The sequence below is a fragment of the Mesorhizobium sp. WSM3626 genome (genome assembly GCF_000513935.1).
Classification (GTDB): Bacteria; Pseudomonadota; Alphaproteobacteria; order Rhizobiales; family Rhizobiaceae; genus Mesorhizobium; species Mesorhizobium salmacidum.
The window spans coordinates 1-55,272 of record NZ_AZUY01000012.1 but is presented as its reverse complement, the minus strand read 5'-3'; the positions used below and the strand labels follow the sequence as shown (position 1 = coordinate 55,272).

Below are 55,272 nucleotides of genomic sequence, written 5' to 3'. Positions count from 1 at the left end.
GCCGTCGACCTCGGCGATGACAGGCAGGGGATGGCGCACGATGGTCTGCATCAGGGTCGCACAAGCGGCAAACGTCTCTTCGAAGAAGGCCTTGCCGCGATCGGCGTCGGCGCGCCGCGCGGTCATTTCCTTGAGGTCGTGGCCGGCGCAGAACACCTTGCCGGCCGCCGACAACACAATGACGCGAACGGCTTTGTCGGCCTTGGCGCGGTCGAGTTCCGCCGTCAGCGCCGCCATCACAGCCAGCGACAGGGCGTTGGCGGGCGGATTGGCGAGCGTCAGGCGCAGCACGCCCTTATCCAGCCTCGTCGTGACCGGGCCCTCGTCGGCGGCAGCAGGCTTGATGGCAAGGATTTCGGCCATGGCTAAGGTCTCCGCGATTCCGGTCGTGCTGGCAGAGTATCTAATATCGGATCGGCTTTCGTCCAACACCCATCGCTTGCGCCAGGATCGCTTGCGCCGGGGATGAAGGTGTTGCCAGAAATGCCGCGCTGCGTTCATACAGGCTTGGCGCAAAACGAGAGGCCGACATGCCCGCCCAGAACAATCTCAAGCCCGTGCTGACCGCAGCGCAAGTCAATGTGCTGATGGAGACCGTCTATCCGCAACTCAACGAACAGTTCAAATATTACGAGGCAATCGACGTGTTCCCAGGCGGCTGCATTGTGCGGCTCAACGCTGGCGAGCGGCACCTGCGTCCTGGCGGAACTGTATCCGGTCCATCGCTGTTCACGCTGGCCGACATTGGCGGATATGTCTGTGTGCTTTCCCACGCCGGGCCGGACGCGCTTTCTGTTACCGTCAACCTCGACATCAACTTCGTACGCAAGGCCGAGGCCGGTCCGATCGATGGTCATTGCCGCATCCTGAAGCTGGGAAAGAGCCTGATGGTGTTCGACATCGACATCGTCGCCGGCCCGGATGGACACACAATCGCGCATGCCACGGGTACCTATTCGATCCCGCCGCAGCGCGCCACTGATGTGGTAAAATAATACCTTTAGACCAACCTATTGTTTCTACAGCATTTTCTGTACAATAGGACTTTCCCGCTGCCTTGACGCGGTCACTCCGCTCGCCTATAAGCCCTCACGAAGCAGCGGCCCGCAAAGGCCGCCGTTTTGTTATTGGCTGGGGACAAACGTCTTTCGCCAATCCAAGCAACAAGAAACGCCTTCCCTCCTGAAGGTCAAAACCGAGAGCAGAAAACATGACAACCTTTTCGCAGAAGCCTGCGGATGTGGTGAAGAAGTGGATCCTGATCGACGCCGAGGGTCTCGTCGTCGGCCGTCTTGCCACTGTCATCGCCAATCATCTTCGCGGCAAGCACAAGCCGACCTTCACCCCGCATGTCGACGACGGCGACAATGTCATCGTCATCAATGCCGACAAGGTGGTGTTCACCGGCAAGAAGTTCACCGACAAGGTCTATTACTGGCACACCGGCCACCCCGGCGGCATCAAGGAGCGCACCGCGCGCCAGCTGCTCGAGGGCCGTTTCCCCGAGCGTGTCGTCGAGAAGGCCGTTGAGCGCATGGTTCCGCGTGGTCCGCTCGGCCGTCGCCAGATGAAGAACCTGCGCGTTTATGCAGGCGCGGAGCATCCGCATGTCGCCCAGCAGCCAGAAGTTCTCGACGTGGCCAAGCTGAATTCCAAGAACAAGAAGGTCGCATAAGATGGCTGAGCTTTCCTCGCTCGCAGAACTGGGCGCCGCCACCGGCAACACGAACACGCAGGCCGCGGCTCCCGTCCACGTCCAGAAGCTCGACAAGTCGGGCCGCGCCTATGCCACCGGCAAGCGCAAGAACGCCATCGCGCGCGTCTGGGTGAAGCCGGGTTCCGGCAAGATCGTCGTCAATGACAAGGAATTCGCGACCTATTTCGCGCGTCCGGTCCTGCAGATGATCCTCAACCAGCCGATCATCGCCTCCAACCGTTCGGGCCAGTACGACATCGTCGCCACCGTCGTCGGCGGCGGCTTGTCCGGTCAGGCCGGTGCCGTGCGTCACGGCATCTCCAAGGCGCTGACCTACTACGAGCCGGCGCTGCGTGCCGTGCTCAAGAAGGGCGGCTTCCTGACCCGCGACAGCCGCGTCGTCGAGCGCAAGAAGTACGGCAAGGCCAAGGCCCGTCGCTCCTTCCAGTTCTCGAAGCGCTAAGCGTTTCGAACTCCGATATCGAAAAAGGCCGCCTCCGGGCGGCCTTTTTTGCTTTTGGGCTACAGATTTGATGGATCGACAGGTGTGGGACAGCGCCCCTCCGAACTGCCGGGCAACTCACGAGAGAGGGAGAGCGGCAGCTTCAGCCGCCACTCCTAATTGATGCTGGCTGTATGCGCCGGTTCTTTCGGCCGCTTCTCGCCGGCATAAGGCACGCGATAACCATTCGCAGCCAGCCAGCCGATCGCTGCCTTCGGCTCGTCAGTCTGGATGATGGTGGCGCCGCGGTCGGCCCAGAAGCCCCAGGCTTCGCGCGGCAGGCTGGCCTGGACCGCCAGTTCATCACCACTGCCGCCAGCGAGGAAGCCGCCCGGTTTGTTGACGATGGCGTAGGTGTCGGCCCAGATATGCCAGTCGCCCCTCACCGCCTCGGCGCGCATGCGGGTGCTGAACAGCGACCCGCCGGTTTCGGTCAACGTCTCGGCGCCCGCCCGCCAGTTGATCAGCTCGATCGCGCGCGGCGCGAAAGCATGGTCGACCGTCGAGGCGAAGCCGGCGTCATGCACCGCGTCATCGGCGATGATCGGCATGAACTGGAAGCCATCGCCTGCCGCGGCCATTGCGGCCCTCACCGTGGTGATCCTGTTCTGATTCCACAGGTTTTCCTTGACGATGACTTGCTCGGCCATACCAAGATCCCGAGCCACCGCGATCATGCCCGGGAGGTCGCCGACTTCGAGCTTGTTGTCGAGATTGATGAGGATCCTGTCCCTTGTCGCCATCAGCATCTCGCGCAACGTCGAGACGGTCTCGTTGGTGACGGCATGGGTGCCCTCGATCACCAGCCGGCATCTCTTCAGTTCGGCCAGCGAGTAGTTGAGGACCTCGCCCTTGCAGGTGGTCGTGCGGTCCAGCCAGCTGTCATGCATGACGATGAACTCGCCGTCCTTCGAGCGCCGGATATCGACCTCGACGATTTCGGCGCCGATCGCGATCGAGCCTTCCACGGCGGCAAGCGAGTTTTCCGCATAGAGCGTCTTGCCGGCCTGCATGCTGCCGGCGCGATGGGCAGCCACCATGACATGGTCGCGCCACTGGTTGGCATGTTCGAAGCGGTCGAGGATCTGCCTGGCGCGAGTTTCGCCGGCGAAGGCCTGACCGGAGGCGGCTGCCAGCGCGGTGGAAAGCAGAAGGCTCAGCCAGATCGTCCGCATCGAGAATCGCTCCTTGCCGGATCGAGCCGGGGATAGGCGACATCGGTGACATCCAGGTGAACGAAGCCGGCTAAAGCGCGTCAGATGCGCTTCGACAGCCGGCGGAACCAAGCCATTGCAGGCATTTCGACCAGGCGCAATGTGACCCACGACACGGCGATGGTGGCGGCGAGCATGACGACGATCGCCACAGTCCCTGTCCATCCGGCGCCAAAGCCGGTCGCGGGCTCGCCACGCAGTACTATGTCGCCAATCAAGCCGAGGCCGAGTTTGCGCTCGACGAGCCCGGCGACATTGATCAGGCGCGCCTGGACGAAGATGTGGACCATGTAGATCGAATAGGACAGCGCGCCGAGCGTCAGCATGAACGGCGTCCTGAGCAACGCGCTGATCCAGCCGCCTTCATGGGCGAAGAGAAACAGCGCCAGGGCGAACACCAGGGGCGCGGCAATGCCGGCGTCGTTGTCGCCCGCCAGCGAGACAAAGAGAACGATAACGGCCACCATGACGATTTCGGCAAGAGTCCAGCTCATCCGCGGGCCGTTTGCGAGCAAGGCCTGTCGCGCCCCTGCAATGGAATCATGCTGAAACCAGGCCAACAGGGCGCCGAGCGAGAAGCCGTAGAGGCAGCGGATGAAGCCGAAATCATAGGACACATCCATATGATGCGTGGAGAAGCCGAGCAGGAACAGCGGCGCGGTGACGGCGGCGGCGACAAACCATATCCAGGCGCGCGCGCCGGCGACGAAGACCACGCCGGCAAACAGGAGACAGGCAAAAAACCCGGCCGAAATGCTCCAGCTTGGCGCGTTCCACGTCAACCGATCCTCAAAGCCGACACCTTGCAGCAAAAGGAGATTGGCAGCCAAGCTCTTGAGGTCGAAGTCGCAGGTGAAGGGAGCTGCCCCCGTGCCATGCAATTGCGGCAGCACCAGCCGCAACAGCTCGAAGGCGGCAAAGGCGGCAAGCATGACCAGATGCAGCGGGTAGATGCGGCCGAAACGGACCAGCGCAAAGCGGATAACCTCTCCCGGCCGGCCCAGCCGATTGGCATAGCTCGAGGCGATGACAAAGCCGGAAAGGACAAAGAAGAGATCGACGAAAAGATAGGACGAACCGATAAAGCTGCTCTGCGAGATCGCCGAGGCGGTCGGGAAATGAAACAGCGTCACCAGCAACGCGCAGATGCCGCGCCACGAATCGAGAACCTGGAAGCGATCGCCGGCGATCGTGCCGGCGTGGGTCGACACCACGGCATCCGACGGATTAAGAAACGCGGTCTGCGTCATGATGATACAAATCCTGTCTTGCCGTGGCACCCGCGCGGCACGGTTTCGTCTCCCCAAGCTGTGACTGGCATCTTCCATGCCGGTTTTGTAGTTGTTGCACCCCGATGAAAACGAGGACCAGTAATGGCGACCAAGAACATCGACCATGCCTTCACCACCCGCTCCAAAACGGGTGGCGCCCTTGAGCCGACCTATTCCGGCGCGCTGTCTTTCATGCGGCGCAAATACACCAAGGACGTGAGGGGCGCGGATGCGGTGGTGTGGGGCATTCCCTTCGATGCCGCCGTCACCAACCGGCCGGGTGCCCGGTTCGGGCCGCAGGCGATCCGCCGCGCCTCGGCGATCCTCGACAACGACCCGCAATACCCGTTTTCACGCGATCTGTTCGAGCACCTCGCCGTGGTCGATTATGGCGACTGCCTGCTCGACTCGGGAAACCATCAGAAGACGCCCGGCACGATCGAGCGCGAGGCGGCCAAGATCCTGAAATCCGGTGCCTTCCTGCTGACGCTCGGCGGCGACCATTTCGTCACCTGGCCGCTGCTAAAGGCGCACGCCGCCATCCACGGGCCGCTCGCCTTGGTGCAGTTCGACGCCCACCAGGACACATGGCCCGATGACGGCAAGCGCATCGATCATGGGTCCTTCGTCGGCCGCGCGGTCAAGGAAGGCATCATCGATCCCGACCGCTCGATCCAGATCGGCATCCGCACCCATGCGCCCGACACGTTCGGCATCAAGATCCTGCATGGTCATGAAATCGAGGAAATGCGCGCCTCCGACATCGCCTATGCCATCGTTGATCGCACCGGGGGCAGGAAGACCTATCTGACCTTCGACATCGACTGCCTCGATCCGGCCTATGCGCCGGGAACCGGCACACCGGTTTCGGGGGGGCCGTCGTCAGCGAAGATCCTTTCGACGCTGCGTCAGCTCAACCAGGTCGATATTGTCGGTGCCGATGTCGTGGAGGTTGCGCCGGCCTATGATCACGCCGATATAACGGCGATCGCCGGTTCGATGGTGGCCATGCAGTATCTCGGCCTGCTGGCAGAGCGAAAGGCCCGGCTCGATGAGCTGAACAGCGGCGACCACAATGGCGCCGCGGTCAATCATGGCAACGGCATATAGTCTTGAGATATCAGGGAATTTGATCAGGCAATGAAACCGAAAATCTTCATCGACGGCGAGCACGGCACCACCGGCCTCCAGATCCGGGCGCTGCTTGCCGAGCGCGGCGATCTGGAGATCATTTCCATTCCGGTCGAGCGCCGCAAGGAAACGGCCGCGCGCGCCGAATTCCTCAACGCCGCCGATATCGCGATCCTGTGCTTGCCCGACGATGCGGCCAAGGAAAGCGTCTCGCTGATCGCCAACGACACCACCAAGGTCATCGATGCGTCGACGGCGCATCGCGTGGCGGAAGGCTGGGAATATGGCTTCGCCGAATTGGACAAGGAGCAGGCGAAGAAGATCGCCACGGCCAAGCGCGTCGCCAATCCCGGCTGCTGGCCGCAGGGGCCGATCGCGACGCTCAGGCCACTGGTCGCCGCAGGCCTGCTGCCGGCCAATTTCCCGATCTCGGTCAACGGCATTACGGGTTATTCGGGCGGCGGGCGCCCGATGATCGAGGACTACGTCGCCAAGGGCGAGGACGCCTCGGAGTTCCTGCCCTATGGCCTGACCCTGCAGCACAAGCACGTGCCGGAATTGAAGGCCTATGCGAAGCTGTCGCACGATCCGATCATGCAGCCGGCGGTGGGCAATTTCGCGCAAGGCATGATCACGGTTGTGCCGTTGCAACTCGGTGGCCTCGACCGCGTACCGACAGGTGCCGAACTTCACGCCGCCATTGCGGACCATTTCGCCGCGATCAAGGGCGGTGTGGTCGAGGTGGCTCCCTATGCGCATCTGGAGCGCGTGCCTGACATCGATCCGGAGGTCTACAACGGCACCAACCGCATGAAGGTCTATGTCTTTGCCAACGACGGCAGAGCTCAGGCGCTGCTGCTGGCGGTCTACGACAATCTCGGCAAGGGGGCTTCCGGTGCAGCCGTCCAGAACATGGACCTGATGCTCGGTCTGTGACGAACGCGCCGGCCTTTCCACCGCGCTGGAAAGTCAGCGAACCCGAACTCATTGCCGAGACCTTTTCGAGCCGCATCTGGAAGGTGCGGCTCGAGGACGGCTCACCAGCCATCGTGAAGGCACTGAAGCCGTTCGACGACGTTGCCGACGAGTTGCGCGGCGAGCATTTCCTTGCCTGGCGGCGCGGCGAAGGCGCGGTGCGGCTTCTCGGCCGTGACGGGCATTCCATGCTGCTCGAATATGGCGGGGACACACTTCTGTCGCAAGTTCTCGTCGAACAAGGCGACAATGCAGCGACCGCCATCGCGGCGGATGTGATGGCGAAATTGTTTTCGCCATCTGATCACCCCTACCCGTCCGAGCTTCAGCCGCTCAGGGAGCGGTTCGCCAGCCTCTTCAAGAAAGCCGCAACCGATCGTGGCATCGGTGGTGACAGCCCCTATGTCGAGGCCGGCGCCATCGCGGATCGACTGCTGGCCAATCCGCATGACATCAGGCCGCTGCATGGCGATCTGCATCACGAAAACATCCTGCGGGGACCGCGCGGCTGGCTGGTGATCGATCCGAAGGGCGTGCTCGGTGATCCCGGTTTTGATGCAGCCAACATGTTCTACAATCCGCTCGACCGCGACGCACTTTGCCTCGCCCCGGAGCGGATCGCGCATATGGCCGAGGTCTTTTCCCGGACGCTGGGACAATCACCGGCGGCAATACTGGACCATGCCATCGCCTATGGTTGTCTGTCCGCGTCCTGGCATCATGAGGACGGCAATGCGGTCGAGGAGAACCGCGAACTGTCGATCGCCGCGGCGATCCGGGCAGTGCGGGCGCGTTTCTGACTCGGGGAAGAGCCCAAGCGAGCGCTTGTTGACCATGATCGGTTACGGACCTGCCCTGGCTCCCTTACCAGGGATTTGTCATGCTCAGGGCGACGCAGTCGAATGAATTCTGGATGTGATTGGCCGCACTCAGCGTCCGACGGCAATCTCGTTGGGCAAGGGATAAGCGCCCTTGGTGCCGCGCCAGTGCGCGGCGGCAAAGCCCAGCACGACAAGCGCAAAGGCCTGATGGGTCAGGGCCATATGCAGGGGCACCTGCATCAACAGCGTACCGATACCGATCGAAGCCTGGACCAGCACCAGAACAAACAACAGTGTCGCGCGTCGCGCATGCGTTGAGCCGGGCAGCCGCCGACGCGTGGCGATCATGTGCCAGAGCGCGACGGCAAAGACCGTATAGGCACCAAGCCGGTGAATGAACTGCACCGTTTTCGGGTTCTCGAAGAAGTTGCGCCACGCCGGCTCGAGGACGAGCAGATCGCCTGGAATGATCCTGCCGTCCATCAGCGGCCAGGTGTTGTAGCTCATGCCGGCGTCGAGACCGGCGACCAGGCCGCCGAGATAAATCTGGATCAGCGCCAGAAGCACGATGAAACCAGCCAGACGCTGCGTCGAGCGATCGGCCGCGGGCTCGGAATGCGGCGCCAGGCCGCGCGCGACGACCGTGGTCGCGGTGAAGATCAGTGCCGCCAGCGTGAGATGCGTCGCCAGCCTGTACTGGCTCACCGACACCCGGTCGACAAGGCCGGAGGCCACCATCCACCAGCCGATGGCTCCCTGCAGCCCGCCGAGAAACAGAATGCCGACCAGTTTCGGCCCAAGGCCGCGCTCGATACGGCGCGCCGCCCAGAAGACCAGCAGCGGCAAGGCGAAGACCAGGCCGACGCTGCGCGCCAGCAGGCGATGTGCCCATTCCCACCAGAAGATCGACTTGAACGCTTCGACGCTCATGCCCTTGTTGAGCTCGGTGTATTGCGGGATCTGCTGATAGCGCTGGAATTCCTCCTGCCACTCGGCGTCGTTGAGCGGCGGGATGACGCCATGGATCGGCTGCCATTCGGTGATCGACAGGCCGGATTCAGTCAACCGCGTGGCGCCGCCAACCAGCACCAGCGCGAACAGCACCAGGAGCACGACGTACAGCCAGCCGCGTACGAGTGCCCGGTTATAGAGGTCGCGGTCGCGGGCCTGATAGGGCGCGGCGGCAGTGATGGCGGCCATGGATATATCCCGGCAGGTTGAATGTCGCGGATTGGTGAACCATCGCACTCCCGCTGGCAAGACCGCGCAGCGCGGCACGCCGTCGCGCCCGGTGTCGCGGGTTGCGCGTGCCTCGCGTTCGGCCTAAGCGATAGCCATCAACGAGGCCAAGCCATGCCCATTCGACTGAAAAAACTGATCGGAATGTTCCTGCTATTGGCGCTGGTCATCATCTACGCACTGGTCGCCTCGATCTTCGCGGTCGCCCGCCTATCGGAATCGGGCGCGCTGGTGCAATTCCTGTTCTTCCTGCTCAGCGGCCTGCTCTGGGTGCTGCCGGCGATGGGCATCATCAAGTGGCTGATGCTGGAGCCACGGGCCAAGCGCTGAGCCCTGCCCGGTCAGGCGGCGCGTCAGACAGTGACGAGCACCTTGCCGACATTGGCGAGCGGCGTCGTCACGCCCGACAGCATGGTGCGGATGCGGGCCAGGCTCTGGTAGCGGCCATTGACCGAAATGCGCGGCAAGGCCTGCAGGAAGCCGGCATGTTCGGCGCGCAGCACGCCGTGGCGGATGTCAGGCGGAGGCATAGCCGGCGTTGCGCGCAAAGCACACTTCGCGGCAGCCGGACAGGCGGCCCCCCTTCCGTGGAAGACGAACACTAGCCGTCAGAAATTGAGAGCCTCGCGGAGCGCTGGGCCCGCCCTGACGCGCAGATCGAGATCAGCCTCGATGTGGTCGATGTGGTGCAACATCAAGCGGCTCACCAGCCCGGAATCGCCGCTTTCCAGCGCGCCGACAATGCCGGTGTGCTCACTGTGGCCGCAGGCCGACACGCCAGACCGTCCGTAAAGCGCGATGACAAGCGACGAGCGCGCAACAAGTTCCTCCATGAAGCGCTGCAGGATGGCATTGCCGGCGAGCGAAGCGAGCAGCAGATGGAAATCGCCGGACGCCTTGATTTCGGAACGCCGCGCCCTCGGACCGCGCTCGGCGATGAAGCGGCCCTCCTCGTCGAGTTGCGCCCTGAAGGCGACAATGTCGGCGGCTGTGACCCGTTCGCAGGCGGCGGTGGCAATGCCCGGCTCGATCAGCCGGCGCGAGGCGAACACCTGGCGCGCTTCCTCGGTTGATGGATTGGCGACGAAGGCGCCGCGGTTGCGCTCGGTGCGCACCAGCCCTTCGAAGGACAGCATCTGCAGCGCCGCGCGCGCGACGGTGCGCGACACGTTGAACAGCGTGCCGACCTCGCCTTCCGACAGCTTGGTGCCCGGCGCCAGCCTCCGGTCGACAATGGCGTCGCGCAGATTGTCGCGGATCGCCTGAGCGCGATCCTGGTTGGCGCTATCGGCGGAATAGATCTGATCGGTGATGTTCATGACGATGATGGTTCCCGCCCTCTTCTAGCGCGACTCGTCGCCTGTTCACGAGAGGCAAAGTGCACACGAAGCCAAAAAAGATTGCATACGATTTTTGCCAAAACTGCGCGCAGTAGCCCACAATTTGTGCAATGCACAAAGCAGCCTCAGGGGTAGGCAGCAGGCAAGAATCCGGATCTTTGAGACAATTCAAGTGCTTGGCCGGTCACCTCCGGATTGGCACGCATGATGCTTTGTTCAGTGCGACCAAACGGGGAAGCCTGAATGTCCAAAGCCGCCGAGATCGACATCGTGTCTGTTTCGAAAATCTATGGAACGACGACCGCCGTCGAGGACATCAGCCTGAAGATACCGGCAGGGACCTATTGCTGCCTGCTCGGCCCCTCCGGCTGCGGCAAGACCTCGACGCTGCGCATGATCGCCGGTCACGAAAGCATCTCGTCTGGCGACCTCCGGCTCGGCAACACTGTCGTCACCGACCTGCCACCGGCAAAGCGCGGCACGGCAATGATGTTCCAATCCTATGCACTGTTCCCGCATCTGGACCTCATCGACAATGTCGCCTTCAGTCTGAAGATGAAGGGCATCGACAAGGAACAGCGCCGCGCCAAGGCGCTCGACATGCTGAAGCTGATGCAGATGGAGGCCTATGCGACGCGCCGGCCCGCGCAGCTTTCCGGCGGCCAGCAGCAGCGCGTGGCGCTCGCCCGGGCTTTGATCACCGACCCGGAAGCGCTGCTGCTCGACGAGCCGCTGTCGGCGCTCGACCCGTTCCTGAAGATCCGCATGCGCGCCGAGCTGAAGAAACTGCAGACCTCGCTCGGCATCACCTTCGTCCACGTCACCCACAGCCAGGAGGAGGCCATGGCCTTGGCGGACCTGATCGTGGTCATGAATGACGGCCGCATCGAACAGGCGGCACCTCCGCGCGACGTGTTCGAACGTCCGGCCACGGCCTTCGTCGCGCGCTTCATGGGTGATCACAATGTCATCTCCGGCCGAGTCACCGGCGCACGTGACGGCATGGTCGTCTTCGACGTCATTGGCGGCGGCTCGCTCGCCGCATGCGGTCACGGCCGAGAGCCGGGCGCGCCGATCGACATCGCCATCCGCACCGATCATGTGCGCATCGGCGACGCGCCCGCGCCCGGCCTCGGCTTCACCGGCATAGTAGCCAACATCGAATATCGCGGCGCCACGGTGAAAATGTCGGTCAACGGTGCCGGCATCGACGACTTCACCGTCATCATCGACGATTCCAACTTCTTTGCCCGGCCCGTGGCCATCGGCGACGCCGTTCCGCTTGCCTGGGATTCCGAGGATGCGATCGTCCTCGGCCATCTTCATTCATGAATTCAACGAAGCAAAACAAGACAGGGGAATAGGCATGACAAACACATCGAAAGCCAAGACCGGCATTTCGCGCCGCTCGCTGCTCAAGACAGGTGCCGCCGCCGTGGGCCTCGCCGCCGGCTCGGGCGTCATCACAGGCTTTCCGACCATCTGGGCGCAGTCCAATATCACGCTGCGCCAGTTCGGCACCGGCGTGTCGAATCTCAACGCCATCGCCGACAAGTGCAAGGCCGACCTCGGCATCACGCTGGAGATGACCGCGACCGATTCCGACGCCGCCGCCCAGCGCGCCGTGACCCAGCCCGACAGTTACGATATCGCCGACATCGAATATTGGATCTGCAAGAAGGTGTTCCCGAGCGGCGTGCTCCAGCCGATGGACGTCAGCAGGCTGAAATATTACGACGAGTTGGTGCCGCTGTTCAAAACCGGCAAGCTCACACCCGACAGCGTGATTGCCCAGGGTACCGCGCCGCACACCGTTGGTTACGTCGAGGCGCAAGACAGCAAGACCTTCGCCAAGGCGCCGACCAACTGGTTCACCATGGTGCCGACCATCTACAACGCCGACACGCTTGGCATCCGCCCCGACCTCGTCGGTCGCGACATCACCACCTGGGCCGACATCATGGACCCGGCCTTCAAGGGCAAGACCGCGATCCTCAACATCCCGTCCATCGGCATCATGGACGCGGCGATGATCATGGAAGCTACCGGCAACATCAAATATGCCGACAAGGGTAACATGACCAAGGACGAGATCGACAAGACGATCGACTTCCTGATCAAGGCCAAGCAAGCCGGCCAGTTCCGTGCCTTCTGGAAATCCTTCGACGAGAGCGTCAACCTGATGGCGTCGGGCGAGGTCGTCATCCAGTCGATGTGGTCGCCGGCCGTCGCCGCCGTACGCTCCAAGGGCATCGCCTGCCGCTTCCAGCCGCTCAAGGAAGGCTATCGCTCATGGGGCGGCGGCCTTGGCCTCGCCGCCCACCTCAAGGGGGCTGAGCTCGATGCGGCTTATGAATACATCAACTGGTATACGTCGGGCTGGGTGGGCGGATACCTCAACCGCCAGGGCTACTACTCGGCCAACATGGTCTCGGCCAAGAAGTTCATGTCCGACGACGAGTGGGGCTACTGGATCGAGGGCAAGCCGGCCAAGAGCGAGATCAAGGCGCCGGACGGCACCGTCATGGAGAAAGCCGGCGCCGTGCGCGACGGCGGCTCCTTCGAAGAACGCATGGGCAAGGTCGCCTGCTGGAACTCGGTCATGGACGAGGACCGCTACATGGTGAAGCGCTGGAACGAGTTCATCGCGGCGTAAGCGAACAACAAGCCCCCTCCTCTACCCCTTCTCCCCTTTGGGGGAGAAGGGGCGGCTCAGGCCGATTCACCAAAACCGAGACATTGATGACAGTCGCGCTCGAACGCCCCGCAATCGCCGCCGCGAAACCAGCTCGACGCCGCTTCTCCATCGGCGTCGTGACGCCCTATCTCCAGTCGGCACCTCTGGCGCTGATCCTTGGCGCGTTCCTGCTCCTGCCCATCATCATGATCGTCGTCGTGTCCTTCTGGGACTACGACTTCGCCTCCATGTATCCGGACTTCCTGACCACGAACTATTCCGACGTGCTGGGCTCGTGGGTCACATGGAAAACTTATCTCAACACCATCAAATTCGCTGTAGTCGTCTGGGCGCTGACCTTGTTCATCGGCTTCTGGGTTGCCTATTTCCTAGCCTTCCACATCCGCACCACGGCCATGCAGATGGTGCTGTTCCTGGTCTGCACCGTGCCGTTCCTGACCTCCAACATCATCCGCATGATCTCGTGGATCCCGGTGCTCGGCCGCAATGGGCTGATCAACTCGACCTTGGTGCATCTGGGCCTGGTGCCGAAACCCATCGAATGGCTGCTGTACTCGGAATTCGCGGTCGTGCTCGCCATGGTTCATCTCTACACGCTGTTCATGGTGACGCCGATCTTCAACACGCTGATGCGCATCGACCGATCGCTGGTCGAGGCCGCGCGCGATGCCGGCGCTTCGGGCTGGCAGGTGCTGTGGAACGTTATTGTCCCGCTGGCCAAACCCGGTATGGCGATCGGCACCATCTTCGTCGTCACGCTGGTAATGGCCGATTTCTCCACCGTGCAGGTGATGTCAGGCGGCCAGAGCGCATCCGTCGCGCTCATGATGAAGAACCAGATGTCGCTGCTGCAATATCCGGCCGCCGCCGCCAACGCCGTGGTGCTGCTGGTGCTGGTGCTATTGATGGTCGCCGGCATCCTGCGCGTCGTCGACATCCGCAGGGAACTGTGACGTGACCTACGAAAAACGCACCCTTGAATTCTACGCGCTGGCGGTGTTCTTCGCGCTGTTCGTGCTGTTCCTCTATGGCCCGCTGTCGGCGATCCTGATCCTCTCCTTCCAGGGCGAGACCGGCGGCCTCACCTTCCCCCTCAACGGCGTGTCGCTGCACTGGTTCGCCAATCTGTTCGAGCGCCAAGCGGTCGGCGATTTCGGCGGCAGCTTCAAGCGCTCGCTGGTTCTCGGCCTCATGGTGATGATCGTCACCGTCGTCGTCTCGCTGCTGGCGGGGCTTGCCTTCCGCCAGAAATTTCGCGGCGCCACCGCTTTGTTCTACCTGGCAGTCGCCAGCCTTGTGGTACCCTCGATCATCATTTCGCTGGGCATCGGCGTCGTCTTTCAGCAGGTCGGCTTCCGACCAGCCTGGTATACGTCAGCCTTCGGCGCCCATTTAACCTGGACCTTGCCGTTCGGCGTGCTCATCATGTTCGCCGTCTTCAATCGCTTCTCGCCTGCCTATGAGGAAGCCGCGCGCGACCTTGGCGCCTCATCCTGGCAGACCTTCGCCCATGTCGTGCTGCCGATGATCGCGCCAAGCCTGATCGGCGTCAGCCTGTTCGGCTTCACGCTCTCCTATGATGAGTTCGCCCGCACACTGATGACCTCGGGAACCTTCAACACACTGCCGCTCGAGATCTACGGCATGACCACCAATGTCACCACGCCGGTGCTCTACGCGCTGGGCACGGTGACCACCGTGTTTTCCTTCCTGGTGATCCTGGCGACGCTAGGCGCCATCATCTATGTCGGCCGCCGCCGGACCAGGGCGTGATCGTGCAGATTCTGGTGGTAAATCCCAACACGACGGCGAGCATGACCGAGACGATCGCGGCGGCCGCACGCAGTGTCGCCGGTGTCTGGACCGAAATCGTCGCCGTTACCTCGTCCATGGGACCGGCCTCGATCGAGGGTTATTATGACGAGGCACTGGCCGTGCCCGGCCTGCTGATGGAAATCGCCGCTGGCGAACGTGCCGGGGCGCAGGCCGCGATCATCGCCTGCTTCGACGATACCGGCCTCGATGCCGCAAGGGCCATGGCGGCCATTCCCGTCATCGGCATCTGCGAGGCAGCACTCAGCATGGCCTGCTTCATTGCCCAGCGTTTCACTGTCGTAACCACCACCGAACGCTCGCGTGTGCCGGTGGAGGGGTTGGTGCAACGCTACGGCATGTCGGGCCGGGCACGCGTGCGTGCCGCCGATATTCCGGTGCTGGCACTTGAAGACCCGGCATCAGGAGCGGTTGGCAAGCTCCGCGACGAGATCGCCCGGGCCGTGGAGGAGGATCGCGCCGAGGCCATCGTGCTTGGCTGCGCCGGCATGGCGGATCTTGCCCACAGGTTGCAGAGCGAGTTCGGTCTGCCTGTGGTTGACGGCGTCGGGGCCGCTTTGAAGCAAGCCGAGGCCCTGGTGGCTCTTGGCCTCGCGACATCGAAGCGCGGTGCTTATGCGAACCCACTCGCCAAGCCCTATCGGGGTATGCTGAAGTCGTTCTCCCCAGGAGTATTCGCTGCGGAGTAAGCACCATGAAACCGACCATCCGCATGCTGTCGCTGGGAGAGTTGGCTGACCTCATCGACTGGGCGGCCGCGGAGGGCTGGAACCCCGGCCTTGACGATGCGGCGATGTTCCAGGCGGCGGATCCCAAGGGTTTCATCGGTGCCTTTGCCGGGAGCGAAATGGTCGCCGGGATATCGGCGGTGGCCTATGGGCACGATTTTGGTTTCGTCGGTCTCTACATCTGCCGTCCGGACATGCGCGGCAAGGGCTATGGCAAGGCGGTATGGACCGCGGGCATGAACAGGCTGGCCGGTTGCACCATCGGGCTCGATGGGGTCGAAGAGCAACGGGCCAACTACGAAAGCAAAGGATTCAGGCCGGCTTACGAGACCATTCGTTACAGCGGGCGACCTGTAGCGCTTACTGTCGGCACCAAACGGTCTCGCATGGTGACCACGCAATTGGCGCCCGACATCATGAGATATGACGCACTCTGCTTTCCCGCGTCCCGCCATTCTTTCCTGCAGCGGTGGCTGCAGCCGCCGCATCGCGCGCTGGCAGCGATCAGGCCAGGGGGAACGGCCGGCTATGCGGTAGCGCGATCCTGCCACAACGGCTTCAAGATCGGCCCGCTCTTCGCAGACGATACGCGAACCGCACTGGACCTGCTCGAAGACATGGCGGGCGCCTGCGAAGGAGGCGACCTTCACATCGACGTTCCGGCCAGCAAGGTGGACTTCGTCGCGGCGCTCGAGGCGGCAGGCTTCTCACCGATCTTCACCACCACGCGCATGTACAAAGGCGCGCCGCCAAGGCTCGACGCCAACAGGATATTCGGCGTGACGACGCTGGAACTGGGATAGGCCAGGTGCCTTTGAGCGGCTCTTTCAGGCCGCTGAACGCCGCCCCGGCACCGGATTGCCTGGCGGCTCGTGCCCAAGCGGCGTCACCAGCGTCAGGTCGGGATAGCCGCTCTCGATCAGCTTGACCGCGGCTTGCGTCACCTCGTCGTCAGGCTCCAGCATGGACAGGAACACCTCGGTGGCCTCACCGTCCAGACGGCCGATACCTTGCGCATCGGCCGGCCCGCATTCGACCACCACCAGGTCATAGGCTGTCGTCAGCGACTGCATGATGATCGGCAGCCGGTCGGCGGCGCGCATGGCACGGACCGGATCGGCGGTGCCGACGGGAATGACATGGCAATCTGAATAGAGGTCGGCATGGATCACGTCGCTGAACTGCGCCTGCGACGCCAGCAGATTGGTGATGCCGGGGAAAAGCCCGCTGTCCAGCATCGGCCGCGAGGCAGCCCCCGAGGCCGTGAGGTCGAGCAGCAGGACACGCAGGCCGGCGTCGGAAACCTCGCGCGCCACCAGGATCGCCGACGCCGCCGCCTCGTCGCCCTCGGGGGAAACGAATATGGCGCGCGCGGCCCCGCTGGCGATGAGCTTCTCGGCGGCCTTCTCGACGTCGATCTCGCCGAGCACGGAGCGCGGCCGCCGGACCTCCACGGGCTCGATCTCGGCGGCGGGCCGCGGCTGCGCCGGTGTTTCCGTGACCGTTTCGGGCCATGATGGCTCGGCGGCGCGATTGGCGAACTCGTTGGCGACTGGCGGGTCCGAGCGGGTGGATGGGTCCTGATAAGCGGCTGGCGGCATCGCCACCTCGTCGATCAGTTCAAGCCGGGCACCCCTTGCCGGGCGCATGGCCCGGCCGAAGAAGAGTTCCCGCAGCAGAGTGAACACGGCCGCCAGCAGAAGGGAAGCCGCGGCGGCAATGCCAACGATCGGCCAGACCTTGGGGAAGTAAGGCTCGGAGGGGACCAAAGCCGGCGAGGCGAGGCGAGCGTCGACCGGAACATAGTTGCGATCCCGACGCGACGCCGCCTCGCGATAATTGGTCAGGTAAAGTTCGAGCTGCTGGCGCTTGGCGGCGGCATCGCGCTGTAGCGCGTCGAGACCGACCTGCTGCTCGCCGGCCTGTGCCGAAGCAGCCTTGAGCGTGTCGACGTCGGCGACGAGCTGGTTTTCGCGCGCCTTGGCGGCATCGGCCTGCATCGCCAGGCCCTTCATGATCTTCTGCGCTTCGCTGCGGATCTGGGCGTCGAGATCGGCCAGTTGTGATTTGGCCGCGCGAATACGCGGATGATTGTCGAGCAGCGTCGTCGAGAGATCGGCGATGTTGGCGCGCAATTCGACCTGCCGCCCGCGCAAACGCTGAATCAGGTCGGAAGACAGCACTTCCGGCAGTGAATCCAGCGATCCGCCGCTCTGCAGTGCCTTGCGCACGCTCTCGGCTGTGCCTTCGGCCGAGGCGCGGCTGGCCCGCACTCGCGACAACTCGGTCGACAGCTCGGCCAATTGCTGGATGGCCAGCGTGGAATTGTTGCCGCCCATAAGGAGGTCCGACTGGGCGCGGTAAGCCGCGACCTTGGCTTCGGCATCCCTGACCTGCTTGGACAGGTCGGCGATCTCGGGTGCCAGGAAGTCCGCGGCGGCGGTGTTCGATTCGCTCTTGGCCGCGCCCTGCCCCGCAATATAGGCGGCGGCAATGGCATCGGGGATGGCGGCGGCAAGCTTCGGATCCTCCGAAGAGAACTCGATGGCAATTATGCCTTTCTTTTCAACGCCGTACACGTTGAGCTTCTCGCGCATTTTCTTCAGAACACGTTCATCGGCAGGAACATCCATGGGGTCGTTCTTCAACCCGATCAGGACCAGCAGCCGGTTCAATGCCGACATGTCGATCGTCTCGTCGAATTCGTGCAATCGCGACAGGCCGAGTTTCTGGGCGACCTGTTTGAGGATTTCGTTGGACGAAATTATCTGGACCTGGGTGGCGATGCCTTGCTCGTCGAGGATCGGCTTGTCGCTGTCCGGGTTGCTGCCGGCGGGCCGCGTGTAGTCCGATCCGCGCGGGGCGATCTCCACCTGCGTCTGGGCCTTGTAATACCGGGTCGCGAACGACACGGCCGCGAAGGCAAGTCCCGTCACCACGAGAACGAAGACCAGAATCCGCAGCCAGTTCCGGCCCAGGCTGGCGAAGGACTGCCTGAGATCAACATCGACGTCTGCGGCCACGGATTGAACGGACATGCATCCCTACTCCGAAACTGGTCGGATGCACCGTAAATAACTATGGTAACTCAGCCGTTAAGACCACGGTAAGCTTCATTAGGTTTACCGGCGGGCGACGGCAAAAAAATCGATAAAATCGCAAAACCTTGTCTGCTTGATCGCCATTGGCGCGCTCCTTTACCGGCCATTAACCCTAACAGGATGATAACGGACCCGATCCCAGATGTTTGCTGCGACGCCGCAGCGGCCAGTCGAAGGTACCTGTCCGGCCATGCAAAGCACTGCTTCCCTTTTTCGCGCACTGCTTGCCGTATCGTTGCTCGCGGGCTGCTCCAGCTACCGGCCGACGCCGGCCGCCTTTCACGAGGTCCTCGACCAGCCCTATCGCCTCGGTGCCGGCGACCGCGTCCGCGTCACCGTTTTCGAGCAGGAGGGCCTGACCAATAGCTACAGCGTCGACCAGTCCGGCTACATCTCCTTCCCGCTCGTCGGCGCCATACCGGCACGTGGCCACACCGCGCAGCAGATGGAAAAGGAGATCGCCGATAAACTGCGGCAGGGCTACCTGCGCGACCCTGACGTCTCGGTGGAGATCGATCGTTACCGGCCGATCTTCGTCATGGGTGAGGTGGGCGCCGCCGGCCAGTATTCCTATGTGCCCGGCCTGACTGTGCAGAAGGCCATCGCCATCGCCGGGGGCTTCACGCCACGCGCCAACCAGGAGAGCGTCGATATCACCCGCGACATCAACGGCAAGGTGATAACGGGCCGCGTGGTCACCTCCGATCCACTGCTGCCGGGAGACACCGTCTACGTCCGCGAACGCCTGTTCTGAACAGCGTGGCGGGCAACTCAGGATCGTCCACCGCTTTCGCTCACCCGTCGGAGGAATTTTCCGGCACGCGCGCGGCCTGACGGAAGCGCGGGTCGTCGCCGTGCTGGAGACACTTGCCGCGGCGAGGCCAATGACTTCGCCGCGCTCGAAAGGTAGTTCAGGCTCTTCCAAAGCCACAGGTTGTTTCAAGGGTTTCTTAGCTCTCTTTTGCTAATCACTCTTGGGAAGCTTGCGGACTGTTCCATGAACGAGATCGACCCCGCGCATCGCTTTTCATCAGAAGCGGTGCGTCAATTCGACGGCCCTGCCGATGGCGACAAGCCCGGCGGCATGAACGACGTTGCCCGGCAGGTCGCGTCGCAATACCGGCGCGACACGATGTCGCCGATCATGGTCAGCGGCGTGTTGCGCATGGTCGAATTCGCGGTGCTGCTGGTCTCGGGGCTCTGCGTCTATTTCTACTATGTCGGTTTTTTCAATTACCTTGCCTGGCAATATCCGCTGACGATCGCCGCCGCGTCGTTCCTCGCCGTGGTGCTGCTCGATGTCACCGATTGCTACCAGGTGGTGTCCCTGATGCGGCCGATCACCAATTTTGGGCGCATCCTGCTGGTCTGGGCCGGCACCTTCGCCCTGATGGCGTTGACGGCGTTCACCATGAAGATGTCACAAGACTATTCGCGCCTGCTGTTCGGCACGTGGTTCGTCGTTGCCTTCGTCTGCCTTTTCGGTCTCAGGCTGATGATGTCGAAGCTGATCCGGCGCTGGGCGCGCGATGGCAGCATGGAACGGCGCGCCGTCATCGTCGGTGGCGGCAAGGCGGCGGAAGTGCTCATCCGCTCGGTGGAAAAGCAGCCCTACAACGACATCCGCATCTGCGGCATCTTCGATGATCGCAACGACAAGCGTTCGCCAGCCCTCGTCGCCGGCTATCCCAAGCTCGGCACCATTTCGGAACTGATCGAATTCGCCCGCATCGCCCGGATCGACATGCTGATCGTGTCGTTGCCGCTGACCGCCGAATCGCGCGTCCTGCAATTGCTGAAGAAACTTTGGGTGCTGCCGGTCGACATCCGACTGTCGGCCCATTCCAATGCGCTGCAGTTCCGTCCGCGCGCCTATTCCTACATCGGCTCGGTGCCGATGCTCGACATCTTCGACAAGCCGATCAACGACTGGGACTCGGTCGCCAAGCGCGCCTTCGACATCATCTTCAGCGTCATCGGCATCGTTGCGTTCTCGCCTGTGATGCTGGCCACGGCGATCGCCATCAAGCTCGACAGCAAGGGACCGGTGCTGTTCAAGCAGAAGCGGCATGGCTTCAACAACGAGATCATCGAGGTCTACAAGTTCCGCTCCATGTATACCGACCGGTCGGATCCGACCGCCAAGCAGACGGTGACCAAGAACGATCCGCGCGTCACCCGTGTCGGCCGCTTCATCCGCAAGACCTCGATCGACGAGCTGCCGCAGTTCTTCAACTCGCTGCTCGGCTCGCTGTCGCTCATCGGTCCGCGCCCGCACGCCATTGCCGCGCAGTCGCACAACCTGCTCTACAACGAGGTGGTCGATGGCTATTTCGCGCGCCACAAGGTCAAGCCAGGGGTCACCGGCTGGGCGCAGATCAATGGCTGGCGCGGCGAGATGGACACCAATGAGAAGATCCGCATGCGGACAGAATACGACCTCTATTACATCGAGAACTGGTCGCTGCTGTTCGATCTGCGGATCCTGTTCCTGACACCGATCCGCCTGCTCAATACGGAAAACGCCTATTGAGCGCGATCAGCCATGATCCGCCGCGTGCGCTGACCCTCCTCTTCTGTCGGGCTTCGTCATCGGCGAGCCGGTGCCTTACGAAATCTACATGGCCGGCTGATCGCCATCTGGGCTCTGTTCGGCCTGAGGATTTCGCTTACGGCGGCCGGGTTCCGCATCCTGCTGCGCGACCGGCCGTGGCAGCCTACCTGCTATGCGCCTACGTCGCCTTCATCGGCAATATCGGGCTCGGCACCTTCATCGACATCGACCACTGGCGCCATATGTATCTACCGCTCGGCCTGATCTGGGGCGCCATCGCCCCGGAATACCGCCATCAGCGGCTGTCACGACCGGTATTGCCCGCCTCATTCAAACCTGCGGTCGCGGCAAGATAATTATCGCGGAAATCGGTTGACCCGAGCCGGGTTATCAAGATACATCGCGACCGGTCCGGAGTGTAGCGCAGCCCGGTAGCGCACTTGACTGGGGGTCAAGGGGTCGTCGGTTCGAATCCGGCCACTCCGACCATTTTAAAGCAGGACTTGCCCCCAAAAGTCCGCCTCTGCCGCATCCCCTCATTCTCGAACTGCCCATTCTGCGCGGCTCAGCTCTGAATTGGATCCGGCGCTAGGCCTGGCACACATCCACCCACTCGGCGCCGGTAAGCTCAACCATGCGCTGTGGCGCAATGCGCACCGCCGCGTTGGTGGCGCCGGCGGCGGGTACGACCTCAGCGAATTCGCGCAGCGAGACGTCGCAATAGACCGGCAGCGGCGCCGGCAGGCCGAACGGGCAGACACCGCCCACCGGATGGCTCGTGGCCGCGACAACCTCTTGTGCGTCCAGCATGCGTGGCTTGCCGCCGAACTGGTCCTTGAACTTGCGATTGTCCAGCCTGGCGATGCCGCTGGTCACGATCAGCATGGTGCGCTCGCCGACGCGAAGGCAGATCGTTTTGGCGATCTGCGCCGGCAGGACGCCATGCGCTTCCGCCGCCATCGTCACCGTCGCCGAACTCGATTGCGTGACAATGACCTCGATATCAGGCGCGTGAGCCGCGAAGAAAGCACCAACGGAGTCCAGGCTCATATGGAGAAACTCACGGTTCAGACCCGATGCAAGGCAGATGCGATCGACGCGAATTTGGATACCGAACGTATAAACACGCGTGACTTGCAAATCGGCAAGCCCGGCCTGCCGGAGAACGCCATGGCGTCAACAAGAAACCCGCCAAGCAGGCCTTGGCGGGTTTCTTGCGCATGCCGGTCGCCGATCTATGCCTGAGGCCGGCCTTGTGCGGTCAGCGTCGGTGCGGCGGAAGCAAGGGAAGCGTCCTGGGGCAAACGAAGCGCGGACGCGATACGACGCAGCTTCGCCGGGTCGGCCGCCCGGCCGCTCTCGATGTCCTCGATCTCGTCGACCGAGAGGCCGCAGGTCAGCGAAAGCGCTTCGAGGCTGTATCCGCGCGTTTCCCGCATTGCCCTGAGGGTGTTGTAATCTGGCCCGATCTCGTTGGCTAATGGTTCGGAGAGGGCGTGGCTTTTTGCATTTTTGGGCATTGGCAACTCCGTTGGCTGAAAGCGTTTGATCAAAATGGGATGTTGCCTGAGACGAGCAGGAAGATGCCCTCTCGCCGGCGATTTGCCAAGCGCTGCCTAGCCCTGTCCCGATCAAGTTGTTTTGAACGCCCGAGCGGCTTTTGCCCGGCAGTTTCGCCCCACCCGTTCGTTATCTCGATGTCGCTGGCGTGAAACCATCCCTTTCCAGCCAGTCTTTGCCAAAGGACACCCCATGAACCTCAAGACACCCCTCCTCGTGCTCGGCACGATTTCGATGCTTTCCGGCGTCGCTGTGGCCAGCGCGCAGGCCGCGGACACATTGCGCGTGCGCGGCACCGTGGTCAGCTTCGAGCCGTCGCTGCTGACCGTGAAAACTCGTCAGGGCGATACTTCCGCCATCAAACTAAAAGACGGCTGGAAGCTTTCAGGCGTCGCAAGCGCATCGGTAAAAGACATCAAGCAGGGCGATTTCCTCGGCATCGCCTCTGTCTCCAAGGCTGACGGCGGCAGCGGCGCACTCGAAGTGGTGGTCTTTCCCGCGGCCTTGAAAGGCACTGGCGAGGGTGACCGGCCCTGGGACCTGGAGCCGAACAGCCGCATGACCAACGGAACCGTCGCCGACGTCACCGACATAAACGGGCGGGCCGTGACGCTAACCTACGACAATGGGCGGACGAAGAAGATCTCCATACCCGACGGCACGCCTGTCGTGACCTTCGCGGCGGCCGCGCCGACCGATCTCAAGCCAAGCGCGACCGTCTTCGTTACCGCGCAGCGCGAGGCTGACGGCACGCTCAGCGCCAGCCGCGTCGTGGTGGGCAACAATGGTGTGATCCCGCCGATGTAGGCTAAAACAGCCGGCTTTCGGCCCTTGCGATTATGGAGCAGGAAGCCGGTTTCCTCGGAAACAGTTCAGAAAAAAGATTCTACAATCGGGAAATGCTGAGGAAAAAATTCAGGAGCGTAATTCCATTCGCGGCGGTCGGGATATCGGCCCGATTGATCCCCCTGCGAAAAAAGGAAACGATCCATGAAGAAGTCCCTCCTCTCGGCCCTCGGGCTTGCAGCAGCAATCGCTTTCGCGGTGCCGGTGGTCGGCGCGACGAGCGCGGACGCGGCCCCAATGGCAAAGCATCATCACCATCGTCACCACTACCATCATCGTTACCATCACCGCTATCACCATCATCATCACCACATGAAGAAGATGGGCAACAAGGCCTAAGCAGACCGCCAACGAGAAGACCGGCCTTGGTTTCTTGTTCAAGGCTGGTCTTCTCCTGGTCAGCAATGCCAAGCCCGGACGACCGGTACTCGAACTGTCGCCGGATACCAGCGCCAGTCCAGCTAGCGACAACAAGGGAATGGCGGCCGTGGATAGGCGAGTTCCCCTTATGCCGGGGTGGCAGTCAGCGCCGGCTGAACAGCAGGCTGGCGGCCAGGCCGAGCACGACAAGGCCGACCGCGACGGCGGCCGCCGGATGGTCGCGTGCCGATTTCTCGATCACCCTGCCCTGTTTGCGGATTGCCGGCATGGCATCGCGCAGGCGCTCCGCAAGATCCGAATATGTATCAAGAGCAGCATCACGGCCGTCTTCATAATAGGCGCCACCCCGCTTTGACACTGCCTTGCGCAACGCCGCGAGTTCCCTCGAGAGAGCCGCGACTTGCTTTTCGAGGTCGATGTCCGACAGGGTTGAATATGATGCCATCATGCGTTTCCTTGTCTTGCAGAAGGAAACTTAACGCCTCACCCGACCGCCGGTTCCGGTTTTCGAGGCGTCGAAGGCACTGGCGCCCCGGGGTCAGCGCACCTGGTCAAGCAGGCGCTTGCATTCCAGGAGGTCGAACAACGCCTCCTGCAGCAGCGCGCGATTGTCACGCGAGAGTTTCGACGCGTCTGGCGCAACCGGACCTTCCTCGTCGCTCTTGCCCAGGCCGAAAAAGCGGCGGCTGGGCTTGACCCTTGGCTGGCCAACCAGTTCGTCATCTCCGCCGCGCGGCTGGGATGCCGGCGTCAGCGGCACCTGGTCGGCCTGCTTGCGTTGCGAAATCGCCTCGACGGCGGCCATGTCACCATTGCCGATGGCGACCAGGAAATGATTGCCGTTTTCGCGCAGCAGCTTCTGCACGCCCTTGATGGTGTAGCCCTGGTCATAGAGCATATGGCGGATGCCCTTGATCAGTTCGACATCCTGCGGCCGGTAATAGCGACGGCCGCCGCCGCGCTTCATCGGCTTGATCTGGTTGAAGCGCGTCTCCCAGAAGCGCAGCACATGCTGCGGCAGGTCGAGATCTTCCGCGACCTCGCTGATGGTGCGGAAGGCGTCAGGGCTCTTGTCCATGGGCGAAATCCTCACGCTGGAGCGTGGCCCGGAACGGCCTTCAGACGAGATCACGCTCAACGAAGAAGAGCTTGTTCCGCCAGCGCGGAATCGATCATACGCCAGAACGCCAATCCGGCCATGCTGCCGAATCGGGCCTTATTTCAGCGGTTTGTGAAGCAATATTCAAGCCCGCTGTCATCGGCGGGTCGGTTTTTTCAACCGTGCAATGGAGGCTATTTACCGCCCTTGGCCTTGCTGTTCTGGTGAGAACGCAAAATGCGGTTCTTCAACACGTTGGACGATTTGAAGGTCATCACCCGGCGCGGCAGGATCGGTACTTCCTCGCCGGTCTTCGGATTGCGCCCGATGCGCTCATTCTTGGAGCGGACATGAAACGTCGCGAAGGACGACAGCTTCACCGTCTCGCCGCGCACGATCGCTTCACATATTTCGTCTAGTACCGCCTCGACGAGTTCGGCGGATTCAGTGCGCGACAAACCGACCTTCCGGTAGACGGCCTCGGCCAGGTCGGCGCGCGTAAGTGTTTTTCCCCCCATGCGACCGTCCCATCAGTTCAAGCGTAAAATCGGCACAACAACGGCAGAGCCTAAGTAATTGATCCGGCAAGGTCAAGGACCGAAACCGGACCGTTCTCCACTTACCAGCGAACCAGAACGGCGCCCCAGGTGAAGCCGCCGCCCATCGCCTCCAGGAGCACCAGGTCACCCTTCTTGATGCGGCCGTCGGCGACGGCCACCGACAGCGCCAGCGGTACGGAAGCAGCCGAGGTGTTACCGTGCAAATCGACGGTGACCACCACCTTTTGCTCGGCTATCCCAAGCTTTTTTGCTGAAGCGTCAATAATCCGTTTATTGGCTTGGTGGGGCACGAACCAGTCAAGATCGTCGGCGGTGATACCAGCGGCCGAGAAGGTCGTCTCAATGACATCGGTGATCATGCCGACCGCGTGCTTGAAGACCTCGCGGCCTTCCATGCGCAGATGGCCGACTGTTCCCGTCGTCGACGGCCCGCCGTCGACGAAAAGCTTCTCCTTGTGCGCGCCGTCGGAACGCAGGCTGGCCGCCAGGACGCCCCGGTCGGCGATCGTGCCGGCCCCCTCGCCCGCCTCCAGAACGACCGCACCGGCGCCGTCGCCAAACAGCACACAGGTCGAGCGATCGCTCCAGTCGAGGATGCGCGAAAAGGTTTCCGAGCCGATCACCAGCACGCGCTTTGCCAAGCCGCCGCGGATATAGAGGTCGGCTGTCGTCACCGCATAGACGAAGCCTGAACATACCGCCTGCATGTCGAAGGCAAAACCGTGCTGCATGCCGAGCCGGTTCTGGATCTCGACGGCGGTGGCGGGGAACGTGTTGTTGGGCGTCGAGGTCGCCAGCACGATCAGATCGATATCGTCCGGGGTCAATCCGGCATCGGCAAGCGCTACGCGCGCCGCGGCCTCGCCCAGGGAAGCCGTCGTCTCGTCGTCAGCCGCGATATGGCGCTGGCGGATGCCGGTGCGCTGGGCGATCCACTCGTCGGACGTCTCGACCATGCCTTCAAAATCGGCATTCTTCATGATGCGGCGGGGCAGCGCGGCGCCCGTGCCGCGCACAGCTGATCTGATCAAAATTCTTTCCTATTCCTTTGCGTCGGTAACGACGTCGGATTTCCTAGATGTCAGGGCATGCGGGTTGCGCGCATGAAACAGATCGAGGTCGGCCTCGATGCGGTCGAGCAGATTGTTGCGCACCATGTCGTAGCCGAGTTCGATCGCCGCGGCGAAACCGTCCGAATCGGCGCCGCCGTGGCTCTTGACGACGATACCGTTCAGCCCCAGGAACACGCCGCCATTCGAGCGGCCGACATCCATCTTTTCGCGCAGGCGGTCGAAGGCGCCCTTGGCGAAGACATAGCCGATCTTGGCCATCAGGGTGCGGCTCATCGCGGCGCGCAGATAGCCGCCTATCTGGCGCGCGGTGCCTTCCGCCGTCTTCAGCGCGATGTTGCCGGCAAAGCCTTCCGTCACCACGACGTCGACTGTGCCCTTGCCGATGTCGTCGCCTTCGACAAAGCCATGGTAGTTCATCGAGGCCATGTTGGCTTCGCGCAACATGCGCCCCGCTTCCTTGACCTCTTCCTGGCCCTTGATCTCTTCCACGCCGACATTGAGCAGCCCGACCGTGGGCCTGGCGACGCCGAATACGGAACGCGCCATCCCGGTGCCGAGAATGGCAAAATCGATGAGCTGGTGCGCGTCGGCGCCAATGGTGGCGCCCACGTCCAGAACCACGCTCTCGCCACGCAATGTCGGCCACAATGCCGCAATCGCCGGACGTTCGATGGTGGCCATGGTGCGCAGGCAGAATTTCGACATCGCCATCAGCGCGCCGGTGTTGCCGGCGGAGATGCATGCATCCGCGGCGCCCGACTTGACGGCCTCGACCGCTTTCCACATCGACGATTTCCAGCGGCCATGGCGCAGCGCCTGGCTCGGTTTGTCGTCCATCCTGACCGCGATCTCGCAGTGGAAGAACTCGCTGACCTCAGCCAATTTGGGAAACTTGGCGAGTTCCGGGCGCACCAGTTCCTCACGTCCATAGATGACGAAGCGGATGTCGGGACGGCGGGTCGCGACCGTCATGAGCGCTGGAATGACCACGGTTGGTCCGTGATCGCCGCCCATGGCATCGATGGAAATCCTGATCACGCGGCATTCATCTCACGGTTAGGCGGCAAGTCGTTTTAGCGGTCGCAAAGGTTCGGCGAAAATAGCGGTTTTAGGCTGCCGCACAACCGACTTTTCCGTCGCGGGCGAGGTTTTCAGGATTTTCCCAGCAAGGATCGCAGTTTTTGCTGAAATTCATTCTCGGCCGATCCGGTGTCGTCACCGGCACCAAGCGAGGCGCCGGGCTTGCGCGGATAGGGGTCGATCGCCAATCCGAAGAACTGTTCGGCAAGCGCCCCGACATCGATGGTGTCGCCTGAAAATGTCTCGGGACTGTCGGGCCCGTCGGCGTCGAGCAGAATCTCGCCGGCGCTTTCGAATCCCTGCCGTCCGAGCTTGGAGTCCTCAGGCAAGAGCAGTGCCTCGACCGGCTCGTCGATATGCGCCTGGACGGGGTCGAGCGTGACGATGCAGGCCTGGGTGATGTCTGCCTCGACACGGCCGCTGACCTTAACACCATTGCGCTTCCACAACGTAACGAGCAGTTCGGCGCGATAGGCTTCGACCGACAGCAGCCCGTGCGCCTCGGCGAGTGCCGCGCGCTGTGCGGGGTCGGCCTCGATCACCACGGGCAGCCCCTTTTGCGGCAGCCGGGCGACATTGGCGAAAAAGGATACCGGACTCTGCATATTCGCGTGTTTCATCGATTAGCCTCCGTTGGCCCCTGGAAATGCCACAGTGCCGCCAATGATCGATTCGGTCGGCTGCGCACTCAGCTGCCGGCTGGCGTCGGCGACATACCCGGCCAAATGCGACGCTTCCGGCCAAGCGCCGGCGTCGGGACGGACATTACGGGTAAGTGCCGCGGTCAGACTATCATGATCGTTTCGTTCCAGCGCATCATCATAGGCGGCGGTGCGGCCATAGAACATCTTCGCCAGTTTCTTCATGCGTTTTGGCACGCCGACGTCGCCAATGCCCAGTTCCCGCAGCGAATGATCGACGTCGAGGAAGAACTCGTCGATCAGCACCTGCGCGATTTCCTGCGCCACGCCGTCCTCGCCGCGCAAGCGGTACTGGACCAGGAACATGTGCAGCGAAAGCATCTCGAAACGGCCAAGCGGCGTGTCAGGCACATTCCAGTGGGAATAAAAAACAGTCTGCCGCGCCGCCGCCACGATTTGTGCGTAGAGCGCGTCGGTGATGGTGCGGTTGGCGTGGCGTTCGCGGCCAAAAAGGCGCTGGAACATGGGGATGGTCTCCGGGGACCGTTTGTTGAATTGGCCTTGTTGCATCGGCAAGCAAGCTGGTTTACCGGTTTTGCGGCCCAGCGCAAGTTGCGGCGATGGAATGGAGAATTGTTGTTGCGCGCGCTGAATTTCAAGTCGACTTTCACTTCCAGGCCTGCCGGTGCGATCTCGCTGCTGGCTATCGTAGCGGCGCTGTCTGCATGCCACACCAATAAGATGATCGGCGACCTCAGTCCGAGCGAGACGTTCACGCAAGGCTACGTCCTCGATCAGCAGGCGATCGATTCTGTGCCGGTCGGTTCCAGCCGCGAGCAGGTGCTTCTGGCGCTCGGCACGCCGTCGACCACGGCTACTTTCGACAATGAGGCGTTTTACTATATCTCGCAGACGCGCAAGCGCTACGTCGCCTTCGACAAGCCGAGGCTGGTCGACCAGAAGGTGCTGGCGGTCTATTTCGGCCCGGACAGCCGCGTCACTCAGATCGCCAAATACGGCTTGAAGGACGGCAAGATTTTTGACTTCATTTCGCGCACCACGCCGACCGGCGGCAAGGACCAGAACTTCCTCAGCCAGATCATCAACGGCGCCAGCAAGCTGGCGCCCAGCATTCCCGGCGGCACCCCCTGATCCTTAGATACCTGCTTCCCTAGATCCTGCTTCCCTGACTTTTGGGGAACAGAAATGTCTCAGGCGACCGAAAACCCGTGGGAGCGATCCCGCGGGTTTTTGTTTGGCCGGTCCGGCTCGCCAGTGGTGGGGCAAACCCGTATCAAACCGCCAAGCTGGGGAGCTTGGACATGAGCAGTGACGACCGTGCGATGCCGGATGGCTGGACGACGACGGGGACACCCGACCGACAGATCGTGACAGGATGAAATGCTGAAATTTTGTGGCAACCGGCGAGACACGAAATCCCGTTCCTGGTCGCAGCGACCCATCAAATGAAAAATCCGCGGGATCGCTCCCGCGGATTTTCAGATTCAATCGTTGCCGTTCAGCCGTGCGCGAGCACGGCCAGCAGCAAGAGTGCCACGATGTTGGTGATCTTGATCGCCGGGTTGACCGCAGGGCCGGCGGTGTCCTTGTAGGGATCGCCGACTGTATCGCCGGTCACCGAAGCCTTGTGCGCCTCGGAACCCTTCAGGTGCTTGACGCCGTTCTTGTCGGTGAAACCGTCCTCGAACGACTTCTTTGCGTTGTCCCAGGCGCCACCGCCCGAAGTCATCGAGATCGCGACAAACAGGCCATTGACGATGACGCCAAGGAGCGAGGCGCCGAGCGCGGCGAAGGCGGACGCCTTCGAGCCCGAGATCAACAGCACGCCGAAATAGACGACGAGCGGCGCCAGCACCGGCAGCAGCGACGGGATGATCATCTCCCGGATCGCCGCCTTGGTCAGGAGATCGACCGCACGCGCGTAGTTCGGCTTCGAGGTGCCGGCCATGATGCCCGGATCCTCGCGGAACTGCTTGCGCACCTCCTCGACGATGGCGCCCGCCGCGCGGCCGACCGCCGTCATGGCGATACCGCCGAACAGGTAGGGAATGAGGCCGCCGAAGATCAGGCCGGCGACGACGTAAGGGTTGGAGAGATCGAACGAGATTTCGCCCATGCCCTGGAAGTAGGGATATTTGTCGCCATTGGCGGCAAAGAACTTCAGGTCGTTCGAATAGGCCGCGAACAGCACCAGCGCGCCGAGACCGGCCGAACCGATGGCGTAGCCCTTGGTCACCGCCTTGGTGGTGTTGCCGACCGCGTCGAGCGCGTCGGTGGAGTGACGCACTTCCTTGGGCAGGCCGGCCATTTCGGCAATGCCGCCGGCATTGTCGGTGACCGGGCCGAAGGCGTCGAGCGCCACGATCATGCCGGCGAGGCCGAGCATGGTGGTGACGGCAATCGCCGTGCCGAACAAACCGCCGAGCTGGTAGGTGGCGATGATGCCGCCGACGATGACGATTGCCGGAAGCGCCGTCGATTCCAGCGAGACTGCCAGCCCCTGGATGACGTTGGTGCCGTGGCCGGTCACCGATGCCTGGGCGATCGAGTTGACCGGGCGCTTGTTGGTGCCGGTGTAGTATTCGGTGATCACCACGATCAACCCGGTCACCACAAGGCCGATGAGGCCGCAGATGAACAGGTTCTTGCCGGTGATGGTCATGCCGGCAACGGTGCCGACCTCGCCCCAGCCGAGCGTGGCCGAGGTGGCGACGCCGAGGCCAACGACCGATAGAAGGCCGGTCACGATCAGGCCCTTGTAGAGCGCGCCCATGATCGAGCCGTTGGAGCCGAGCTTGACGAAGAAGGTGCCGACGATCGAGGTGAGGATGCAGGCGCTGCAGATGGCGAGCGGATACAGCATCGCCGCACCGAGGACAGCGGTACCGCCGAAGAAGATGGCGGCGAGAACCATGGTGGCGACGACCGTCACCGCATAGGTCTCGAACAGGTCGGCGGCCATGCCGGCGCAGTCGCCGACATTGTCGCCGACATTGTCGGCGATGGTGGCCGGATTGCGCGGATCATCCTCCGGAATACCGGCTTCGACCTTGCCGACCAGATCGCCGCCGACATCGGCGCCCTTGGTGAAAATGCCGCCGCCGAGACGGGCGAAGATCGAGATCAGCGAAGCGCCGAAGCCGAGCGAGACCAGCGAGTCGATGACGATGCGGTCATTGGGCTGGAGGCCGAGGAAATGGGTGAGGATGAGGTAGTAGATCGAAACGCCAAGCAGGGCCAGGCCCGCAACCAGCATGCCGGTGATGGCGCCCGACTTGAAGGCGATGTCGAGACCGGCGGCAAGGCTGTTGGAAGCCGCTTGCGCGGTACGCACATTGGCCCGCACCGAAACATGCATGCCGATGAAGCCGGCGGCGCCCGACAGAACGGCACCGATCAGGAAGCCGATGGCGGCGGTGATCGACAGCAGCCACCAGGCGAGGAGGAGCACGACGACGCCGACGATGGCGATGGTGGTGTACTGGCGTGCCAGATAGGCTTGCGCGCCTTCGCGAATGGCTGCGGAAATTTCCTGCATGCGTGCATTGCCCTGATCGGCCGCAAGGACCGAACGTGTCGCCCATATGGCGTAAAGGACAGAAAGCAAGCCGCAGGCGATGACGGCGGAAATTATGGTCATTGCCGGGTTTTCCTCGATTGTTGGCCCAAAAGAACCCCTCCCTGGGCCGTTGAGACAAAGACGGAATCCCGTGCATGGAATCCCCCTCTTCGCATCGGTGTATGCGAAACAGGGCTGCGAACGTCAAGATATGGTTCGATTTTTGCCCGGCTTTCGCCCAAAAGTCGATGCTGGCGAGTGTCCGTCGCGATCTCTCAGCGGTTAGATCGATTGAAATCGTCCCGACCATCGGGCACCGGTCAGTCCGCCTCTCTGCCCATGCGCCGCGCCGCGTAGCGCTCGACCGCCGACAGTCCGTCATAGATCAGCACGGCAAGCGCCGCCACGATCAGACCGCCCTGCAGGATGAAGGCCAGATTGTTCGACAGCAAGCCGGCGATGATCACCTCGCCGAGCGTCCTGGCCGCCACCGTCGAGCCTATGGTGGCCGTGGCCAGGCTGATCACCACCGACAGCCTGATACCGCCAAGGATGATCGGCGCGCTGAGCGGCAGTTCGACCTTGGTGAGCCTTTGCCAGCCGGTCATGCCGGCGCCACGCGCAGCCTCGACGACATTGGCCGGCAACGTCGTCAGTCCGGTGAGCGCGTTCTCGAAGATCGGCAGCAGACCATAGAGAAACAGCGCGATCAGCGTCGGCTTCTCGCCGAAGCCCACCGCCGGCACGGCGAGCGCCAGCACCGCCACCGGCGGAAAGGTCTGGCCGATATTGACCAGGCTGCGCGACAGCGGCAGGAATTCGGCGCCGGCGGGCCGGGTGACCAGGATGGCGAGCGCCACAGCGACGATGGTGGCCGCGACGGTCGCGATCAACACGGTGCGCAGATGCAGCAGCGTCAGCGTCAGCAGGCTGCCTTGATTGTAGATGACGGGAGCGTTGTTTTCGGTCAGCGGCTTCAGCAACGGCTCGAACCAACCCGGGCTGGTGATGAAGGCAACAAGCAACACCACAAGCGCAAGCCTGAGCAGCAGAGGCAGCCAGGCTTTCATGACGGCCTCGCCGCCCGCTTGACCAGGCCATCCACGGTGACGCGGCCGATCGGCTTGCCGTCGGTGCCCTTGACCGGCAGCGCCGGCCTGCCGGACCAGAGAAGTTCCGCGAGCGCGTCACGCTGGCTGGCGTCGCCGGGGATCGCCTCGCCTTCGGCGGCGCCCTGCTCCACCGCATCGCCCACCCGGCCCAGCGATAGCAGCCTGAATGGCCTTTCGCTGGCGCCGACCAGCGTCTCGACAAAAGCGTTGGCCGGCTTCGCCAGGATCTCCGCCGGCCCTCCATATTGCACGAGCTTGCCGGCATCCATGACCGCGATCCTGTCGCCCATGTGCACGGCCTCTTCCATGTCATGGGTAACGAGGATGATGGTGGTGCCGAAGCGCTTCTGGATCGCCAGCAAATCCGCCTGCGCCTTGGTGCGGATGATCGGGTCGAGCGCGCCGAACGGCTCATCCATCAAAAGAACGTTGGGCTCGGCGGCAAGCGCGCGGGCCACGCCGACGCGCTGCTGCTGGCCCCCGGACAGTTCGTGCGGATAGCGCGGCCCGAATTCCCGGGGGTCGAGCTGGTAGAGCGTCATCAGTTCATCGACGCGGGCCTTGATGCGGGCCTTGTCCCAGCCAAGCAGCACCGGCACGGTGGCGATGTTCTGCGCCACGGTGCGATGCGGAAACAGGCCGTGGCCCTGGATTGCATAGCCGATGCTGCGGCGCAGTTCGTAACCTGGCACCGATCGATTGTCGGCGCCGTCGAGCTTGATGATGCCTGATGTCGGCTCGACCAGCCGGTTGATCATGCGCAGCAGCGTCGTCTTGCCGGAGCCCGAGGTGCCGACAATGACGCAAACCGTGCGCGGCTCGATGACCATCGAGACGTTGTCGACGACTGTCGTCGCGTCATAGCGCTTGGTAATGCCTTCGATCTCGATCATGCCGTTTCAACCCTGCGCTTGGTGGCGGTCATTTCGATTACCGCGTCGAGGATGATGGCGGCGGCGAAGGCGAGCGCCACGGTCGGCACCGCGCCGAGCAGCACCAGATCCATCGCCGTCTGGCCGACGCCCTGGAACACGAACACGCCAAAACCGCCGCCGCCGATCAGCGCGGCGATGGTGGCAAGGCCGATGTTCTGCACCAGGACAATGCGGATGCCCGTCAGGATCACCGGAAATGCCAGCGGAAACTCGACACCGAACAGGCGCTGGCGATCGGTCATGCCCATGCCCCGCGCCGCGTCGTTGGCGGCACGCGGCACGCCGGCAAGGCCGACCACGGTGTTGGCCACCACTGGCAGCAGCGAATAGAGAAACAGCGCGACGAAGGCGGGTGCCGTGCCGATGCCCCTGATGCCGAGCGCGGCTGCTCCCGGCACATGAGTTGCGACCCAGCCAAGCGGCGCGATCAGCAGGCCGAACAGCGCGATCGAAGGAATGGTCTGGATGATGTTCAAGACGTTGAGGACGCCGGCCCGCAGGCTTTCGACGCGGTGGCACAGGATGCCGAGCGGCAGGCCGACGATCACGGCGGCAAGCAATGAGCCGAGCGCCAGGGTCACATGTTTGGAGCCTTCGGCCCAAAAGCTGTCGGCGCGGTTGGAATACTCCTTGAGGATCGAGAGGCTGTCCCAGCGTCCCGAAATCAGCAGCAAGCCGATGGCCAGCGCCGCGACGACAAGCACGCCGACGCGCGCCCAAGGCGACAGGTTGAGCCTGGTCAGCACGTCGGCGAGCAAAAGCGTGACGGCGAAGATGAGAATCCAGAAGCCGGAGGCCGGCGAAACCCTGGCAAAGGTATTGCCGGCCGGAGTGAGGAATGTGCCGGCGACACCGAGGAGCAGCGCCAGCGCGGCAAGCGCCACGACGCTGGCTGCAAGGCGCAAGATGAGCGGCGTCCTGAACAGGGCGACAAGGGCGGCCAGTACGAGGATCGCCAAAAGCAGCGGACCGGTCGTTGCCGGCAGAGCTTCGAGAATCGAGCGCGCCTGACCGGGAACGATGCGGTTGGCGCGGAAGGTGGCGAATGGTGCTAGAAACGCGGCGTAAGCAGCGAGCGCGGCGATGACCACGCCGAGTTTGTCGAAGCGGATGGTCATGCCTCGCACTGACGTCACTTATCGACGCGTAGCTATTTCAAAAACCCGTTCTTCTTCAAAAAGTCCTCGGCGACACCCTTGACCGGCTCGCCGCCGACCTGCACACGTCCATTGAGCTCCTGCAGCGTGACGAGATCGAGCTTGGCGAACACCGGCTTCAGCAGCGTCTCGATCTCCGGGTGCTCCTTCAGCACGGATTCGCGGATGATCGGCGCCGGCTGGTAGACCGGCTGCACGCCCTTGTCGTCAGTCAACACGACGAGGCCCGATGGCGCGATGCCGCCATCGGTGCCGTAGACCATAGCGGCATTGGCGCCGCTGGTCTGGTTGGCGGCCGCCGCGATGGTCGCTGCCGTGTCACCACCCGAAAGGGTGATCAGTTGGTCAGGCTTCAGCGTGAAGCCATAGGTGGTCTGGAAGGCCGGAAGGGCTGCCGCCGAATTGACGAACTCGGCGGAGGCCGCCAGCATCACCTTGCCGCCGCCGGAGACGTATTTGCCGAAGTCCGACAGCGTGACGAGCTTGTTCTCGTCAGTCACTTCCTTGCGCAGGGCGATCGCCCAGGTGTTGTTGGCCGGCGCCGGTGACAGCCAGACGATCTTGTTGGCGTCGTAGTCAAGCTTCTTGGCCGTCTCATAAGCCTTGGCGGCATCCTTCCACGCGGGATCATCGGCCTTCTCGAAGAAGAAGGCGGCATTGCCGGTGTATTCGGGATAGATGTCGATCTCGCCGGCGGTGATCGCCTTGCGCACCACCGGCGTGCCGCCGAGCTGGATGCGATCCGTGGTCTTGATGTTGTTGGCGTTGAGGACGAGCTGGATAATGTTACCGAGCACGCCACCCTCGGTGTCGATCTTCGAGGAGACGACGACCTGAGCGCTCGCGGAAGCCGCCGTGATGGCGAGCGCCATTGCCGCGCTGGCCAGAACCTTGACTGAAAACATTGTGAAACCCCTTGCTGTGAACCGGAATGCGGTGGGCGCATATGAGCATGGCTTCAACGGCCAGTCGGGGCATACGGTTTCATAAGAAGGGGGATCAGCGCAATATTTTTGTTCCAGACGCGCCGATTTCGGCGCGGCGGCAACGGCGGGCTGGCGATCAGACGCCATCGGGTGAATAATGCCGCGAGGGGTGGGCGGCAAACACGGAGAGCGTGTCATGGCCATACACAAAGTCGGTTATCTCATCGGCAGCCTTGCCCGGGAATCCATCAACCGCAAGCTCGCGAAGGCGCTCGTTCAACTTGCCCCTCCCGAGCTCGAAATGACGGAAATCGGCTTCAAGGATCTGCCGCTCTACAGTTACGACTACGACGCCAATTTCCCACCAACCGCCCAGGCTTTCAAAAAGGCGATCGCCTCCGTCCAGGCCGTGCTGTTCGTCACCCCGGAGTACAACCGCTCGATACCCGGCGGACTGAAGAACGCAATCGACTGGGCCAGTCGCCCCTACGGCAAGAATTCATTCGCGCGCAAACCGTCGGCCGTCATCGGAACATCGCCGGGCGCCATCGCGACCGCCGTCGCCCAACAAAGCCTGCGCAGCGTTCTGAGTTTCTGCAACTCGCCGCAGATGAATGCGCCGGAAGCCTATATCCAGTTCACGCCTGAGCTGATCACGGATGAGGGCGAGGTGACGGTTGAATCCACCAAGGACTTCCTGCGCAATTATATGGCTGAGTTCCATATGTTCATAGCGCGGGTGCTTCAGGTGCTGCCGCCGGACGCATAACTTTCAAATTGGCGTCAAGCCGGCCGCAAGCTTGTGATCTTCAGCGCGCCGAGTGCCACGAAGCAAAGTGCGGCGACCGGAAAGATCATCCAGTTGAGCATCGTCCAGCCCCAGGCGTTGTAGACCATGCCCGACATCAGCGACGCGCAGGCGACGGAGCCGAACAGGACGAAGTCGTGGAAGCCCTGCACCTTGCCCTTTTCGGAAGGGTGGTAGCTGGCCGCCACCATGGCGGTGGCGCCGATGAAGGCAAAATTCCAGCCGAGACCGAGCAGGATCAGCGCCGTCCAGAATTGCCACAGCGCCAGGCCCGACAAGGCAACGACGGCACAGCCGGTCAGCAACAGCAGGCCGGTGGCGACAACGCGCTCGGCGCCGAAGCGATGGATCAGCGAGCCGGTGAAGAAGCTTGGCCCGAACATCGCCATGACATGCCAGGAGATGCCCAGCGTCGCATCGTCCTCGGACAGGCCACAGCCGACCATGGCAAGCGGCGCGCCGGTCATGACGAAACTCATCAGCGCGTAACTGCCGACGGCGCAGAAGAGCGCTGCGACGAAACGCGGCTTTGTGACGATTTCGGAAAGGGGTCTGGCATCGCCGTCGGCAACGTCCACCTTGCTCGCGGCCCTCGCCGGCAAGCGCAGGAACGACAGGATGATGGCGCCAACCGCCGCCAGCGGCAGGATCGAGGCGAAAGAACCGGCAAACATGACAGGCGCGAACAATTCGCGGGTGAAGATGACGATCTGCGGCCCGAGAATGGCGGTGATGATGCCACCGGCGAGCACGAAGGAGATGGCGCGCGCCTTGAACGCCGGCGGCGCGTTGTCGGCCGCGGCAAAGCGGAACTGCTGGACGAAGGCGCCGCCGACGCCGATGACGAGCAGCGCGAACGCGAACAGCCAGAAGCTGCCGTGGAACAATGCCAGGGTGGCGACCAGCCCGCCGAGCGCGGTGACGACGGTTCCGGTCATGAAGCCGCCCCGCTGGCCGAGCCATCGGATGATGGCCGCCGCGGGCAAGGCGCCGAGCGCCACGCCGAGATTGAAGCCGGTGATCGGCGCCGTCGCCAGGGATTTGTCGGCGCCGAGCAGATATTGCCCGGCCAGCGCGCCCATGGAAATGGCGATGGGGGCGGCCGAACCGATGATCGCCTGCGAGGCGGCGAGGATCAGCGCGGTGCGCCGCGCCTCCTTGCCCGCCTCGACGGCAATGGCCGTCATGATGCGTCCTTGCCGCGGCCCTCGCCACGCACACGGCGTGACACACGGTCGAGCACGGCGTTGACCAGCTTCGGCTCGTCCTCCTCGTAGAATGCCTTGGCGATATCGACATATTCGGTGACGATGACCGCGACAGGCACGTCCTCGCGCTTCATCAGCTCATAGACGCCCGCGCGCAGAATGGCGCGCAGTGTGGAATCGAGGCGCGACAGCGGCCAGTCGTCGGTCAGCGCCTGGCGGATAATTGGATCGATGGTCTTCTGGTTCTCTACGACGCCTGTCAGGATAGCGCGAAACCATTGCGCGTCCGCCTCGCGGTAGAGTGCACCGTCGACTTCCTTGCCGAGGCGGAACGCCTCGTACTCGGCGGTGATCTCGAACACCCCGCTGCCGGCTACATCCATCTGGTAGAGCGCCTGCACAGCGGCCAGACGGGCAGCACCGCGCTTGTTGGCGTGGCGCACCACGGGCTGTCCTGGCGAAGCGGGTTCGCTCACGATCGCGCTCCCAATTGTTCCTTCAGCGCGATCATGGTCAGCGCCGCACGCGCGGCAAAGCCGCCCTTGTCGCCTTCCGAGCGCTTGGCCCGTGTCCACGCCTGTATATCGTTCTCTGTGGTCAGGATGCCGTTGCCGATGCAGACCGAGTACTGCACGGACAAGTCCATGAGCGCACGGCTGGATTCATTGGCGACGATGTCAAAATGATAGGTATCGCCACGGATAATGGTGCCGAGCGCGACAAAACCGTCATAGCCGGTCCCGCCTTCGGCCATGCCGTCGAGCGCGAAGGTGATCACCGCGGGAATTTCGAGCGAACCGGGAACAGTGACGACGTCGTAAGTCGCGCCCGCTTCATCGAGCGCGCTTGTCGCGCCGTCGAGCAGCGCGTCGGCAAGGTCGTCGTGAAAGCGCGCCTCGATAACAAGAAGGTGCGCCTTCGCCTTGGGACGAATGAACGCCTTGCCGTGTTGGGATGTGCCAGCCATAAATGTCTCCGGGGTCGCCGGTGACTTAGGCCGAAGCCGGTTTGATCGCAAGCGGAAGATTGTCTGCAGGCGTATCAGATTGCCGTGGGCCGGCCTGTTCCGCAGGCTTCAAAGCCCCTCTTTCGCCGCCTCCGCCAGCCGCGCCGCGTAGCGCGCCATGGTGTCGATCTCGAGATTGACGCGGTCGCCGGTCTTGCGCTCGCCCCAGGTGGTGACGGTCAGCGAATGATGGATCAACAGCACGTCGAAGCGGGTGCCCGCGACGCTGTTGACGGTGAGCGAGGTGCCGTCGAGCGCGACGGAGCCTTTCGGCGCGATGAATTTCGCCAGATCGCGCGACGCTTCCAGCGTGAAGCGCACCGCATCGCCCTCATCCCTGCGCTCCACGATCTCGGCGGTGCCGTCGACATGGCCCGAAACGATGTGGCCACCGAGCTCGTCGCCGATCTTCAGCGCCCGCTCCAGATTGATCCTGGTACCTGATTTCCAACCCGCCGCCGTCGTCAGCCTGAGCGCCTCTTCCCAGGCCTCGACCTCGAACCAGCGCGCATTCGAGCCGCTGTCGGCCAACGCCGTGACCGTCAGGCAGACGCCGCCGCAGGAGATCGAGGCGCCAATGGCGATGGTCCCGGGATCATAGGCGGTGTCGATGCGCAGCCCCACCCCTTCCCGCAGCGGCTTGACGGCGGCCACGGTGCCGATATCGGTGACAATCCCGGTAAACATCGATCGCTATCCCTGAAAATCCCTGATCCATTCGGCGTAACCGTCTTCGCCGAACCGCATCTCGCGCAGCTTGCGAAAACCCGCCGGGATATGGTCGGCATCGACAGGCGATGCAATGCCGTCTTCGCCGATCGCTTCCGGTCCCTGGAACAGCACGATGCGGTCGACCAGCCCGTCGACCAGGAAAGCGCTCGCCACCTTGGCACCGCCCTCGACCAGCACGCTTGCCATGCCGAGCGCCGCCAGGTCTTCGAGCAGCTCCGGCAATGCGACGCCGCCCTCGTGCGTTTCCGTGCCGATGAAGCGCACGCCGGCGCGTTCGAGTGCCGCCCGGCGCTGCGGATCGGCCTCCAGGCAAGCCGCGACATAAAGCGGTACGCGGTCGACACCGGACACCAGCTTCGAGCCCTCCGGCAGCCTGGCCTGGCGGTCGAGCACGATGCGTGCGGGTGAACGGTTCTCCAGTCCGGGCAAACGCACCGTCAGCGCCGGATCATCTTCCAGCGCCGTGCCGATGCCAACCAGGATGGCGTCCGCCTCGGCGCGCATCAGGTAGACTTCGCGGCGCGCCATGTCGCCTGTTATCGCGACCTGGCCGGCGCCTTCCATGCCGATCTTGCCGTCGCTGGAAAGCGCAAGCTTCAGGATAACTTCTGGGCGTTTTCTCAGAGAGCGAATCAAATAGCCCGCCATCTGTTCGGCAGCTTCGGTGGCCAAGACCTTTTCCACCATTTCGACACCGGCGTCACGCAGGATGGCATAGCCTTTGCCGGAGACCCGCGGATCCGGATCGCTGGCAGCGCCCACGACACGCGCGATGCCGGCGTTGAGCAGCGCGTTGGCGCAAGGCGGCGTGCGGCCGTGATGGGCGCAAGGCTCGAGCGTGACATAGGCGGTGGCGCCCCGCGCGAGTTCGCCGGCCTCCGCCAGCGCCTCGGTCTCGGCGTGCGGCCGGCCCCCAATCGCGGTGACGCCGGTACCCACGATCATCGGGCCTGAGCCGTCGTCACGCACGATGATGGTGCCGACGGATGGATTGGTCGAGGTGCGACCGGCGTTCTTGCGCGACAGCCGCAAGGCAGCGGCCATGAAACGGCGGTCCAGGGCCGCTTGCTCGGCCTCGTTGCGTTGCGGTGCTGCCATGCTCAGCCGGCGTCCTCTTCGCTCTTTTCCTCGTCCCCCTTCAGCTCGCCGAGCAGCTCGTGGAAATCCTTGGCCTCGCGGAAATTGCGATAGACCGAGGCGAAGCGCACATAGGCGACATCGTCGAGCGATTTCAGTGCATCCATGACCAGCCGGCCGACCTCGCCGGAAGCCACTTCCGTTTCGCCGGAACTTTCGAGCTGGCGCACGATGCCGGTCACGGCGCGGTCGATGCGTTCGGGGTCGACGTTGCGCTTGCGCACCGCGATCTCGACCGAGCGCAACAGCTTGTCGCGGTCGAACGGCACTTTTCGCCCTGATTTCTTGACCACGACGAGGTCGCGCAACTGCACGCGTTCGAACGTGGTGAAACGGCCGCCGCAATCGGGGCAGACACGCCGCCGGCGGATCGCCGCGCCGTCCTCGGCGGGGCGCGAATCCTTCACCTGCGTATCTTCGGACTGGCAATAGGGACAGCGCATGGAGAGCCTTGGGTTCGCGAATCTGGTGAGGTGAAAAGGCTTAGAGCCTTTCCGGTCCGGATTGAAGCAGTTCCGTTTCTTCGACGGCCTGCCGCGCCTCAGAGATAGCGAGGCGCGAGGAAGATTGCCAGCGCGGCAAGCAGCCAGACTGCGATGCCGCCGGCAACAGCCAGGCGATAGTCGACCTTGTCGATGAACAGCCAGCAGGCGCCGAGGAAGGCGAGATAGGCCGGGATCGTCTTCATTCCGGCAAGGCAGGCATCGCGGAATCCGCCTGGATCGCCCTTGGCGCCGACAGCGAGCAACGCGATGATGGCAAAGGTCGGCGCCAGCGGCAGGATCCCGGGTAAGACATTGCCCCGCTTGGACGCCCAGACGATCAGGGCCGTCACCAGCCCGCCGACCACGCCTTTCCAGAGAATGTCCATGGCCCCGCTTGCTCCAGCCAAGCCGTTAAGGCGCAACATCCTTGGTTGGGAAGCCGCAAGATTTGCCGAGATTGCGATAGGCCTTTGTGAAACCGTCCATCGGAATGCTGGCGACGGCCTGCTTGCCGAAGGTGACGTCGAGCGATGTGACTTTTCGCATGGCCCGCAGCAACGCCAGACTTGTCTTGGCCTGGTTGTCTATCGTCCAGCTGGGACGGCCATTGACGGCATCGTTGGAGTAAACCGTCGCGGAAACTTTGACGCCCGGATCGCCGAAGATGGCCGCGATCTTCTTGTCGGCCGGCAGGGTCCGGTTGTCGATGGTGATCATGATGGCCGGATAAGCATCGGGCGGCAGCGCGTCGCCGGTCGAGATCGACAATGTCAGCGTGCCCGAATTGCCACCCGCGTCGAAGAACGCCGTGGAGGCCGCGCAGGTCTTGTGCGCATCCTGGCCGGTGTCGAGCGTATCGACCATGGTCGTCCATCGGCCGAAACTGCTGGTGGCGGGCATGTCCGGAGCGGGCTGCGTCTGCGCCAAAACGGACCCGCAAGCAGCCAGCCAACCGAAGGCGCCAAGTGAGGCAAGACAAAAATCGCGCATCATCAATTCTCCAGTTCCATGCGTCACCCGATCAGGGGTGACGCACTGCCGGCGGATAAAAGATGACGCGTCGCGCCCGGTCAACCGAGATAGGATGGTCAAGCGGGATAAGGATGGTCAACCGAGATAGGAATAGAGCGGGAATCGATCGGTCAATGCGACGACCTTGGCCTTGACCGCCGCCTCGACCGCGGCATTGCCTTCGTCGGAATTGGCGACCTTGAGCCCATCCAGCACCTCGGCGATCAGCTTGCCGATTTCACGGAATTCGGCCTGGCCGAAGCCGCGCGTGGTGCCGGCCGGCGTGCCCAGCCGCACGCCCGAAGTGACGAAGGGCTTTTCCGGATCGAAGGGGATGCCGTTCTTGTTGCAGGTGATGTTGGCGCGGCCAAGGGCCGCTTCGGCGCGTTTGCCGGTGGCGTTCTTGGGCCTGAGGTCGACCAGCATCAGGTGGTTGTCAGTGCCGCCGGAGACGATATCGAGGCCCGTTTCCTTGAGGCTGGAAGCCAGCGCCTTGGCGTTGGCGGCGACGCTTTCGGCATAGACTTTGAAGCTCGGCTTCAGCGCTTCGCCGAAGGCCACCGCCTTGGCGGCAATGACATGCATCAGCGGACCGCCCTGCAGGCCGGGGAACACCGCCGAATTCATCTTCTTGGCGATGTCCTCGTCATTGCACAGGATCATGCCGCCGCGCGGGCCGCGCAGCGATTTGTGCGTGGTGGTCGTCACCACATGGGCGTGCGGCAAGGGCGAGGGATGCACGCCGCCGGCAACGAGGCCAGCAATGTGCGCCATGTCGACCATCAGATAGGCGCCGACCGCGTCCGCGATCTCGCGAAAACGCTTCCAGTCCCAGATGCGCGAATAGGCGGTGCCGCCGGCCAGGATCAGCTTCGGCTTGGTCTCGTGCGCGATCCTCTCGATGGCGTCCATGTCCAGCAGATGGTCGTCCTTGCGCACGCCATAGGAGACGACCTTGAACCATTTGCCGCTCATGTTGACCGGCGAGCCGTGGGTGAGATGGCCGCCGGAATTGAGGTCGAGGCCCATGAAGGTGTCGCCGGGCTGCAGCAGCGCCAGGAACACCGCCTGGTTCATCTGGCTGCCGGAATTCGGCTGGACGTTGGCGAAGTTGCAGCCGAACAGCTTTTTCGCGCGCTCAATGGCCAGTTCCTCGGCCACGTCGACGAACTGACAGCCGCCATAGTAGCGTTTGCCCGGATAGCCCTCGGCATATTTGTTGGTCATGATCGACCCCTGCGCTTCGAGCACGGCGCGAGAGACGATGTTCTCCGAAGCGATCAGCTCGATCTCGTGGCGCTGGCGACCGAGTTCATTGCGGATGGCGCCGAAGATCTCCGGATCAGCATCTTCCAAAGTGGTTTCGAAAAAGGATTCGAATTTGTTGGACGCCGCCGCTGCTGTTGCCATGGCCTGAGTTCCCCGGGGTTGGAAGGGCAAATTCGTGGATGCAGTCGTCCCAAACCACTGGGCGGTTCTGGGCGACATGCATTGCGTTCGCCGGCCATTAACACAGTTGTTTTGGGCTCGCCACGTTTGCGGCGCGAAATTTGCTGGCCGGTTTGCGGCAAAGGATCGGGGCGGACCGCTATTTCCTGTCCCGCCGCTGCTTCAGCAAGGCCTCGGCCAATGTGATTTCGGAAAACAGGGCGCGCATCGTGTGATCATTGATCTCTTGGCTGCGGAACATGTCGCGTAGCGCGGATCGCTCGGCTTCGATGCCCGCCGCCCTGAGTTCGAGATCCAGCCTGCCGGCCTCACGGGCCTCTGCGCGGGCCTCGTCGGCTTCGTCGGAAGCCGCGATGCGCCGCCGGTAGCCGGCCACGATGCTGTCGGCGACGGCCAGCCGGGCCTCGACCGCTTCGCCCTCGCCTGCCTCGTTGGCGATGCTCTCGATCCTGGCGATCGCCGCACTGGCGGCGCCGACGCGCGCCCGGCGCTCCTCCGCGGCGGCCGGATTCTCGCCTGGCTCGACCAGTCCCCGCGCGATCCTGGGCAAGGCAAAGCTGGCGATGACCAGCGAGCAGATGATGACGCCGGCGGCGAGGAAGATCACGACATCGCGTGCCGGAAAGGGCGAGCCATCCTGCAAACCCAGCGGCAAGGACAGGATGCCCGCCAATGTGATGGCGCCGCGCACGCCGGCCACGGAGCCGGCGAGCCGGACGCGAAATCCGAACGGCTCGGCCTTGCGCTTGCCCACACGCGCCGCGATCGCCTGGGCGATGTCCCCGACCCAGATCCACAGGAAGCGCAGCCCGATCAGGCAGAGCGTCAGGATCAGCACCGTCGCCACCGGCTCGATCAGCCAATGCCGGCTGGACAACTCCGGCGGGACCTTGCGGATAATGTCGGGAAGCTGCAGGCCGAGCAGAATGAACAGAGCGCCATTGAAGACGAAAGTGAGCGTCGCCCAGAGCGACAGAATCTGCATGCGCGCCGACACGCCGAGGAAACGGAACATGCCGCTGACCCCGGTCAGCAGGCCGGCGGTGACCGCCGCCAGGATGCCCGAGGCTCCGACATGTTCGGCGCCGAGATAGGCGACGAAAGGCAGCAGGATCATCACGAGAACCTGCGCCTCGGCCGGCACGCCGCCGATGCGGCTGAGCAGTTGCAGCGCCTTGGCGGCGATGAACAGGGCCGCGACACCGGCCAGGATGCCAGCGGCGACGGCGTAGAGGAAGCTGAGCGAGGCTCCCGCGAAAGAGAAGCTGCCGGTCAATGCCGCCGCCACCGCAAAGCGGAACATGACGAGACCCGACGCGTCGTTGAGCAACGACTCGCCCTCCAATATGTGCATCAGCCGGGCCGGAACCACATTCCTGTCGACGATCGAGGACACCGCCACGGCGTCGGTCGGCGACAGCACGGCGGCCAGCGCGAAAGCGACGACGAGCGGAATGCTCGGCACGAGCCAGTGCAAGGCATAGCCGAAGCCGACAATGGTGAAGAAGACCAGGCCGATGGCGAGATCGAGTATGGGTCCGCGCAACGCGACGAGTTCGCGTTTGGGCGCCGCGAAGGCGTCACCGAACAGAAGCGGCGGGATGAACACCAGCAGGAAAAGTTCCGGATCGATCTCGACATGCAGGCCCCCGGCGGGCCAGGCCAAGGCCGCGCCGATGGCGATCTGCAGCACCGGCAACGGCACCCGAACCAGCCGGACGAGCGCGCCGGACAGCGCCACGAAGACAAGCACGACGAGAATGAAGATGGCGACGTCCATGGCACGATTCCGGCTGTCTGCCGACCATGCGCAATAGCCGGAGCTTCGTCCAGCCGGTCGAACGGCTGGAAATGGCGGCGTCCGCAATAAAAAAGCCGCCCTGAGAGCGGCTTTTTTGCAAAAATATCAGCTCGTTATAGCGAAGACGTGATCTGCAGTTCGCTGGCACCGTCGAGCGCGTAGACGTCGTCGCGGAACTGGACGACGCCGGGTCCTGTCGACCACGCCGAGAGATAGAGGAAATGCACCGGCACCGGGTTGGTGACCTGGATCGGCGTGTTCTGGCCGGTCTTGATAGCCGCCTCGAAATGCTGGCGGTCCCAGCCGGGCGTGTCGCGCAGGATCCAGGTGACGAGATCGCGCACGTTCTGGACGCGCACGCAGCCCGAGGAATCGAAGCGCATCATCTTGCCGAACAGGCTCTGCTGCGGCGTATCGTGCATGTAGACGCCGTCCGGGCTCGGGAAATTGATCTTGACCGACGCCATCGCGTTTTCCGAACCGGGATCCTGACGGAAACGGTACTTGGCGGCATCGTCGGTCGACCAGTCCACATTCATCGGATCGACTTCGCTGCCATCGGGCGCGAACAGGCGGATATGGCTGTTCTTGAGATAATCGGGATCCTTCCGCATCAGCGGAATAATGTCCTTACGCACGATCGAGACCGGGGCGTTCCAGTACGGATTGACGATGATCTCGTTGATCTTGGAATTGACGATCGGCGTCTGGCGATCGATCTTGCCGACGATCGCGGTGTGGCGAAGCACGACGCGGTCGTTCTCGACCGCCTCGATCTGTGCGGCAGGAATATCGACCAGCACATAGCGGCTGCCCAGCGTGCCGGCCTTCTCTTTCAGCCGCTGCAGATTGGTCTGCAGCTGGCCGAGCCGGATTTGCGCCGAAACATTCATCGCGGCGTAGGTATACTTGCCCATCGAGCCGTCAGCCGGCAGGCCATGGCGCAACTGAAAGCGCTTGACCGCCGAGTCGACATAGGAATCGAAAGCCGTCGAAATGCCGGCGCTCTGCGACAGGTCGCCCGCCATCATCAGGCGCTTGCGCAACGGCACCACGTCCGGGTCATCGACGCCGAGTTGCAGTTTCTTGGTCGCGGGAACGTCGGTCCAGCCGCCCTGCGCGACGATGTTCTGATATTGCGCGACCGCCTGCTCGGTGAAGGCGACGGTCTGCGGGCTGAAGATCGGCAGCGTCGAGGCCACCTTGCCGCCTTCGCTGGCGCGGGCATCGAACTGATCATCCCAATTGCCGCGGGCCGAGGATTTCAGGATATCCCCGATCACATCCTGCGCACTGGCACGGCCGGCCACCATGGCGGCGGCGAGCGCGGAGGCTCCGGAAAGGAAAAAGCGGCGGCTGGTTCTCATGGACGTTCCAGACATTCTTGTAGCGTTCGATCACTTGCTGCGTCGATCATCGCGCGATCTCGCCCGCACTCTAAAATCGGCAATCTTAACAATTAGCCAACCATGGTCCGTATCACATTGGCGACAAAGGCAAGAGGCGCGATGCGGTTGCGGGTGGACGCATGGTCTTCACCACAGCATCACTGCCACTCTCGGTTCCACTGGAATATGGCGGCAACGTGGCCTTGGCCCGTAATTTGCTTTGGCCGGACGCAAGAAAGAAAAGACCGGTGCTTTTCGGCACCGGCCCTGACTGGAGGTCGCTGTTATGGCCACGCTTCTGCGGCGCGGCTCCGTTTCCTGGATGATCTTACATCCGGTAGGCGATGGTGTCGTTCCAGAAGCGGTCGAGCCGCTGCAGGGCGCGGTTCATCTGCTTGAACTCGTCGGTGTTGATGCCTCCGACCTGTTCGATCGAGCCGACATGGCGTTCATAGAGACCGGCGACCACATCAGCCACTTCATTGCCTTTCGGCGTCAGCGAGACGCGGACCGAACGGCGGTCGATGCGTGAGCGCTGGTGGTTGATGAAGCCGAGATCGACCAGCTTCTTCAGATTGTAGGAGACGTTCGAGCCGAGATAGTAGCCACGTGAACGCAGCTCGCCGGCGGTCAGTTCGGAATTGCCGATGTTGAAGAGCAGCAGCGCCTGGATGGCATTGATGTCGGAACGGCCGTTGCGGTCGAATTCGTCCTTGATGACATCAAGCAGACGGCGGTGCAGACGCTCGACCAGCTGCAGCGATTCCATGTACAGGGAACGGATAGCCTCGCGGCGATCGTCGGAAACGTTGGCGGTCTTGGCCGCCGGACGCGAATTGATCATTGTCTTTGCCTCTCGTTTGTCGCCCTGGTGATTTTTTGTTTTTCACCTTGATCGCGACACTATCGAATACTCATAAAATTCGACTTAAACGCTAGGGCTAACAAGAGCTTACCGGTAAGAGGTTTCGGAAGACGCTTAACGAACGGTCACCCGAGCAAGGTCGATTAACCTAAAGATTTAGGCAATGATCGCCGGGGCGGATTCGAGCGGTCGCCAGGTCGTCAACCCGTACAATGGCTTAGTGTCGTGCCGGGCGTTTCTGCAGATAGATGACGACGCGAAAGACGATGTAGAGCAGCGCCACGCAGGCATGCGAGACGATGATCAGGAGACGGTGGCCGAAAAGCTCGGGAAAGCCGGCATACATGACGGTCTCGGTGACCGCGCATATGAACCAGATCACCGGACCCCAGGACGCCAGCATCCACAACCCGGCCGCAGCGAAGGGAAAGAACACGGCGAGCATCACCGCCGCCACCTGCCAATGCACCGGCATAAGATCGAAGCGCCACAGCGAGCCCGGATAGAATCCGATCAGCTTGATCCAGTACAGGATGCCGAACATCAGGCAGTAGCCCGCGATGACGCGCTGGAACCAGGCGAAGATCACCTCGACCGTCGAGGGCTGCAGGACGACGCGTCTCGATGTCACTTCGCTCACAGCCCAAGCTCCCGATCGCCGAGCGGAGCGAAATAGGCCTCGACATCCGCCTCGCTGACGGCATCGATCTTTGCCGGCCGCCATTGCGGCTTGGAGCCCTTGTCGATGATGGCGGCACGGATGCCTTCGTAGAAATCGTGGCCGGCCAGCATGCGGTTCAGGATACGGAACTCCATCCTCATGCAGTCGTCCATCGACAATGTCAGCCCGGTGCTGATCTGGCGCCAGGCGACGCGAAGGCTGGTCGGCGAGCGCATGCGGATCGTCGCCAGCGTCCTGGCCGCGAATTCGTCCTTGCCCGCGCGATCCAGGCTGTCGATGAGGTCCGGCAGCGAAGGTTGGGCGAAATGGCGGGAGATCGCCTCCAGGATGGGCCTGTCGGTCTCCCGCTTGGCCGGAACAAAGAACCCGCGCAGCACCGATTCCGGATCGCCCGTCAGCGCCAGCCGGTCGAGGAAGCTCGGCTGGTCCTCGGCCTTGATGGTGTGGGTGGCCAGCCCCGACCACAGCGCATCGCCATAGCGGATGCGGTTGCCGGTCAGCGCCAGATACATGCCGAAGGAACCGCCAAGATCGGGCAGCAGATGACTGGCGCCGACATCGGGGAAAAAGCCGATGCCGACCTCCGGCATGGCGAACTGGGCATTCTCGGTCATCACCCGGTGCGAACCGTGGAAGGAAATGCCGACCCCACCGCCCATGACGATGCCGTCGATGAGCGCCACATAGGGTTTCTTGAAACGGGCGATGTAGGCGTTGAGCCGATACTCGTCGGCGAAGAACTCGACCGGCGGTTTTCCAGCCCGGCCGGCTTCGTAGATGTGCAGGATATCGCCTCCGGCCGAAAACGCCCTGCCCTCGGCCTTGACCACGACGACATCCACGCCGTCGTCCCGCTCCCAGGAACGCAGGGCCTCGCCCAGCGCCTTGACCATGCGATGGGTGACGGCATTGAGCGCCTGCGGCCGCGTCAGGGTGACGACGCCGGCCCTGCCCAACCTTTCGAAGCGAATTTCGTCGCCTCCACCAAAATCCATCGCCAGAGAATCCTTCCCCGCGCCTGCGGGACTGAAGTGCTAAAGGCGGCGCATGGGTGCGTCAATGGCAGCAGTCTGTCGGCCGCGGTCTTGGCGGCAAGTGGCAGCCGATGCTAGACGTTGGCGGCCATTACGGCAGGCCAAGAGCCGGATAGTGAGCCATGCCGCAGTTTTTGCGCCTTGTCGTTGTTCTGAGTTGCCTGTCTGCGTTGTGGGCAACCAATGTCCCCGCGGGGGCAACCGACCTTGGCGACCTTTACCAATCGCAGACCATCGTCACCGGCCAGGGTGAAGAAAACCGCCAGCTCGGCTTCAGGACTTGCCTCGACAAGGTCCTCGTCCGTGTTTCGGGCGATCAGCGGCTGCTTGCCAGACGCGAAATGGACGCGTTGCGCGACAAGGCCGGTAGCTTTGTCGACAGCTTTCGCTACCATGACCGGCTGGAGGGTATTCCGATCCATGACGAGCAAGGCACGCATGACCGGCCGCATGACCTCACCTGCCTCTACAAGCCCGATGTGATCGACAAGGTGCTGGCATCGCTTGGCAGCAGACCCTGGCTTGGCGAGCGGCCGACACTCGCCGTCTTCCTCACGACTGAACAGGGCACTCGGCATTTCGTGCTGAGCGCCGAGGAAGGGCGCGGCGAGACGATGCGCGAATCCTTCGTCAATGCCACCGGTCCAACGCTGATGCATGTCGTCTTTCCGAAGGCCGCGCAGCTTGGGGACCTGGGCGAAGCGCTGCGGGCGGTCGACATGGCGAAACTGGATTGGCTGGCCAAACGGGCCGGTGGCGACCGAGCGCTCGCCGGCAGCATCGTATGGAGCGATGAGGAGCTAGGCTGGATCGCCGATTGGCGACTGGCCGATCGCGGCAAGACCTATCGTTGGCAGGTGCTGGGTGTCAGCTTCGACGAGGCGTTCCGTGTGGCAATCGGAGGCGCGGCACAGATCCTTTCGGGCAATGGGCAGCCCTGACCAATAGGTGGTGCGACAGCGCGGTGGCAGCTTTGACCCCTGGCACAAACGTGTCGCATTGGTCAGCACAAGGGGCTCGTGGTAAAAGCCGCCGATCCGGAGTTTTGGCCATGAACAAATTCACCCCAGCAAAACCCGCCGGCGCGCGCAGCGTCGACGACGTCACCGGCAGCCGCCGCCTGCGCCGCATGCGCAAGGCCGACTGGTCGCGCCGGCTCGTGCAGGAGAACAGGCTTTCGGTCGACGACCTGATCTGGCCAATCTTCGTCGTCGAGGGTAGGAATGTCCGCGAACCGATCGCCGCCATGCCCGGCGTCTTCCGCCTGTCGGTCGACCTTGCCGTCAAGGAGGCCGAACGCGCGGCCAAGCTCGGCATCCCGGCTCTTGCCACCTTCCCCAATGTCGACCTCGGCCTGCGCGACCAGACCGGCTCGCACATCCTCGACCCGGAAAACATCATCAACCGCGCCACCCGCGCGATAAAGGAGGCGGTGCCCGAGATCGGCATCATCACCGACGCGGCGCTCGATCCGTTCACCAGCCATGGCCATGACGGCATTCTGCGCGACGGCATCATCGTCAATGACGAAACCGTGGAACAGGTCGCGGCGGCGGCCGTCATCCAGGCGGCTGCCGGCGCCGACATCATCGCGCCATCAGACATGATGGACGGCCGTATCGGTGCCATCCGCGACGCGCTCGACGCCAACGGTTTTCAGGACGTGGCGATCATGTCCTACGCCACCAAATTCGCCTCGGCCTTCTACGGCCCCTATCGCGAAGCAGTCGGCACCGCCGGCCTGCTCAAGGGCGACAAGAAGACCTATTATATCGACCACGCCAATTCGGACGAGGCGGTGCGCGAGGCCGAACAGGACATCGCCGAGGGCGCCGACATGCTGATGGTGAAGCCCGGCCTGCCCTATCTCGACATCATCCGCCGGCTGAAGGACGAATTCCAGATGCCGACCTTCGCCTATCAGGTGTCGGGCGAATATTCGATGATCAAGGCGGCCGGCGCCAATGGCTGGATCGACGGCGAGAAGGCGATGCTGGAATCGCTGCTCGCCTTCAAGCGTGCCGGCTGCGACGGCATCCTGACCTATTTCGCTCCCGAAGTGGCGGAAATGCTGAAAGGCTAGCCTCAACGTCCCGGGCAAGGCCTTTCAGTAGATGTCACCCCTCTTCGATCGGTCGGCAATTCCTTCGAATTCCCGCTGACAAAAACCGGCAGCTGCAGCTACAATAACCGCACTGCCGGAGGCTGCCGGCAGCCGCACCTCGGCCAAGAGGTATGGCTAACGCCTCCAGAGGATGCTTCCTGACCCGGTTCCCTGTCGGGGTCGGGCGTCGTCAATGCGGGCACCACATCCGCTTCGTGAAATTTACAGGCGAATGAGTTGATATCGCGGCTGACTCGACGGCCGCCACTGGCTGTCCGTGCCGACCGCTACACAACAGTCTGGACATCGCTTGGTGCAAAGGTCTGGATAGATGTCTTTCGATCCGAAAAAATACCGCTTGCAATTCAAAATCAGTTTGCTAGAAGAAAACCACTTGCAAAACACAACTGGTTATCGAGGAGGTCTTCATGTCCAAGCTTCGCGTCAACGCTTTCAGCCTCTCCCTCGACGGCTACGGCGCCGGGCCTGATCAGAGTCTGGAAAATCCGCTCGGCGTCGGCGGAATGGCCCTGCACAAATGGGCTTTCAGCACCCGCACCTTCCGCAAGATGTTTGGCGAGGAAGGCGGCGAGACAGGCGTCGACGAGGACTTTGCGGCGCGCAGCTTCGAGAACCTCGGCGCCTGGATCCTCGGCCGCAATATGTTCGGCCCGATCCGGGGTGAATGGCCTGACGACAAGTGGAAGGGCTGGTGGGGCGACAATCCGCCCTATCATGTGCCGGTGTTCGTGCTGACCCACCACGAGCGGGCGCCCATCACGATGGAAGGCGGAACGATTTTCCATTTCGTCACCGGCGGAATCCATTCGGCGCTAGAGCAGGCAAAATCAGCGGCCAGCGGCAAGGACGTGCGGGTCGGCGGCGGCGTCTCCACCATCCGGCAATATCTCCAGGAGCGGCTGATCGACCAGATGCACCTGGCGATCTCACCGGTGCTGCTGGGCAAGGGCGAAAACCTTTTTGCCGGCCTCGACATGCCCAACCTTGGTTATCAGTGCACCGAACAGGCGGCAACGGCACTTGCCACACACGTGGTCATCAACAGGGCTTAGGCCGAGCCCTTTTGGCGGTCTAACCAGTTAGCCCTGCGCCGCCCCGCATCCGCCCTTCGGGCACCTTCTCCCCGTGAAACGGGGAGAAGGAAAAGTTTCTCAGTATTTCTCCGGCACGTAAAGTTCGCGCGGCAAGACCTGGCGTTCGTATTCGGGGTTGAAGACGCGCTCCGGCAGCGTGATCTCCTCGTGCGGCACGTCTTCGTACGGCAGCTGCTTCAGCAGATGATCGATGCAGTTCAGGCGCGCGCGCTTCTTGTCGTTGCCCTCGACGATGAACCAGGGCGCTTCGGGGATGTTGGTGCGGGCGAAAGTCTCCTCCTTGGCCTTGGTGTACTGTTCCCAGCGCACACGTGACTGCAGGTCCATCGGCGACAGCTTCCACTGCTTCATCGGATCATGGATGCGCATCAGGAAGCGCATCTGCTGTTCTTCGTCGGTGATCGAGAACCAGTATTTGACCACGGTGATGCCCGAGCGCACCAGCATGCGCTCGAACTCCGGCACGTCATGGAAGAACTCCTCGACCTGCTCGGGGTTGGCAAAACCCATTACCCGTTCGACGCCGGAGCGGTTGTACCAGGAGCGGTCGAGCAACACGATCTCGCCGCCTGCCGGCAAATGCGGGACATAGCGCTGGAAATACCATTGCGACTTCTCGCGTTCGGTCGGCGCCGGAAGCGCCACGACGCGGCAGATGCGCGGATTGAGCCGCTGGGTGATGCGCTTGATGACGCCACCCTTGCCGGCGGAGTCACGGCCCTCGAAAATCACCACCAGTTTCTTCTTGTGATAGGCGACCCAGGATTGCAGCTTGATCAATTCGGACTGCAAGCTGATCAGGTCGCGAAAATATTGCATGCGATCGATCGAAGGCGGATGCGAGTTCTTGTAGATCTTGGCGATCTCCATCGACAGCGCCGGCTCCGACATTTCGAGCTCATAATCTTCGTCGAGCGTGTCGGCGAGCTCGGCTTCGAGCCAGTCCTTGGCAGGGGAATTCTGTTTTAGCTCGGTCATATCAGCTGCTCCGCTTGCAAGCCCTGTCGGTTACCACTGGGCGCCCCAAATTGCTGGCCAGCGGCCGAGAATGGAAACACCTGAGCCGACTTCAATATAGGCCGGCGGTGACGGTTTTATTGCAGCCCGGGCGCAATTGCCGCCACGGCGGATTCGGCGATGTGTGATCGATCCCATTCATTCTACGGCGACAAGCCGGCCGAATTGTCCTACAAATCCGCGGTCGCGTTCCAGGCCTGCCCCTTGGCGGCACGCCTCTTCAACAAAATCGTGAGGATCTGACATGGAATACCGCACCCTTGGCCGTTCGGGCCTGAAGGTTTCGACACTGACGCTTGGCACCATGACCTTCGGCGGCGCCGGGCCCTTCGCCGCGGTCGGCAACAGCGATCTCGCCGAAGCCAAGCGGATGATCGACATGTGCATCGACGCCGGCATCAATCTCATCGACACCGCAAATGTCTATTCGAACGGCCTGTCTGAAGAGATTATAGGCGAAGCGCTCGGCGGCAAGCGCAAGAATGATGTGCTGATCGCGTCCAAGGCGCGGATGCGGATCGGCAAGGGCCCGAACGACGAGGCCTGTCGCGCCATCATCTGATCCGCGAATGCGAGAGAAGCCTGAAGCGGTTGAAGACCGATGTCATCGACATCTATTTCGTCCACCAGTGGGACGGCCTCACCCCGCTCGAGGAAACCGTTGCCGCGCTCGACACTTTGGTCAGCCAGGGCAAGGTGCGCTACATCGGCTGCTCCAACTATTCCGGCTGGCAGGTGATGAAGGCGCTTTCCATCAGCGACAGCCGTCACCAGCAACGCTTCGTCACGCAGCAGATCCACTACACGCTGGAAGCGCGCGAGGCCGAGTACGAGCTGCTGCCGATCTCGGTCGACCAGGGGCTGGGCGTGCTGGTCTGGAGCCCGCTCGCCGGCGGCCTGCTGTCGGGCAAATACCGCCGCGACAGCCCGACCGCCCGCCAGCTCGCCGGCTGGTCCGAGCCGCCGATCCGCGACGAGGACCGGCTGTGGCGGATCGTCGATGTGCTGGTCGACATCGGCAAGGATCGTGGTGTGTCGGCGGCGCAGGTGGCGCTTGCCTGGCTGCTCGGCCGCCCTGCCGTCTCGTCGCTGGTGATCGGCGCCCGCGACGACGTCCAGCTGAAGGACAATCTCGCGGCCGCCGCCCTGGAGCTCGGAACCGAGGAACGCCAGCGCCTCGACGCCGTCAGCCGGCCGCCCCTGCTCTACCCCTACTGGCACCAGCAACTGACGGCGAAGGATCGCTTCGGCCCCGCCGACATGGTTCTCGACCGCAGCGACATCTGATCAGCAGCATCGGGCCGAGCACAAGAGCTAGGGCGTAGTGACGATTTAACTACCTGAGCCAGATAGCGATAGCGGCAAGTTTGACAAAGC

57 protein-coding genes, 1 tRNA gene and 3 pseudogenes (1 of these 61 only partly in view) are annotated in these 55,272 nt (G+C 62.9%); 25 read left to right on the top strand and 36 right to left on the bottom strand.

From position 1 onward, the window contains the following. Positions 1–363 carry the 5' end (the start) of an enoyl-CoA hydratase gene (locus tag M653_RS0112230; RefSeq protein ID WP_027143618.1) on the bottom strand. Its footprint begins 462 nt before the window's first position, so the window shows 363 of its 825 coding nt (coding positions 1–363); the start codon lies at positions 361–363; the stop codon falls past the left edge of the window. 167 nt (positions 364–530) lie between these two features. Between M653_RS0112230 and M653_RS0112225 the strand changes: the two genes are divergently transcribed. The 3 genes from M653_RS0112225 (at position 531) to rpsI (ending at position 2,159) form a co-directional block, all read left to right on the top strand. Next, on the top strand, positions 531–995 hold the full coding sequence (locus M653_RS0112225; protein WP_027143617.1) for a PaaI family thioesterase: 465 nt from the start codon (positions 531–533) through the stop codon (positions 993–995). Positions 996–1,210: 215 nt separating this feature from the next. Further along, positions 1,211–1,675, top strand: a complete 465-nt coding sequence (rplM, locus tag M653_RS0112220) for a 50S ribosomal protein L13 (protein ID WP_010915638.1) — start codon at positions 1,211–1,213, stop codon at positions 1,673–1,675. Position 1,676: 1 nt separating this feature from the next. Continuing rightward, a complete protein-coding gene (gene rpsI / locus M653_RS0112215) occupies positions 1,677–2,159 on the top strand; it encodes a 30S ribosomal protein S9 (protein WP_010915637.1) in 483 nt (160 codons plus the stop codon). Between the two features lie 155 nt (positions 2,160–2,314). Here rpsI and M653_RS0112210 read toward each other — a convergent pair whose 3' ends face one another. Further along, positions 2,315–3,373, bottom strand: a complete 1,059-nt coding sequence (locus M653_RS0112210) for a glycerophosphodiester phosphodiesterase family protein (RefSeq protein WP_027143616.1) — start codon at positions 3,371–3,373, stop codon at positions 2,315–2,317. Positions 3,374–3,453: 80 nt separating this feature from the next. After that, positions 3,454–4,662, bottom strand: a complete 1,209-nt coding sequence (locus tag M653_RS0112205; RefSeq protein ID WP_027143615.1) for an acyltransferase — start codon at positions 4,660–4,662, stop codon at positions 3,454–3,456. 123 nt (positions 4,663–4,785) lie between these two features. Between M653_RS0112205 and speB the strand changes: the two genes are divergently transcribed. From speB to M653_RS0112190, 3 genes are read left to right on the top strand one after another with little or no spacing between them, the layout of a single operon-like run. Next, the gene (gene speB / locus M653_RS0112200; protein WP_027143614.1) at positions 4,786–5,793 is read left to right on the top strand and encodes an agmatinase; all 1,008 of its coding nucleotides are present in this window, start codon (positions 4,786–4,788) and stop codon (positions 5,791–5,793) included. A 30-nt stretch (positions 5,794–5,823) separates the two neighbouring features. Then, positions 5,824–6,750 carry an N-acetyl-gamma-glutamyl-phosphate reductase gene (gene argC / locus M653_RS0112195; protein WP_027143613.1) on the top strand — a complete coding sequence of 309 codons (927 nt, stop codon included), beginning with the start codon at positions 5,824–5,826 and terminating at the stop codon, positions 6,748–6,750. Continuing rightward, a complete protein-coding gene (locus M653_RS0112190) occupies positions 6,747–7,589 on the top strand; it encodes an aminoglycoside phosphotransferase family protein (protein WP_027143612.1) in 843 nt (280 codons plus the stop codon). Before argC ends, M653_RS0112190 begins: the two co-directional genes overlap by 4 nt. A gap of 129 nt (positions 7,590–7,718) precedes the next feature. On the opposite strand, the gene M653_RS0112185 is transcribed toward M653_RS0112190, so the two are convergent. Next, positions 7,719–8,810 (bottom strand): COX15/CtaA family protein, encoded by a 1,092-nt coding sequence (locus M653_RS0112185; protein ID WP_027143611.1) that lies wholly within the window; start codon positions 8,808–8,810, stop codon positions 7,719–7,721. Between the two features lie 153 nt (positions 8,811–8,963). On the opposite strand from M653_RS0112185, the gene M653_RS0112180 reads away from it, so the two are divergent. Beyond that, positions 8,964–9,179 (top strand): DUF2842 domain-containing protein, encoded by a 216-nt coding sequence (locus tag M653_RS0112180; protein WP_027143610.1) that lies wholly within the window; start codon positions 8,964–8,966, stop codon positions 9,177–9,179. Between the two features lie 23 nt (positions 9,180–9,202). Here the strand turns inward: M653_RS0112180 and M653_RS1000000135480 are convergent. After that, positions 9,203–9,416, bottom strand: a pseudogene (locus M653_RS1000000135480) (polysaccharide deacetylase); the annotation flags it as partial. A gap of 41 nt (positions 9,417–9,457) precedes the next feature. Next, positions 9,458–10,168, bottom strand: coding sequence for a GntR family transcriptional regulator (locus M653_RS0112170; protein WP_027143609.1), 711 nt, complete (start codon positions 10,166–10,168; stop codon positions 9,458–9,460). Between the two features lie 264 nt (positions 10,169–10,432). Here M653_RS0112170 and M653_RS0112165 point away from each other — a divergent pair, with 264 nt between their 5' ends. The 6 genes from M653_RS0112165 to M653_RS0112140 all read left to right on the top strand — a co-directional run bounded on the left by M653_RS0112165 (position 10,433) and on the right by M653_RS0112140 (position 16,251). Further along, positions 10,433–11,521: an ABC transporter ATP-binding protein gene (locus M653_RS0112165; RefSeq protein WP_027143608.1), complete on the top strand. Its 1,089-nt coding sequence runs from the start codon at positions 10,433–10,435 to the stop codon at positions 11,519–11,521. Between the two features lie 34 nt (positions 11,522–11,555). Beyond that, positions 11,556–12,845 carry a PotD/PotF family extracellular solute-binding protein gene (locus tag M653_RS0112160; protein WP_027143607.1) on the top strand — a complete coding sequence of 430 codons (1,290 nt, stop codon included), beginning with the start codon at positions 11,556–11,558 and terminating at the stop codon, positions 12,843–12,845. An 86-nt stretch (positions 12,846–12,931) separates the two neighbouring features. Next, positions 12,932–13,840, top strand: coding sequence for an ABC transporter permease (locus M653_RS0112155; protein ID WP_027143606.1), 909 nt, complete (start codon positions 12,932–12,934; stop codon positions 13,838–13,840). Between the two features lies 1 nt (position 13,841). Next, complete coding sequence (locus M653_RS0112150) at positions 13,842–14,660, top strand: ABC transporter permease (protein WP_027143605.1); 819 nt, start codon at positions 13,842–13,844, stop codon at positions 14,658–14,660. A 2-nt stretch (positions 14,661–14,662) separates the two neighbouring features. Next, positions 14,663–15,409, top strand: coding sequence for an aspartate/glutamate racemase family protein (locus M653_RS0112145; RefSeq protein WP_027143604.1), 747 nt, complete (start codon positions 14,663–14,665; stop codon positions 15,407–15,409). 5 nt (positions 15,410–15,414) lie between these two features. Beyond that, entirely contained in the window at positions 15,415–16,251 is an 837-nt protein-coding gene (locus M653_RS0112140) for a GNAT family N-acetyltransferase (RefSeq protein WP_027143603.1), read from the top strand. 24 nt (positions 16,252–16,275) lie between these two features. Here M653_RS0112140 and M653_RS0112135 read toward each other — a convergent pair whose 3' ends face one another. Next, positions 16,276–18,486, bottom strand: a complete 2,211-nt coding sequence (locus tag M653_RS0112135) for an exopolysaccharide transport family protein (protein ID WP_027143602.1) — start codon at positions 18,484–18,486, stop codon at positions 16,276–16,278. A gap of 253 nt (positions 18,487–18,739) precedes the next feature. Here M653_RS0112135 and M653_RS0112130 point away from each other — a divergent pair, with 253 nt between their 5' ends. The 4 genes and pseudogenes from M653_RS0112130 to M653_RS0112115 all read left to right on the top strand — a co-directional run bounded on the left by M653_RS0112130 (position 18,740) and on the right by M653_RS0112115 (position 21,592). After that, positions 18,740–19,303 carry a polysaccharide biosynthesis/export family protein gene (locus M653_RS0112130; RefSeq protein ID WP_027143601.1) on the top strand — a complete coding sequence of 188 codons (564 nt, stop codon included), beginning with the start codon at positions 18,740–18,742 and terminating at the stop codon, positions 19,301–19,303. A 243-nt stretch (positions 19,304–19,546) separates the two neighbouring features. Beyond that, entirely contained in the window at positions 19,547–21,082 is a 1,536-nt protein-coding gene (locus M653_RS0112125) for an undecaprenyl-phosphate glucose phosphotransferase (protein ID WP_027143600.1), read from the top strand. Positions 21,083–21,223: 141 nt separating this feature from the next. After that, positions 21,224–21,459, top strand: a pseudogene (locus tag M653_RS0112120) (hypothetical protein); the annotation flags it as partial. A 56-nt stretch (positions 21,460–21,515) separates the two neighbouring features. Beyond that, positions 21,516–21,592, top strand: a tRNA-Pro gene (locus tag M653_RS0112115). 99 nt (positions 21,593–21,691) lie between these two features. Here the strand turns inward: M653_RS0112115 and M653_RS0112110 are convergent. Both M653_RS0112110 and M653_RS0112105 read right to left on the bottom strand, forming a co-directional pair. Continuing rightward, positions 21,692–22,153, bottom strand: coding sequence for a YbaK/EbsC family protein (locus M653_RS0112110; RefSeq protein ID WP_027143598.1), 462 nt, complete (start codon positions 22,151–22,153; stop codon positions 21,692–21,694). Positions 22,154–22,338: 185 nt separating this feature from the next. After that, the gene (locus tag M653_RS0112105) at positions 22,339–22,623 is read right to left on the bottom strand and encodes a helix-turn-helix transcriptional regulator (RefSeq protein WP_027143597.1); all 285 of its coding nucleotides are present in this window, start codon (positions 22,621–22,623) and stop codon (positions 22,339–22,341) included. A gap of 232 nt (positions 22,624–22,855) precedes the next feature. Between M653_RS0112105 and M653_RS0112100 the strand changes: the two genes are divergently transcribed. Then, positions 22,856–23,470, top strand: a complete 615-nt coding sequence (locus M653_RS0112100) for a hypothetical protein (protein WP_027143596.1) — start codon at positions 22,856–22,858, stop codon at positions 23,468–23,470. A gap of 183 nt (positions 23,471–23,653) precedes the next feature. Next, positions 23,654–23,848, top strand: coding sequence for a hypothetical protein (locus M653_RS0112095; protein ID WP_027143595.1), 195 nt, complete (start codon positions 23,654–23,656; stop codon positions 23,846–23,848). Positions 23,849–24,032: 184 nt separating this feature from the next. Here M653_RS0112095 and M653_RS0112090 read toward each other — a convergent pair whose 3' ends face one another. The 7 genes from M653_RS0112090 to M653_RS0112060 all read right to left on the bottom strand — a co-directional run bounded on the left by M653_RS0112090 (position 24,033) and on the right by M653_RS0112060 (position 28,868). Continuing rightward, positions 24,033–24,335 (bottom strand): hypothetical protein, encoded by a 303-nt coding sequence (locus M653_RS0112090; RefSeq protein WP_027143594.1) that lies wholly within the window; start codon positions 24,333–24,335, stop codon positions 24,033–24,035. A gap of 93 nt (positions 24,336–24,428) precedes the next feature. Further along, the gene (locus M653_RS0112085) at positions 24,429–24,968 is read right to left on the bottom strand and encodes a MerR family transcriptional regulator (RefSeq protein WP_027143593.1); all 540 of its coding nucleotides are present in this window, start codon (positions 24,966–24,968) and stop codon (positions 24,429–24,431) included. 215 nt (positions 24,969–25,183) lie between these two features. Then, the gene (locus M653_RS0112080; protein WP_010915609.1) at positions 25,184–25,507 is read right to left on the bottom strand and encodes an integration host factor subunit alpha; all 324 of its coding nucleotides are present in this window, start codon (positions 25,505–25,507) and stop codon (positions 25,184–25,186) included. Between the two features lie 101 nt (positions 25,508–25,608). Beyond that, positions 25,609–26,580 carry a beta-ketoacyl-ACP synthase III gene (locus M653_RS0112075; protein WP_027143592.1) on the bottom strand — a complete coding sequence of 324 codons (972 nt, stop codon included), beginning with the start codon at positions 26,578–26,580 and terminating at the stop codon, positions 25,609–25,611. A 9-nt stretch (positions 26,581–26,589) separates the two neighbouring features. Continuing rightward, on the bottom strand, positions 26,590–27,660 hold the full coding sequence (plsX, locus tag M653_RS0112070) for a phosphate acyltransferase PlsX (RefSeq protein ID WP_027143591.1): 1,071 nt from the start codon (positions 27,658–27,660) through the stop codon (positions 26,590–26,592). Positions 27,661–27,773: 113 nt separating this feature from the next. Further along, positions 27,774–28,322: a DUF177 domain-containing protein gene (locus M653_RS0112065; protein WP_027143590.1), complete on the bottom strand. Its 549-nt coding sequence runs from the start codon at positions 28,320–28,322 to the stop codon at positions 27,774–27,776. 3 nt (positions 28,323–28,325) lie between these two features. Then, complete coding sequence (locus M653_RS0112060; protein ID WP_027143589.1) at positions 28,326–28,868, bottom strand: ubiquinol-cytochrome C chaperone family protein; 543 nt, start codon at positions 28,866–28,868, stop codon at positions 28,326–28,328. A gap of 114 nt (positions 28,869–28,982) precedes the next feature. On the opposite strand from M653_RS0112060, the gene M653_RS0112055 reads away from it, so the two are divergent. Beyond that, positions 28,983–29,495, top strand: a complete 513-nt coding sequence (locus M653_RS0112055; protein ID WP_027143588.1) for an outer membrane protein assembly factor BamE — start codon at positions 28,983–28,985, stop codon at positions 29,493–29,495. A 367-nt stretch (positions 29,496–29,862) separates the two neighbouring features. Here M653_RS0112055 and M653_RS0112050 read toward each other — a convergent pair whose 3' ends face one another. From M653_RS0112050 to M653_RS0112030, 5 genes are all read right to left on the bottom strand, one after another. Next, entirely contained in the window at positions 29,863–32,004 is a 2,142-nt protein-coding gene (locus M653_RS0112050; RefSeq protein WP_027143587.1) for a sodium-translocating pyrophosphatase, read from the bottom strand. A 239-nt stretch (positions 32,005–32,243) separates the two neighbouring features. Further along, positions 32,244–32,993 carry an ABC transporter permease gene (locus M653_RS0112045; protein ID WP_027143586.1) on the bottom strand — a complete coding sequence of 250 codons (750 nt, stop codon included), beginning with the start codon at positions 32,991–32,993 and terminating at the stop codon, positions 32,244–32,246. Next, positions 32,990–33,928: an ABC transporter ATP-binding protein gene (locus M653_RS0112040; RefSeq protein ID WP_027143585.1), complete on the bottom strand. Its 939-nt coding sequence runs from the start codon at positions 33,926–33,928 to the stop codon at positions 32,990–32,992. The genes M653_RS0112045 and M653_RS0112040 overlap by 4 nt, the downstream gene beginning before the upstream one ends. After that, positions 33,925–35,088, bottom strand: a complete 1,164-nt coding sequence (locus M653_RS0112035) for an ABC transporter permease (protein WP_032935242.1) — start codon at positions 35,086–35,088, stop codon at positions 33,925–33,927. Before M653_RS0112035 ends, M653_RS0112040 begins: the two co-directional genes overlap by 4 nt. Before the next feature lie 32 nt (positions 35,089–35,120). Then, a complete protein-coding gene (locus M653_RS0112030) occupies positions 35,121–35,999 on the bottom strand; it encodes an ABC transporter substrate-binding protein (protein WP_280940102.1) in 879 nt (292 codons plus the stop codon). Between the two features lie 250 nt (positions 36,000–36,249). Here M653_RS0112030 and M653_RS0112025 point away from each other — a divergent pair, with 250 nt between their 5' ends. Further along, the gene (locus M653_RS0112025) at positions 36,250–36,822 is read left to right on the top strand and encodes an NADPH-dependent FMN reductase (protein ID WP_027143582.1); all 573 of its coding nucleotides are present in this window, start codon (positions 36,250–36,252) and stop codon (positions 36,820–36,822) included. Positions 36,823–36,836: 14 nt separating this feature from the next. On the opposite strand, the gene M653_RS0112020 is transcribed toward M653_RS0112025, so the two are convergent. The 14 genes from M653_RS0112020 to M653_RS0111955 all read right to left on the bottom strand — a co-directional run bounded on the left by M653_RS0112020 (position 36,837) and on the right by M653_RS0111955 (position 49,620). Further along, a complete protein-coding gene (locus tag M653_RS0112020) occupies positions 36,837–38,048 on the bottom strand; it encodes an MFS transporter (RefSeq protein ID WP_027143581.1) in 1,212 nt (403 codons plus the stop codon). Then, positions 38,045–38,545: a transcription antitermination factor NusB gene (gene nusB / locus M653_RS0112015; protein WP_027143580.1), complete on the bottom strand. Its 501-nt coding sequence runs from the start codon at positions 38,543–38,545 to the stop codon at positions 38,045–38,047. The genes M653_RS0112020 and nusB overlap by 4 nt, the downstream gene beginning before the upstream one ends. Beyond that, a complete protein-coding gene (gene ribH, locus M653_RS0112010; protein WP_027143579.1) occupies positions 38,542–39,036 on the bottom strand; it encodes a 6,7-dimethyl-8-ribityllumazine synthase in 495 nt (164 codons plus the stop codon). Before ribH ends, nusB begins: the two co-directional genes overlap by 4 nt. Positions 39,037–39,144: 108 nt before the next feature. Continuing rightward, positions 39,145–39,762, bottom strand: a complete 618-nt coding sequence (locus M653_RS0112005; protein ID WP_027143578.1) for a riboflavin synthase — start codon at positions 39,760–39,762, stop codon at positions 39,145–39,147. A gap of 6 nt (positions 39,763–39,768) precedes the next feature. Then, positions 39,769–40,905, bottom strand: a complete 1,137-nt coding sequence (ribD, locus tag M653_RS0112000; RefSeq protein WP_027143577.1) for a bifunctional diaminohydroxyphosphoribosylaminopyrimidine deaminase/5-amino-6-(5-phosphoribosylamino)uracil reductase RibD — start codon at positions 40,903–40,905, stop codon at positions 39,769–39,771. Between the two features lie 2 nt (positions 40,906–40,907). Then, the gene (gene nrdR / locus M653_RS0111995; RefSeq protein ID WP_015318247.1) at positions 40,908–41,387 is read right to left on the bottom strand and encodes a transcriptional regulator NrdR; all 480 of its coding nucleotides are present in this window, start codon (positions 41,385–41,387) and stop codon (positions 40,908–40,910) included. Between the two features lie 98 nt (positions 41,388–41,485). After that, complete coding sequence (locus M653_RS0111990; RefSeq protein ID WP_027143576.1) at positions 41,486–41,815, bottom strand: GlpM family protein; 330 nt, start codon at positions 41,813–41,815, stop codon at positions 41,486–41,488. 25 nt (positions 41,816–41,840) lie between these two features. After that, entirely contained in the window at positions 41,841–42,422 is a 582-nt protein-coding gene (locus M653_RS0111985; protein WP_245262109.1) for a hypothetical protein, read from the bottom strand. Between the two features lie 114 nt (positions 42,423–42,536). Continuing rightward, complete coding sequence (glyA, locus tag M653_RS0111980; protein WP_027143574.1) at positions 42,537–43,850, bottom strand: serine hydroxymethyltransferase; 1,314 nt, start codon at positions 43,848–43,850, stop codon at positions 42,537–42,539. Between the two features lie 178 nt (positions 43,851–44,028). Then, positions 44,029–45,669, bottom strand: a complete 1,641-nt coding sequence (locus M653_RS0111975) for a Na+/H+ antiporter (protein WP_027143573.1) — start codon at positions 45,667–45,669, stop codon at positions 44,029–44,031. A 134-nt stretch (positions 45,670–45,803) separates the two neighbouring features. Continuing rightward, complete coding sequence (locus M653_RS0111970; RefSeq protein ID WP_027143572.1) at positions 45,804–47,057, bottom strand: murein L,D-transpeptidase; 1,254 nt, start codon at positions 47,055–47,057, stop codon at positions 45,804–45,806. A gap of 349 nt (positions 47,058–47,406) precedes the next feature. Further along, positions 47,407–47,922: a winged helix DNA-binding protein gene (locus M653_RS0111965; protein ID WP_013896002.1), complete on the bottom strand. Its 516-nt coding sequence runs from the start codon at positions 47,920–47,922 to the stop codon at positions 47,407–47,409. Positions 47,923–48,160: 238 nt separating this feature from the next. Continuing rightward, entirely contained in the window at positions 48,161–48,583 is a 423-nt protein-coding gene (locus M653_RS0111960) for a DUF6163 family protein (protein WP_027143571.1), read from the bottom strand. Beyond that, positions 48,580–49,620 (bottom strand): enoyl-CoA hydratase/isomerase family protein, encoded by a 1,041-nt coding sequence (locus tag M653_RS0111955; RefSeq protein ID WP_027143570.1) that lies wholly within the window; start codon positions 49,618–49,620, stop codon positions 48,580–48,582. Before M653_RS0111955 ends, M653_RS0111960 begins: the two co-directional genes overlap by 4 nt. A 161-nt stretch (positions 49,621–49,781) precedes the next feature. On the opposite strand from M653_RS0111955, the gene M653_RS0111950 reads away from it, so the two are divergent. From M653_RS0111950 to M653_RS0111940, 3 genes are all read left to right on the top strand, one after another. Next, entirely contained in the window at positions 49,782–50,600 is an 819-nt protein-coding gene (locus M653_RS0111950; protein WP_027143569.1) for a DUF2066 domain-containing protein, read from the top strand. 110 nt (positions 50,601–50,710) lie between these two features. Continuing rightward, positions 50,711–51,742, top strand: coding sequence for a porphobilinogen synthase (hemB, locus tag M653_RS0111945; RefSeq protein WP_027143568.1), 1,032 nt, complete (start codon positions 50,711–50,713; stop codon positions 51,740–51,742). Positions 51,743–52,191: 449 nt separating this feature from the next. Continuing rightward, positions 52,192–52,836 (top strand): dihydrofolate reductase family protein, encoded by a 645-nt coding sequence (locus M653_RS0111940; RefSeq protein ID WP_027143567.1) that lies wholly within the window; start codon positions 52,192–52,194, stop codon positions 52,834–52,836. Positions 52,837–52,935: 99 nt separating this feature from the next. Here the strand turns inward: M653_RS0111940 and ppk2 are convergent, their stop codons facing one another. Continuing rightward, entirely contained in the window at positions 52,936–53,856 is a 921-nt protein-coding gene (gene ppk2 / locus M653_RS0111935; RefSeq protein WP_027143566.1) for a polyphosphate kinase 2, read from the bottom strand. Positions 53,857–54,139: 283 nt separating this feature from the next. On the opposite strand from ppk2, the pseudogene M653_RS1000000134380 reads away from it, so the two are divergent. Beyond that, positions 54,140–55,182 (top strand): annotated as a pseudogene (locus M653_RS1000000134380) (aldo/keto reductase). The last annotated feature ends 90 nt before the right edge of the window (positions 55,183–55,272 follow it).

Bases quoted from the DNA above. Each gene is read 5' to 3' on its own strand.
- M653_RS0112225 (WP_027143617.1), top strand. From the start codon at position 531: ATGCCCGCCCAGAACAATCTCAAGCCCGTGCTGACCGCAGCGCAAGTC.
- rplM (WP_010915638.1), top strand. From the start codon at position 1,211: ATGACAACCTTTTCGCAGAAGCCTGCGGATGTGGTGAAGAAGTGGATC.
- rpsI (WP_010915637.1), top strand. From the start codon at position 1,677: ATGGCTGAGCTTTCCTCGCTCGCAGAACTGGGCGCCGCCACCGGCAAC.
- M653_RS0112210 (WP_027143616.1), bottom strand. From the start codon at position 3,373: ATGCGGACGATCTGGCTGAGCCTTCTGCTTTCCACCGCGCTGGCAGCC.
- M653_RS0112205 (WP_027143615.1), bottom strand. From the start codon at position 4,662: ATGACGCAGACCGCGTTTCTTAATCCGTCGGATGCCGTGGTGTCGACC.
- speB (WP_027143614.1), top strand. From the start codon at position 4,786: ATGGCGACCAAGAACATCGACCATGCCTTCACCACCCGCTCCAAAACG.
- argC (WP_027143613.1), top strand. From the start codon at position 5,824: ATGAAACCGAAAATCTTCATCGACGGCGAGCACGGCACCACCGGCCTC.
- M653_RS0112185 (WP_027143611.1), bottom strand. From the start codon at position 8,810: ATGGCCGCCATCACTGCCGCCGCGCCCTATCAGGCCCGCGACCGCGAC.
- M653_RS0112180 (WP_027143610.1), top strand. From the start codon at position 8,964: ATGCCCATTCGACTGAAAAAACTGATCGGAATGTTCCTGCTATTGGCG.
- M653_RS0112170 (WP_027143609.1), bottom strand. From the start codon at position 10,168: ATGAACATCACCGATCAGATCTATTCCGCCGATAGCGCCAACCAGGAT.
- M653_RS0112165 (WP_027143608.1), top strand. From the start codon at position 10,433: ATGTCCAAAGCCGCCGAGATCGACATCGTGTCTGTTTCGAAAATCTAT.
- M653_RS0112160 (WP_027143607.1), top strand. From the start codon at position 11,556: ATGACAAACACATCGAAAGCCAAGACCGGCATTTCGCGCCGCTCGCTG.
- M653_RS0112155 (WP_027143606.1), top strand. From the start codon at position 12,932: ATGACAGTCGCGCTCGAACGCCCCGCAATCGCCGCCGCGAAACCAGCT.
- M653_RS0112140 (WP_027143603.1), top strand. From the start codon at position 15,415: ATGAAACCGACCATCCGCATGCTGTCGCTGGGAGAGTTGGCTGACCTC.
- M653_RS0112135 (WP_027143602.1), bottom strand. From the start codon at position 18,486: ATGTCCGTTCAATCCGTGGCCGCAGACGTCGATGTTGATCTCAGGCAG.
- M653_RS0112130 (WP_027143601.1), top strand. From the start codon at position 18,740: ATGCAAAGCACTGCTTCCCTTTTTCGCGCACTGCTTGCCGTATCGTTG.
- M653_RS0112125 (WP_027143600.1), top strand. From the start codon at position 19,547: ATGAACGAGATCGACCCCGCGCATCGCTTTTCATCAGAAGCGGTGCGT.
- M653_RS0112110 (WP_027143598.1), bottom strand. From the start codon at position 22,153: ATGAGCCTGGACTCCGTTGGTGCTTTCTTCGCGGCTCACGCGCCTGAT.
- M653_RS0112105 (WP_027143597.1), bottom strand. From the start codon at position 22,623: ATGCCCAAAAATGCAAAAAGCCACGCCCTCTCCGAACCATTAGCCAAC.
- M653_RS0112100 (WP_027143596.1), top strand. From the start codon at position 22,856: ATGAACCTCAAGACACCCCTCCTCGTGCTCGGCACGATTTCGATGCTT.
- M653_RS0112095 (WP_027143595.1), top strand. From the start codon at position 23,654: ATGAAGAAGTCCCTCCTCTCGGCCCTCGGGCTTGCAGCAGCAATCGCT.
- M653_RS0112090 (WP_027143594.1), bottom strand. From the start codon at position 24,335: ATGGCATCATATTCAACCCTGTCGGACATCGACCTCGAAAAGCAAGTC.
- M653_RS0112085 (WP_027143593.1), bottom strand. From the start codon at position 24,968: ATGGACAAGAGCCCTGACGCCTTCCGCACCATCAGCGAGGTCGCGGAA.
- M653_RS0112080 (WP_010915609.1), bottom strand. From the start codon at position 25,507: ATGGGGGGAAAAACACTTACGCGCGCCGACCTGGCCGAGGCCGTCTAC.
- M653_RS0112065 (WP_027143590.1), bottom strand. From the start codon at position 28,322: ATGAAACACGCGAATATGCAGAGTCCGGTATCCTTTTTCGCCAATGTC.
- M653_RS0112060 (WP_027143589.1), bottom strand. From the start codon at position 28,868: ATGTTCCAGCGCCTTTTTGGCCGCGAACGCCACGCCAACCGCACCATC.
- M653_RS0112050 (WP_027143587.1), bottom strand. From the start codon at position 32,004: ATGACCATAATTTCCGCCGTCATCGCCTGCGGCTTGCTTTCTGTCCTT.
- M653_RS0112045 (WP_027143586.1), bottom strand. From the start codon at position 32,993: ATGAAAGCCTGGCTGCCTCTGCTGCTCAGGCTTGCGCTTGTGGTGTTG.
- M653_RS0112040 (WP_027143585.1), bottom strand. From the start codon at position 33,928: ATGATCGAGATCGAAGGCATTACCAAGCGCTATGACGCGACGACAGTC.
- M653_RS0112035 (WP_032935242.1), bottom strand. From the start codon at position 35,088: ATGACCATCCGCTTCGACAAACTCGGCGTGGTCATCGCCGCGCTCGCT.
- M653_RS0112030 (WP_280940102.1), bottom strand. From the start codon at position 35,999: ATGGCGCTCGCCATCACGGCGGCTTCCGCGAGCGCTCAGGTCGTCGTC.
- M653_RS0112025 (WP_027143582.1), top strand. From the start codon at position 36,250: ATGGCCATACACAAAGTCGGTTATCTCATCGGCAGCCTTGCCCGGGAA.
- M653_RS0112020 (WP_027143581.1), bottom strand. From the start codon at position 38,048: ATGACGGCCATTGCCGTCGAGGCGGGCAAGGAGGCGCGGCGCACCGCG.
- ribH (WP_027143579.1), bottom strand. From the start codon at position 39,036: ATGGCTGGCACATCCCAACACGGCAAGGCGTTCATTCGTCCCAAGGCG.
- M653_RS0112005 (WP_027143578.1), bottom strand. From the start codon at position 39,762: ATGTTTACCGGGATTGTCACCGATATCGGCACCGTGGCCGCCGTCAAG.
- ribD (WP_027143577.1), bottom strand. From the start codon at position 40,905: ATGGCAGCACCGCAACGCAACGAGGCCGAGCAAGCGGCCCTGGACCGC.
- nrdR (WP_015318247.1), bottom strand. From the start codon at position 41,387: ATGCGCTGTCCCTATTGCCAGTCCGAAGATACGCAGGTGAAGGATTCG.
- M653_RS0111990 (WP_027143576.1), bottom strand. From the start codon at position 41,815: ATGGACATTCTCTGGAAAGGCGTGGTCGGCGGGCTGGTGACGGCCCTG.
- M653_RS0111985 (WP_245262109.1), bottom strand. From the start codon at position 42,422: ATGATGCGCGATTTTTGTCTTGCCTCACTTGGCGCCTTCGGTTGGCTG.
- glyA (WP_027143574.1), bottom strand. From the start codon at position 43,850: ATGGCAACAGCAGCGGCGGCGTCCAACAAATTCGAATCCTTTTTCGAA.
- M653_RS0111975 (WP_027143573.1), bottom strand. From the start codon at position 45,669: ATGGACGTCGCCATCTTCATTCTCGTCGTGCTTGTCTTCGTGGCGCTG.
- M653_RS0111970 (WP_027143572.1), bottom strand. From the start codon at position 47,057: ATGAGAACCAGCCGCCGCTTTTTCCTTTCCGGAGCCTCCGCGCTCGCC.
- M653_RS0111965 (WP_013896002.1), bottom strand. From the start codon at position 47,922: ATGATCAATTCGCGTCCGGCGGCCAAGACCGCCAACGTTTCCGACGAT.
- M653_RS0111955 (WP_027143570.1), bottom strand. From the start codon at position 49,620: ATGGATTTTGGTGGAGGCGACGAAATTCGCTTCGAAAGGTTGGGCAGG.
- M653_RS0111950 (WP_027143569.1), top strand. From the start codon at position 49,782: ATGCCGCAGTTTTTGCGCCTTGTCGTTGTTCTGAGTTGCCTGTCTGCG.
- hemB (WP_027143568.1), top strand. From the start codon at position 50,711: ATGAACAAATTCACCCCAGCAAAACCCGCCGGCGCGCGCAGCGTCGAC.
- M653_RS0111940 (WP_027143567.1), top strand. From the start codon at position 52,192: ATGTCCAAGCTTCGCGTCAACGCTTTCAGCCTCTCCCTCGACGGCTAC.
- ppk2 (WP_027143566.1), bottom strand. From the start codon at position 53,856: ATGACCGAGCTAAAACAGAATTCCCCTGCCAAGGACTGGCTCGAAGCC.